The organism is Bifidobacterium simiiventris, from assembly GCF_019331715.1.
GTDB lineage: Bacteria > Actinomycetota > Actinomycetes > Actinomycetales > Bifidobacteriaceae > Bifidobacterium > Bifidobacterium simiiventris.
Map to the genome: position 1 here is coordinate 1 of NZ_JAHBBG010000013.1, position 57,671 is coordinate 57,671.

Annotated in this window: 49 protein-coding genes, 1 tRNA gene and 1 rRNA gene (1 of these 51 running past the window's edge); 34 read left to right on the forward strand and 17 right to left on the reverse strand. The window is 60.9% G+C overall.

The features are described from left to right. Positions 1–2: 2 nt before the first annotated feature. Positions 3–119: ribosomal RNA gene (gene rrf / locus KIH76_RS09900) — 5S ribosomal RNA — on the forward strand. A gap of 130 nt (positions 120–249) precedes the next feature. On the opposite strand, the gene KIH76_RS09905 is transcribed toward rrf, so the two are convergent. Beyond that, positions 250–1,101 carry an SDR family NAD(P)-dependent oxidoreductase gene (locus tag KIH76_RS09905; protein WP_214373154.1) on the reverse strand — a complete coding sequence of 284 codons (852 nt, stop codon included), beginning with the start codon at positions 1,099–1,101 and terminating at the stop codon, positions 250–252. 235 nt (positions 1,102–1,336) lie between these two features. Between KIH76_RS09905 and rpoZ the strand changes: the two genes are divergently transcribed. From rpoZ to fmt, 6 genes are all read left to right on the forward strand, one after another. After that, on the forward strand, positions 1,337–1,621 hold the full coding sequence (gene rpoZ / locus KIH76_RS09910; protein WP_163229016.1) for a DNA-directed RNA polymerase subunit omega: 285 nt from the start codon (positions 1,337–1,339) through the stop codon (positions 1,619–1,621). A 308-nt stretch (positions 1,622–1,929) separates the two neighbouring features. Next, positions 1,930–3,144: a methionine adenosyltransferase gene (metK, locus tag KIH76_RS09915; RefSeq protein WP_214373155.1), complete on the forward strand. Its 1,215-nt coding sequence runs from the start codon at positions 1,930–1,932 to the stop codon at positions 3,142–3,144. A gap of 226 nt (positions 3,145–3,370) precedes the next feature. Beyond that, the gene (locus tag KIH76_RS09920; RefSeq protein WP_214373156.1) at positions 3,371–4,675 is read left to right on the forward strand and encodes a class I SAM-dependent methyltransferase; all 1,305 of its coding nucleotides are present in this window, start codon (positions 3,371–3,373) and stop codon (positions 4,673–4,675) included. A 128-nt stretch (positions 4,676–4,803) separates the two neighbouring features. Beyond that, the gene (locus KIH76_RS09925) at positions 4,804–7,107 is read left to right on the forward strand and encodes a primosomal protein N' (RefSeq protein WP_219070531.1); all 2,304 of its coding nucleotides are present in this window, start codon (positions 4,804–4,806) and stop codon (positions 7,105–7,107) included. 76 nt (positions 7,108–7,183) lie between these two features. After that, positions 7,184–7,897 (forward strand): HAD family hydrolase, encoded by a 714-nt coding sequence (locus tag KIH76_RS09930; protein WP_214373158.1) that lies wholly within the window; start codon positions 7,184–7,186, stop codon positions 7,895–7,897. 157 nt (positions 7,898–8,054) lie between these two features. Continuing rightward, the gene (fmt, locus tag KIH76_RS09935) at positions 8,055–9,026 is read left to right on the forward strand and encodes a methionyl-tRNA formyltransferase (protein WP_214373159.1); all 972 of its coding nucleotides are present in this window, start codon (positions 8,055–8,057) and stop codon (positions 9,024–9,026) included. Positions 9,027–9,194: 168 nt separating this feature from the next. Here fmt and serB read toward each other — a convergent pair whose 3' ends face one another. Beyond that, the gene (gene serB, locus KIH76_RS09940; protein WP_219070533.1) at positions 9,195–9,869 is read right to left on the reverse strand and encodes a phosphoserine phosphatase SerB; all 675 of its coding nucleotides are present in this window, start codon (positions 9,867–9,869) and stop codon (positions 9,195–9,197) included. A 38-nt stretch (positions 9,870–9,907) separates the two neighbouring features. On the opposite strand from serB, the gene KIH76_RS09945 reads away from it, so the two are divergent. The 6 genes from KIH76_RS09945 (at position 9,908) to KIH76_RS09970 (ending at position 16,207) form a co-directional block, all read left to right on the forward strand. Further along, positions 9,908–10,612 (forward strand): DedA family protein, encoded by a 705-nt coding sequence (locus KIH76_RS09945; protein ID WP_219070535.1) that lies wholly within the window; start codon positions 9,908–9,910, stop codon positions 10,610–10,612. 26 nt (positions 10,613–10,638) lie between these two features. Then, positions 10,639–12,183, forward strand: a complete 1,545-nt coding sequence (gene arc, locus KIH76_RS09950) for a proteasome ATPase (protein WP_219070537.1) — start codon at positions 10,639–10,641, stop codon at positions 12,181–12,183. 141 nt (positions 12,184–12,324) lie between these two features. After that, positions 12,325–14,127 (forward strand): proline--tRNA ligase, encoded by a 1,803-nt coding sequence (locus KIH76_RS09955; protein WP_214373163.1) that lies wholly within the window; start codon positions 12,325–12,327, stop codon positions 14,125–14,127. A 632-nt stretch (positions 14,128–14,759) separates the two neighbouring features. Next, a complete protein-coding gene (locus KIH76_RS09960) occupies positions 14,760–15,551 on the forward strand; it encodes a single-stranded DNA-binding protein (protein WP_236036967.1) in 792 nt (263 codons plus the stop codon). 76 nt (positions 15,552–15,627) lie between these two features. Then, positions 15,628–15,921: a type II toxin-antitoxin system RelE/ParE family toxin gene (locus tag KIH76_RS09965; RefSeq protein ID WP_214373165.1), complete on the forward strand. Its 294-nt coding sequence runs from the start codon at positions 15,628–15,630 to the stop codon at positions 15,919–15,921. Beyond that, positions 15,890–16,207 (forward strand): HigA family addiction module antitoxin, encoded by a 318-nt coding sequence (locus KIH76_RS09970; protein ID WP_236036968.1) that lies wholly within the window; start codon positions 15,890–15,892, stop codon positions 16,205–16,207. The genes KIH76_RS09965 and KIH76_RS09970 overlap by 32 nt, the downstream gene beginning before the upstream one ends. Before the next feature lie 101 nt (positions 16,208–16,308). On the opposite strand, the gene KIH76_RS09975 is transcribed toward KIH76_RS09970, so the two are convergent. Then, complete coding sequence (locus tag KIH76_RS09975; protein WP_219070539.1) at positions 16,309–18,393, reverse strand: M13 family metallopeptidase; 2,085 nt, start codon at positions 18,391–18,393, stop codon at positions 16,309–16,311. A 238-nt stretch (positions 18,394–18,631) separates the two neighbouring features. Here KIH76_RS09975 and KIH76_RS09980 point away from each other — a divergent pair, with 238 nt between their 5' ends. Further along, complete coding sequence (locus KIH76_RS09980; RefSeq protein ID WP_219070541.1) at positions 18,632–19,432, forward strand: HdeD family acid-resistance protein; 801 nt, start codon at positions 18,632–18,634, stop codon at positions 19,430–19,432. A gap of 45 nt (positions 19,433–19,477) precedes the next feature. Next, entirely contained in the window at positions 19,478–20,260 is a 783-nt protein-coding gene (map, locus tag KIH76_RS09985) for a type I methionyl aminopeptidase (protein ID WP_214373168.1), read from the forward strand. Positions 20,261–20,361: 101 nt separating this feature from the next. On the opposite strand, the gene ettA is transcribed toward map, so the two are convergent. Further along, positions 20,362–22,038, reverse strand: coding sequence for an energy-dependent translational throttle protein EttA (gene ettA / locus KIH76_RS09990; RefSeq protein WP_219070543.1), 1,677 nt, complete (start codon positions 22,036–22,038; stop codon positions 20,362–20,364). Between the two features lie 344 nt (positions 22,039–22,382). Here ettA and KIH76_RS09995 point away from each other — a divergent pair, with 344 nt between their 5' ends. Beyond that, positions 22,383–23,882 (forward strand): RNA-binding domain-containing protein, encoded by a 1,500-nt coding sequence (locus KIH76_RS09995; protein ID WP_214373169.1) that lies wholly within the window; start codon positions 22,383–22,385, stop codon positions 23,880–23,882. 94 nt (positions 23,883–23,976) lie between these two features. Here KIH76_RS09995 and KIH76_RS10000 read toward each other — a convergent pair whose 3' ends face one another. The 5 genes from KIH76_RS10000 to KIH76_RS10020 all read right to left on the reverse strand — a co-directional run bounded on the left by KIH76_RS10000 (position 23,977) and on the right by KIH76_RS10020 (position 28,084). Then, the gene (locus tag KIH76_RS10000) at positions 23,977–25,095 is read right to left on the reverse strand and encodes an alpha/beta hydrolase (protein ID WP_214373170.1); all 1,119 of its coding nucleotides are present in this window, start codon (positions 25,093–25,095) and stop codon (positions 23,977–23,979) included. A 178-nt stretch (positions 25,096–25,273) separates the two neighbouring features. Next, positions 25,274–25,786, reverse strand: coding sequence for a hypothetical protein (locus tag KIH76_RS10005; RefSeq protein ID WP_214373171.1), 513 nt, complete (start codon positions 25,784–25,786; stop codon positions 25,274–25,276). Positions 25,787–26,214: 428 nt separating this feature from the next. Beyond that, entirely contained in the window at positions 26,215–26,415 is a 201-nt protein-coding gene (locus KIH76_RS10010; protein WP_214373172.1) for a helix-turn-helix transcriptional regulator, read from the reverse strand. Continuing rightward, entirely contained in the window at positions 26,405–26,827 is a 423-nt protein-coding gene (locus tag KIH76_RS10015) for a hypothetical protein (protein ID WP_219070545.1), read from the reverse strand. The genes KIH76_RS10010 and KIH76_RS10015 overlap by 11 nt, the downstream gene beginning before the upstream one ends. A 240-nt stretch (positions 26,828–27,067) precedes the next feature. Beyond that, positions 27,068–28,084, reverse strand: a complete 1,017-nt coding sequence (locus tag KIH76_RS10020) for an aggregation-promoting factor C-terminal-like domain-containing protein (protein WP_214373174.1) — start codon at positions 28,082–28,084, stop codon at positions 27,068–27,070. Positions 28,085–28,367: 283 nt separating this feature from the next. On the opposite strand from KIH76_RS10020, the gene xylA reads away from it, so the two are divergent. Both xylA and KIH76_RS11710 read left to right on the forward strand, forming a co-directional pair. Continuing rightward, positions 28,368–29,714 carry a xylose isomerase gene (gene xylA / locus KIH76_RS10025; protein WP_214373175.1) on the forward strand — a complete coding sequence of 449 codons (1,347 nt, stop codon included), beginning with the start codon at positions 28,368–28,370 and terminating at the stop codon, positions 29,712–29,714. Positions 29,715–29,999: 285 nt separating this feature from the next. After that, a complete protein-coding gene (locus tag KIH76_RS11710; RefSeq protein WP_274608037.1) occupies positions 30,000–30,128 on the forward strand; it encodes a hypothetical protein in 129 nt (42 codons plus the stop codon). A 105-nt stretch (positions 30,129–30,233) separates the two neighbouring features. Here KIH76_RS11710 and KIH76_RS10030 read toward each other — a convergent pair whose 3' ends face one another. From KIH76_RS10030 to KIH76_RS10050, 5 genes are all read right to left on the reverse strand, one after another. After that, positions 30,234–31,304, reverse strand: a complete 1,071-nt coding sequence (locus tag KIH76_RS10030; RefSeq protein WP_214373176.1) for a hypothetical protein — start codon at positions 31,302–31,304, stop codon at positions 30,234–30,236. 63 nt (positions 31,305–31,367) lie between these two features. Then, positions 31,368–32,345, reverse strand: a complete 978-nt coding sequence (locus KIH76_RS10035) for a hypothetical protein (RefSeq protein WP_214373177.1) — start codon at positions 32,343–32,345, stop codon at positions 31,368–31,370. A gap of 152 nt (positions 32,346–32,497) precedes the next feature. Beyond that, a complete protein-coding gene (locus tag KIH76_RS10040; protein WP_219070547.1) occupies positions 32,498–34,006 on the reverse strand; it encodes a sensor histidine kinase in 1,509 nt (502 codons plus the stop codon). 206 nt (positions 34,007–34,212) lie between these two features. After that, a complete protein-coding gene (locus KIH76_RS10045) occupies positions 34,213–34,995 on the reverse strand; it encodes a response regulator transcription factor (RefSeq protein ID WP_219070549.1) in 783 nt (260 codons plus the stop codon). Between the two features lie 230 nt (positions 34,996–35,225). Further along, positions 35,226–36,725: a xylulokinase gene (locus KIH76_RS10050; RefSeq protein ID WP_219070551.1), complete on the reverse strand. Its 1,500-nt coding sequence runs from the start codon at positions 36,723–36,725 to the stop codon at positions 35,226–35,228. 343 nt (positions 36,726–37,068) lie between these two features. Between KIH76_RS10050 and KIH76_RS10055 the strand changes: the two genes are divergently transcribed. From KIH76_RS10055 to prmC, 4 genes are all read left to right on the forward strand, one after another. After that, a tRNA-Ile gene (locus KIH76_RS10055) sits at positions 37,069–37,142 on the forward strand. A gap of 219 nt (positions 37,143–37,361) precedes the next feature. Further along, positions 37,362–37,574, forward strand: coding sequence for a 50S ribosomal protein L31 (gene rpmE, locus KIH76_RS10060; RefSeq protein ID WP_163231790.1), 213 nt, complete (start codon positions 37,362–37,364; stop codon positions 37,572–37,574). 268 nt (positions 37,575–37,842) lie between these two features. After that, positions 37,843–38,931 (forward strand): peptide chain release factor 1, encoded by a 1,089-nt coding sequence (prfA, locus tag KIH76_RS10065; RefSeq protein ID WP_214373181.1) that lies wholly within the window; start codon positions 37,843–37,845, stop codon positions 38,929–38,931. Positions 38,932–39,091: 160 nt separating this feature from the next. Further along, positions 39,092–40,072, forward strand: coding sequence for a peptide chain release factor N(5)-glutamine methyltransferase (prmC, locus tag KIH76_RS10070; protein ID WP_236036969.1), 981 nt, complete (start codon positions 39,092–39,094; stop codon positions 40,070–40,072). A gap of 3 nt (positions 40,073–40,075) precedes the next feature. Here the strand turns inward: prmC and KIH76_RS10075 are convergent, their stop codons facing one another. Continuing rightward, complete coding sequence (locus KIH76_RS10075) at positions 40,076–40,747, reverse strand: sugar O-acetyltransferase (protein WP_214373183.1); 672 nt, start codon at positions 40,745–40,747, stop codon at positions 40,076–40,078. A gap of 256 nt (positions 40,748–41,003) precedes the next feature. Here KIH76_RS10075 and KIH76_RS10080 point away from each other — a divergent pair, with 256 nt between their 5' ends. The 3 genes from KIH76_RS10080 to KIH76_RS10090 all read left to right on the forward strand — a co-directional run bounded on the left by KIH76_RS10080 (position 41,004) and on the right by KIH76_RS10090 (position 44,169). Next, positions 41,004–41,888 carry an aldo/keto reductase gene (locus KIH76_RS10080; protein WP_219070553.1) on the forward strand — a complete coding sequence of 295 codons (885 nt, stop codon included), beginning with the start codon at positions 41,004–41,006 and terminating at the stop codon, positions 41,886–41,888. Positions 41,889–41,977: 89 nt separating this feature from the next. Continuing rightward, positions 41,978–42,733 (forward strand): HNH endonuclease family protein, encoded by a 756-nt coding sequence (locus tag KIH76_RS10085; protein WP_236036970.1) that lies wholly within the window; start codon positions 41,978–41,980, stop codon positions 42,731–42,733. Between the two features lie 122 nt (positions 42,734–42,855). Beyond that, on the forward strand, positions 42,856–44,169 hold the full coding sequence (locus KIH76_RS10090) for an Nramp family divalent metal transporter (RefSeq protein ID WP_420829274.1): 1,314 nt from the start codon (positions 42,856–42,858) through the stop codon (positions 44,167–44,169). Between the two features lies 1 nt (position 44,170). On the opposite strand, the gene KIH76_RS10095 is transcribed toward KIH76_RS10090, so the two are convergent. Then, entirely contained in the window at positions 44,171–45,880 is a 1,710-nt protein-coding gene (locus KIH76_RS10095; protein WP_219070557.1) for an MDR family MFS transporter, read from the reverse strand. A gap of 419 nt (positions 45,881–46,299) precedes the next feature. Between KIH76_RS10095 and KIH76_RS10100 the strand changes: the two genes are divergently transcribed. The 4 genes from KIH76_RS10100 to KIH76_RS10115 all read left to right on the forward strand — a co-directional run bounded on the left by KIH76_RS10100 (position 46,300) and on the right by KIH76_RS10115 (position 53,121). Next, on the forward strand, positions 46,300–47,808 hold the full coding sequence (locus KIH76_RS10100) for a sugar transferase (RefSeq protein ID WP_219070574.1): 1,509 nt from the start codon (positions 46,300–46,302) through the stop codon (positions 47,806–47,808). Between the two features lie 156 nt (positions 47,809–47,964). Next, positions 47,965–49,482, forward strand: a complete 1,518-nt coding sequence (locus tag KIH76_RS10105) for a tyrosine-protein kinase domain-containing protein (protein ID WP_338023660.1) — start codon at positions 47,965–47,967, stop codon at positions 49,480–49,482. Between the two features lie 81 nt (positions 49,483–49,563). Beyond that, positions 49,564–51,525, forward strand: a complete 1,962-nt coding sequence (locus KIH76_RS10110) for a DUF4012 domain-containing protein (RefSeq protein WP_219070559.1) — start codon at positions 49,564–49,566, stop codon at positions 51,523–51,525. A 222-nt stretch (positions 51,526–51,747) separates the two neighbouring features. Beyond that, positions 51,748–53,121 (forward strand): ATP-binding protein, encoded by a 1,374-nt coding sequence (locus KIH76_RS10115; RefSeq protein ID WP_219070561.1) that lies wholly within the window; start codon positions 51,748–51,750, stop codon positions 53,119–53,121. Between the two features lie 64 nt (positions 53,122–53,185). On the opposite strand, the gene KIH76_RS10120 is transcribed toward KIH76_RS10115, so the two are convergent. Further along, positions 53,186–54,820, reverse strand: coding sequence for an RNA-binding domain-containing protein (locus tag KIH76_RS10120; RefSeq protein WP_219070563.1), 1,635 nt, complete (start codon positions 54,818–54,820; stop codon positions 53,186–53,188). Positions 54,821–55,103: 283 nt separating this feature from the next. On the opposite strand from KIH76_RS10120, the gene KIH76_RS10125 reads away from it, so the two are divergent. The 5 genes in view from KIH76_RS10125 to KIH76_RS10145 are tightly spaced (at most 41 nt apart) and all read left to right on the forward strand, a layout consistent with a single transcriptional unit that may run on beyond the window. Next, a complete protein-coding gene (locus tag KIH76_RS10125) occupies positions 55,104–55,226 on the forward strand; it encodes a DUF1972 domain-containing protein (protein WP_236036972.1) in 123 nt (40 codons plus the stop codon). Positions 55,227–55,243: 17 nt separating this feature from the next. Further along, on the forward strand, positions 55,244–55,693 hold the full coding sequence (gene pssD, locus KIH76_RS10130) for a PssD/Cps14F family polysaccharide biosynthesis glycosyltransferase (protein ID WP_338023661.1): 450 nt from the start codon (positions 55,244–55,246) through the stop codon (positions 55,691–55,693). A 12-nt stretch (positions 55,694–55,705) separates the two neighbouring features. After that, entirely contained in the window at positions 55,706–56,215 is a 510-nt protein-coding gene (locus tag KIH76_RS10135; protein WP_214373190.1) for a glycosyltransferase, read from the forward strand. After that, a complete protein-coding gene (locus KIH76_RS10140) occupies positions 56,212–57,027 on the forward strand; it encodes a glycosyltransferase family 32 protein (protein WP_214373191.1) in 816 nt (271 codons plus the stop codon). The genes KIH76_RS10135 and KIH76_RS10140 overlap by 4 nt, the downstream gene beginning before the upstream one ends. A gap of 41 nt (positions 57,028–57,068) precedes the next feature. After that, a protein-coding gene (locus KIH76_RS10145; RefSeq protein ID WP_214373192.1) for a hypothetical protein crosses the window boundary here: on the forward strand, positions 57,069–57,671 show its 5' portion. The gene runs 483 nt beyond the window's last position; the window shows 603 of its 1,086 coding nt (coding positions 1–603); its start codon is at positions 57,069–57,071; its stop codon lies beyond the right edge, outside the window.

The window sequence follows — 57,671 nt, forward strand, 5'->3', positions numbered from 1 at the left end:
TTTGCGGCGGTCATGGCCCAGGTGAGACGCCCGGTCCCATTCCGAACCCGGAAGCTAAGGCCTGGCACGGCGATGGTACTGCACTCGACAGGGTGTGGGAGAGTAGCACGCCGCCGCATTTACACGTGAACATCGAGGCTTTTCGGTCGAGTACAACTCCCGAAAAGCCTCGATTCATATCTACAGCAAACCCGTAAAAGAGCCCCGAACCACGATGGTTCGGGGCTCTTCTACGTATGAGGAGAAGGATCAGTACACTGAATAGCCGCCGTCCACTTGGATGTTGGTACCCGTGATGTACGACGATGCGTCACTGGCAAGGAATAGCACGGTCGAGGCGATCTCTTCGTTCGTGCCGAATCGGTGCATCGGCACCGGCGCAATCATGAGATCATGTCCTTCCGGTGTAATCCGGCCCTCAAAAATCCCCGACCAAACGTAACCAGGCGACACCGCATTCGACCGGATCCCGTACGGCGCCAGTGCGGCCGCCAGATATCGCGCGTATTCGTAGATGCCGGCCTTCGTTGCACCATATGCGGCGACCGGCGACGGTCCGCCTCCGATGTAGTTCGCGTTATGTCCGGATAACGACGACGTGAAAATCAGTGAGCCGCCATGACCGTGTTCACGCATGATCTGCTGCGCGATCTGCGCGGTCATGTACGCGCCGGTCAGATTGATGTCGATCGTTTTCTTCCATACTTCGTACGGTTCGTCCGCGTCGTCGCCGGGCACGTTCACGCCGGCGTTGATGAACGCGATATCCACTGTTCCCAGCGAGTCGATCAGGCTCTGCTTCAGCGCAGCGACCTGCTCTCGATCGGACACATCGCAATACAGTGGTACGACGTTCACATCATACCGATCGGACAGCTCGGCGACGAGTGGCTCCAACGTGTCTTTCGTACGCGGAAGATCAACGATCGCCACGTCGGCGCCGGCCTCGGCCCAAGCTGCTGCCGTATTGCGTCCCAGACCACCTGCGCCACCGGTTACGAAGCCCTTTTTGCCGGCCAGTGAGAATCGACTCATGATGCGGTGGTCGGGATCCTTCCACTGGTCAAGAGGATATTGATCGAATACCGTTTCGTCCGTCATTGGACCTCCGTTCTGTAGAGGTACGGCATCGTTGCCGCAACCGTTATGCCGAGCGTAGCACGACGAACGATGCGGCTGGCGGCGAGAAGATGAATTCGAGCGTAATTGTCGCGCGGAATGGTCGTGGACGGTATATCGCCGGTCGCGAACCGCATGGCAAAGACGAGGGGTCGGGGTATCTTTAATAGGTTGGAATAGCTGTACGCTAACAATCGATGATTCGGAGAACAACATCATGGCTTTTGGCACCGATCCTCACCCGCAGGGACTTGCGAATCCGCCGATCGACGATCTGATGGAGCATGCTGATTCCAAGTACGCTCTGGCGATCTTCGCGGCCAAGCGAGCCCGTCAGATCAACTCCTACTTCACGCAGCTCAACGAGGGCCTGCTGCAGAACGTCGGCCCGCTGGTCGAATACCAGAACCAGGAGAAGCCGCTGTCCATCGCGTTCCGCGAGATCAACGAGGGTCTGCTTGAGGAGACGCTCGGCGAGGACGATCTGAGCGAAGGCAACTGATCGCTGGCGTCCCCGCGAATGTGGCGACGCAGCAGTCCAGTCGCCGCTAGACAGAAGACGCAAAATTATACCGTATACGCCCCATCGGTACGTCGTGCGAGAAACAATCTCCACGAAAGAGTACCGGTGGGGCGTATTATGTTGAGCTAATGGCACAGCAACGACGCGCGTGGCGGATGATGCTGGTCGAGGTGTGACTGGGCGCGCGTTCTCCGTTGCGTACACGTATGGCAAGCCATCGGATTCGATTCGCCGTGGCCGCAGGCGGGTACGAATGGGGAACGGTGCGGCATGAAGAAGGTGCGCGTATGGAACGTCGTTTGATTTCGGCCGAATCGGTGACCGAAGGGCATCCTGACAAGATCTGCGATCAGATCTCGGACGCGATTCTGGACGATCTGCTGCGGCAGGACATCCACTCGCACGTCGCCGTGGAGACCGTGGCCGGCGTGGGCCAGTTCCTGATCTTCGGCGAGGTGAACAGCGAAGGCTACTGTGAGGTGCAGCATGTGGTGCGTGACGTGGTGCGTCGCATCGGCTACACGAGCAGCGAGGTCGGCCTTGACGCCGATTCGTGCGGCGTGCTTGTCTCGATCACTGGCCAGAGCGCGGAGATTAACCAGGGCGTGTCCCGTCTGAGCCACGAACAGGAGACGGCCGCCTCCCGCGAGGAACGCTACGAGGCGCAGGGCGCCGGCGATCAGGGCGTGATGTTCGGTTACGCGACCGACGAGACCGACGTGATGATGCCGCTGCCGATCCATCTGGCGCACCGTCTCGCCTACCGTCTCGCGCAGGTGCGCAAGAGTGGTGAGGTGCCGCATCTTCGCCCGGACGGCAAGACGCAGGTCACCATCGAATACGACGAGAACGATCACGCCGTGCGTCTCGACACGGTGCTGATCTCCACGCAGCACGATCCCGAGGCCACGCACGACTGGCTGCAGGCGCAGCTCGTCGAGCATGTCATCAAGCCGGTGCTTGACGAGGTCCTCGGCGACAAGGTCGAGCATGATGACTACCGTGTGCTCGTCAACCCGACCGGTTCGTTCGTGCTCGGCGGCCCGGCAGCGGACTCGGGGCTCACCGGCCGCAAGATCATCGTCGACACGTACGGCGGCGCCGCCCACCACGGCGGCGGCGCGTTCAGCGGCAAGGACCCGAGCAAGGTCGACCGTTCCGCCGCCTACGCCGCACGCTGGGTCGCCAAGAACATCGTCGCCGCCGGGCTCGCGCATCGCGTTGAGGTGCAGGTCGCGTACGCGATCGGCGTGGCCGACCCGGTGAGCGTGAACGTCGAGACGTACGGCACCGAGATCGGCGGCGTGACCCGCGACCAGATCCAGCGTGCGGTGCGCAAGGTGTTCGATCTGCGTCCGGCCGCGATCATCGACGAACTCGACCTGCTGCGTCCGATCTACTCGAAGACCGCCGCTTACGGCCACTTCGGCCGCGAGGACAAGGACTTCACGTGGGAGCGCACCGACAAGGTCGACGAACTCAAGGCAGCGATCGCCGAGTGACGATTCCGGCTGTCGGCTCCCCGCAGGTATTTGTCGATCCGTGCGCAATCGCCGGTCAGCCGAATCGATAATTGAATGACAGACTATGGCGCCTGCCGTGACGTGTGTTCGCGGCGGGCGCTTCGCATAGTACGGACACATACGTAGCACGATGCATGCGGCTACGTAATGAATGCATATCTCGCGAAGATGTTTGCGAATACTGATGAAAGAGGCGAAAACAATCATGGGTTACGGCAAATCGATGACCGTCGGCGAGATGGTCGGTGAATTCATCCAGCCGAATCCGCTGCTGCGCGTCGAGGCGTTCGACGGATCGACGTTCGGCCCGGACACGGCCGATCTGGTCGTCAAGGTCAACAACCCGAACGCGGTCTACCAACTGCTCACTCATCCCAACGAGATCGGCGCGGTGCGCGCGTACGTGCTCGGCGACTTCGACATCAAGGGCATCGATTATGCCGATCCGTATCCGCAGCTGCGACAGCTGCTCGCGGTCGCGCCATATGTGCGTCCGCTCTCGCCGCTTGGCATCGCCAAGGTCGGCGGCGCGATCCTGAGCCACGGCTACCGCAAGCCGCCGGTGCCGAAGACCGAAGGCCCGTCGAAATTCGCACGCATCAAATCCGGTCTGCTGCCGCACACCGAAAAGGCCGACAGCGAAACCGTGAGCTTCCACTACGACCTGTCCAACAAGTTCTACCGCAACTTCCTCGGGCCGACCATGACGTACACGTGCGCTGTGTTCCCGACCGAAGACACGAGCCTGGAGGACGCGCAGCTCAACAAGATCCGTCTTGTGCTCGACAAGTTGGGATTGAAGCCCGGCGACCGGCTGCTCGACATCGGCTGCGGCTGGGGCACGCTCGTGATCGAGGCCGCCAAGCGCGGCATCAAGGCGCTCGGCGTGTCGCTGTCGAAGGAACAGATCGAGTACGGGCAGGAGTGGATCAAGCGCGAGGGACTGGAGGATCTGGCTGAGCTGCGCGTGATGGACTACCGCGACGTGCCTGAGCGTGATTTCGATGGCATCTGCTCGATCGGCATGATGGAGCACGTGGGCGTCAAGAACTACCAGAGCTACTTCGAGGAGATGTTCAAGCTTCTCAAGCCCTGCGGCCGTCTGCTCAACCACCAGATCACCATCAGTCACGACAAGCCGAACGGCAAGCCCGGCACCGACGAGTTCCTCGACCGATACATCTTCCCCGACGGCGACCTCGGCGCGCCCGGATTCATCGAGTCGTGCATCCACGATGCCGGCTTCAACGTGGTGCATCAGGAGAACCTGCGTCAGCACTATGCGCTCACACTGCACCATTGGAACCACAACCTCGCCGCGCACTGGGACGAGGCCGTGGCCGAGGTCGGATTCGAGCGGGCGAAGGTGTGGGGCCTGTATATGGCCGCGTGCGCGCTGAACTTCGAGCTCGACGGCATTCAGGTGCACCAGTTCCTTGCGGTCAAGCCGGATCGCGTGGGGCACCCGGACGGTAAGTGGTATCCGCTGCGCCCGTGGTGGAAGGCGTGAGCGGCGCTGCGTGAGGCGTGATACCGACACGGTATCGGTGGGGTGTGTCTGGTCATGCGATGGAATTGGCGCGATTCAATCCGCCGCGTAACCAGACGGCAAGCACTGCTTGTGGTAAACAATGAGGTATGACTTCCGAGCATGCCGAACAGTTGACGCTTGACGGGTTCGCAGACCCCAAGCGTCGTCGGCATGCGCAGAAGGCGAAGATTCCCGCCGTCGAGAGCCCGATCGCGCAGGTCGTGCTCGATGTGCAGGCCACGCATCTGGGACGCACGTTTGACTATCTCATTGAAGAAAGCCAATCCGAGGCCGCGCAGCCCGGCGTAATGGTACGCGTGCGATTCGGCGGGCAACGGCTCGACGGCATCATCTGGAACCGTGCGGCTCACAGCGAGACTCCCTCGTCATCGTTGCGCTATCTCGAACGGGTACTTACGCCGTCTGCGCTTGTTTCGGCCGCGATGCGCCGCGACATTACGCTGATCGCCGACGCGTACGGCGGCACCCGCGCGAACATCCTGCGTTTGGCGGTTCCCGCGCGCGTGGCCCGCATCGACAAGGAACAGCAGCTTGCCGAATCCGGCGTATGGCAGGGACGTACGCGATTCTCGGAAGCGCAGGAGCGGGCGCGTGATACCGGATTCGCGCGGTTCCGGCAATCCTACGATGGCGCGGAGCGTTTGCGATCCGCATTGACCGGCAGCGGGTTCGCGTCGTTCGTGGTGGATGCGTTGCCGGGGGCGTTGTGTTGGACCCGTGACGTCGCTTGGATGATGCTTGAGACGATGCTCGCCGGGAAATCGGCGGTCGTTGTTCTGCCGACCGCGCGTGAGGTCGGGGATCTTGAGCAAACGTTGTCGTCATGTGGATTGCGCAGGTTCGCACCCGATCAAGCAGCGCATGGCGGATATCGTGGCGATTTCGTGGTGCTTGACGCGGGGGCTCTGCCTCCGGCCGAACGGTATCGCGCATACCGTGCGGTATCGAGCGGACAGGTTCGCTGCGTGATCGGCGTGCGTTCGGCCATGTACGCGCCGGTCGAAGGGCCGGCATTGTTCATGATCGTTGACGATCTCGCCTATCAGAACATGGATGGGTTCATGCCGTACCCGAACGCCCGTGGCGTGCTGCGTCTGCGGGCCAAGACGCATGGCGGCGTATTCGTCAGTATTGCGAACGTGCGCAGTCCGATCAGCCAATGGGAGACGAATGGCGACGGCGACCCGAGCGTGGTGAGGGAGACCCCGGTCAGTGGATTCTCGTCGCCGATTCGGCCTCTGCCGGCCGTTGTCAAAGAGCACAGTCCGTGGATACGATGGCTGAACCGAGACGAGCTGGCGCGTCTCGCTGATCCGAGCATCGGCGCGCGCGTGCCGCATACCGCGGTGCGTATCCTGTCTGCGGCATTGTCTTCCGGGCCGGTGCTGTTGTCGATCCCCGCCGACGGCATCACGGAGTCGCTCAGTTGCGGGCATTGCCATCGTCAGGCACGATGCCCACGTTGCACCGGCCCTCTGGAACGGGTCGCCGAATGGCACGCGTCCGATCGGCCAACGGTCGGGAACACGCATTCCGGAATGGCGTCCACAACGCGGCAGTCGGCCGGCGTGAGATGCCGATGGTGCGGCGCCGCCGTCGTCAACTGGACATGCCCGAGCTGCGGCAATGACCGGTTGCGTGTCGTGCGGGTCGGCGCAGCCGGCACATCGCAGGAACTGGCCGGCCTGTTCCGGGGCGTGCCGATCGTGGTCTCGTCGCGCAGTCAGCCTCGGGGCGTCGTCGAAACGGTTGCCGGAACGCCGCAGATCGTCATCGCCACTCCGGGATGCGAACCGCGCGTGGCATCCTCGGATGGCGTTCCCGGCGAATACCGTGCGGTCGCGATCCTCGACGCGTGGAACAGTCTGTATGCGCCCGGCGTGGATGCGCGCTGCGACGTGCTCGCCGCATGGATGCGATCGATGGCATTGTGCGCTCCGCGGTCGCGCGGCGGGCAAGGACTGCTGATCGGCGAAACCGATCCGGTGATTGCGCGATCGCTGATGCTGTGGAATACCACGCTGTTGGCATCCAAGGAAGTCGAGGAGCGTGTCGAGACGGGTCTGCCGCCGGCGTATGCCGCCGCCTGTGTGTGGGGCAGACGGGATGCGGTGATGAATACGTTGTCCGCGATCGGCGTGCTGTCCGGAGACTGGTCGTCGGTGGACGATCTGCCGGCGGTGCTGGGGCCGGTGCCGATACCGCAACCGGCGACCATCAGCGAGCGGGAACTGGCCAGCACTGCGGACCGGGTCAAGGCGGTGGTGCGCGTCTCGCAGTCGCATCGCGCCGAATTGGCGATTCGGCTGCGCAACGCCGTCGCCAAGCATGTGGCGACACGCGAGGCAGGGGAGCTGCGGTTCCGGCTTGACCCGAAGGATCTGATCTGACACGTCGCGCATCGTCGGCGCGGCATGGGACGATAGCGTAGACAGCCGTGGCGTATCGTACGGAACGGAGGAGCATATGAAGGGTTGGCCGGGAGAACCGGACATGGAACATGACGTGCTGATGGCGGACGGCAACGCCGTATCGGCCGCGGGCAAGCCGATCACCGACGTGATCTTCGACTTCGGCAACGTGCTGATCTACTGGGATCCGTCCGCAGCACTGATCGCCCGATATGATCAGGAGACGATCGACCGCTTCCTCGACAACGACGTTTCCGGATTCTACGACGCGAACGACATGATGGACGGGGGCGAGGAGCCTGAAGTCGCGATTGCGTGGATGCGCGAGCATCACGGCGACCAGTGGGCCGACATCCTGCGCTACTACATCGACAACTTCGAGGATTCACTGACCGGCATCGTGCCGGGCATGCGCGTGCTGGTGGACGATCTGAAGGCGGCCGGAATCGGCGTATGGGGATTGTCGAACTGGGAGAAGAACCTGTTCCACTGCGCCGAGGAGAACTGCAAGATCCTACAGCGGCTCGACGGCAAGCTCGTGTCGGGATTCGTCAAGCTGCGCAAGCCGCACCGCGACATCTATGATGAGGCGCTTCGTCGGTTCGGCATCGAGGCGGCCGGCAGCGTGTTCGTGGACGACAAGGCCATGAACATCGTCGGAGCGAACGAGGCCGGTATTCGTGGCATCCGGTTCTCCGATTCGCGCAAGCTGCGTGAGATCCTCATCGCGCAGGGTGTGAACATCCCTGGCGTGCAGAGCGTGCAGTGACCGTATCGTTTGCGGGAATCGCATGATCGGCTGCTCCGGGTTTTTGCCGGAGCATCGTTGAATCGTCAATGAGATCGTATGCCGGTGCGTTCGTTTGCGCACCCTTGGCCGGCCTCTGCCGGCTGTTATCTGATCGGGAATCAAGGAGAACATCCGTATGCTGAAGATTCTGTTTGCCGGTACGCCGGACGTGGCCGTGCCGTCGCTGCGCGCGCTGGCCGCCGACACCGAACATGTCGAGATCGTGGCCGTACTGACACGCCCGGACGCGCCGACCGGCCGTGGGCGCAAGCTCACGCCCAGCCCGGTCAAGCAGGCCGCGCTTGAACTCGACCTGCCGGTAATCGAATCCGATCCGTCCGAGGATTGCTTCATCAGCGAGTTGATCGCCACCGGTGCGCAGGCCGCCGCGGTCGTCGCCTATGGCAAGATCCTCAAGGAATCCGTGCTCGATGCGCTGCCGCTCGGCTGGTACAACCTGCACTTCTCCATGCTGCCCAAGTGGCGTGGGGCGGCACCTGCGCAGCGTGCCATATGGGCCGGTGACCAGTCCACCGGCGTAACCGTGTTCCGCATCACGCGCGGCATGGACGCAGGTCCGGTTGTCTCCCAGCTGGAAACCGAGATCGGCAAGCATGAGACGGCCGGCGAACTGCTCGACCGTCTGGCGCAGGTCGGCTCGAACGTTCTGGTGCGTGCGATGGAGGCCGTGGAGGCGGGCCGCGCGGCAGCCGTGCCGCAGCAGGAGGGCGAGTACGCGAAGGCCGAGAAGATCACGGTCGATAGCGCGCATATCGTGTTCGAGGCGCCGGTTCATGACGTTGACTGCCAGATTCGCGCGTGCACGCCGAATCCGGGCGCATGGTGCGAACTGCACGCCGATGATGCGGACGGCGCTGAGCCGACGACCTTGCACGTGCTGCGCGCGCAGCCGGCCGACATGGATCATCCGCATGTGCCGGCGGAGCTGGCCCCCGGCGTGATCGCTGCCGGCAAGAAGAACGTGTGGATCGGCACGCTGTCCGACCCGCTGGAACTGCTCGAGGTCAAGGCGCAGGGTAAAAAGGCCATGCGCGCCGCCGACTGGGCGCGTGGTGCCCGCCTTGCTCCTGGCGCCTACTGCGCGTAACGGACGTTCGAATCCTTTCTAACGGAAAGCGGACGCTGACGGGGCGTTCTGCGTCCGCTTTCCGTTAGACGACGGATTTCCTAGAGGAAAACGGACGCAGAAAGAGCGTTCTGCGTCCGTTTGTCGATAGGATCGGGCTTCTTCTGGAGGGAAACGGACGCAAATGCGTCAGGCTCGCAGGAGGGGGAGGACCTGGGTGAGGTCGCGTTCGTTGATGGCGTGATGGGCGGCAAGCTGGGTCTTCGGTTTCGCACAGAACGCGATGCCGAGACCGGCCGCCTGAATCATCGGGATGTCATTTGCACCGTCGCCCACGGCCACGGTCTGGGCCATCGGCACGCCGTCGCGCTTCGCCCACGCCTGCAACGCGTGCAGCTTCACCGTCTTGCACACGATGTCACCGACCACCTGCCCGGTCAGTACCCCATCGGCGACCTCCAGCCGGTTCGCCAGCCAGTAATCGATCTTCGCGTCGGCCGCCAGTCGGTCCACCACCTCGTGGAATCCGCCCGACACCACGCCGATCTTCCAGCCGTGCACATGCAGCTCGTCGATCAACTCGAGCGCGCCGCAAGTGAAATGCAGCGACTCGTACACCGTATCGAATACCGAAACCGGCAGTCCACGCAGCAACGCGACCCGCGCGCGCAACGCCTCGCAGAACTCCAGTTCGCCGCGCATCGCACGTTCCGTCACCGCGGCGATCTCGTCACCGCAGCCGGCCGCCTCGCCCAACTGGTCGATGACCTCCTCGTCGATCAGCGTCGAATCGACATCCATCACCAGCAAACCGGGCGCGGACAAGGTCGGCGTGTCAAGATCCTGCAATGTTTCGTCAAGCATACGTTCGATTGTCGAAAAACGTTGGGACAATGACCCCTATGACTTTTTTCGCGACCACGCTGCCGACCGTCACCCTCGCCGCCAACGACATCGCCGTGTGCACGACCGGCGAAACCGGACTGATCGGCGCGATCACGGACTGGCTTGTCGGCCTTATGGAAACGGTAGGCGGCATCGGCGTGGCATTCGCCATCGCGCTCGAATCGATCTTCCCGCCCATTCCCAGTGAAGTGATCCTCCCGCTCGCCGGATTCACGGCCGCTCGCGGCACGCTGAACTTGGCCGAGGCGATTATCTGGGCGACCGTCGGCTCGTTGCTCGGCGCGTGGGCGTTGTATGGCATCTCGCGCTGGGTCGGGCTGCATCGTATCCATCGTGCGGCCGACGTGATTCCCGGAGTCAGTCGCAAGGACGTGAACAAGGCCAACGACTGGTTCACCCGATACGGCACATGGTCGGTGCTTATCGGCCGCGTGATCCCGGTTGTGCGCTCGCTGATCTCGATCCCGGCAGGATTCAACCGCATGAACTTCGCGCAGTTCACCGGCTGGACGCTGCTCGGCTCGGCTGTGTGGAACACGATCCTCGTGTCGACCGGCTACCTGCTCGGCGACCAGTGGTGCTCGATCCTTGGCGTGCTCGGCGTGTTCGAAGATGTGGTGATCGTCGCTTTCATCGTGGTCATCGCGGTGCTTGCCGTGCGCAAGATCCGTAGCATGATGGCAGCGAAGAAGAACCGATAGGAACCGAAAGACAAGCGAGGCATACGATGGGCGAAGAGCGCAGCGCCGAGGAGCTGGCCGAATTGAACGACCGGCTGATGGAGAAGAACCATGCGCTCGCCCAGGCACTGACTCGCGCGAGCAAAGAACTGACGAAGGCCAAGTCGCAGCTTGCGCAGCTTGCCCAGCCGCCGCTCACGTTTGCCACGATGATCCGCGTCGACTCCGTACATACCGACGACGACGGCATCCAGCATGCCTCCGCCGAAGTGCTTTCCGGCACGCGCCGCATGGTCGTGCCCGTCGCCGCCAACGTCAACGCGTCACGGCTTGCGGCCGGCAACACGGTCATGCTCAACGAGAACATGGTGCTGGTCGAACAGCGCGGCCCGGATACGCTCGGCGCGGTGCGCACCGTCAAGGAACCGCTTACCGACGGCCGTCTGCTTGTCGTGGACGCATCCGGCAACCCTCGGCTGATCCGGCGTGCCAGCGCGCTCGCATCCGTCGCGATCAATCCCGCCGACCGCGTGGTCGTGGACAATGCGGACCGCATCGCGCTCGAAGTATTGCCCGAAACCGACGATGCGGATCTCGTGCTCGAAGAGACTCCGGACGTCACATTCGCGGACATCGGCGGCCTCGACGAGCAGATCGAACGCATCCGCGACGCGGTGCAGCTTCCGTTCCTGCACCGCGCGCTGTTCGAACGCTACGATTTGACCCCGCCGAAGGGCGTGCTGCTGTACGGCCCTCCCGGCAACGGCAAGACGCTCATTGCCAAGGCTGTCGCGCATGCGCTCGCGGACGGCTCTGGTAACGGTTCGGGCGTGTTCCTGTCGGTCAAGGGGCCGGAGTTGCTGAACAAGTTCGTCGGAGAATCCGAGCGACTCGTGCGCATGATCTTCAAACGAGCCCGCGAACGCGCCGCCGACGGTCGGCCGGTCATCGTGTTCATCGACGAGATGGATTCGCTGCTGCGCACGCGCGGCTCCGGCGTCTCGTCGGACGTGGAGACGACGATTGTGCCGCAGTTCCTGGCTGAATTGGATGGCGTGGAACGGCTCGACAATGTAATGGTGATCGGCGCTTCGAATCGCATCGACATGATCGACCCGGCTGTGTTGCGACCGGGACGGCTGGACGTGAAGATTCATGTGGAACGGCCGGGAGCGGCCGGTGCGGTGTCGATCGTGCGGCATTACCTGACCGATGACCTGCCGCTCGAACCGGGCACGGACGCGGAATCGTTGACGCGTGTGCTGGTGCAGAATATCTACGATCGGTCCGAACGGCGGCATCTATGCGATCTATACAATGATCAGGGCGTCTGGTCGGCGCTGTTCCTGGCCGACGTGGCGTCCGGCGCGATGCTCAAGAACATCGTGGACCGGGCGAAGACGAAGGCGGTCAAGGCTTCGATCGAATCCGGTTCGCCGGTCGCGCTGGATGCGGCGATGCTGGGGGATGCGGTCGAGGACGAGTTCGCGGAGACGCGCGATTCGGTGCTGGATGCGGATCCCGAACAGTGGAGCCGGATTAACGGGCTGGACGCTGGGCGCGTGGTGCGCATTCGTGCGGTGGCGGTGTGAGGGAGTGCGAGGTCCTTGCGTGTTCCCGTTCGTCATGATGGCATCCCGTGTACGATCTCTTAGTCAATCTGCGATTGATAGCTCTCTCGGCCGAGGGAGTCGGGGCATAAGGTGTCGGCTTGATTGAGTACTTTGGAACCTATGAGTTCCAAAGCACTTCGTATGTCTACCCTGTTCCTGCGCACGCTGCGCGAGGATCCCGCCGACGCGGACGTCGATTCCGCGAAACTGCTGCAGCGAGCCGGCTACATCCGCAAGGCCGCGCCCGGCATCTGGACGTGGCTGCCGCTCGGCCTGCGTGTTCTGAACAAGATCGAGGAGATCATCCGCGAGGAGATGAACGGCATCGGCGCGCAGGAGGTGCACTTCCCGGCGCTGCTGCCGCGCGAACCGTACGAGGCCACCCACCGCTGGGAGGAGTACGGCGACAACATCTTCCGTCTCAAGGACCGTCATCAGGCCGACTACCTGCTCGCGCCGACGCACGAGGAGATGTTCACGCTGCTCGTCAAGGACATGTACTCGTCGTACAAGGACCTGCCGGTCGTGCTCTACCAGATCCAGACCAAGTACCGTGACGAGTTCCGCCCGCGCGCCGGCCTGATCCGCGGCCGCGAGTTCGTGATGAAGGACGCCTACTCGTTCAACGTGGACGAGGAAGGCATGCGCAAGGCGTACATGGACGAGCGCGGCGCGTACGAGCGCGTGTTCCAGCGCATCGGCCTCAAGTACGTGCCGGTGTTCGCGATGTCCGGCCCGATGGGCGGCTCCGCGTCCGAGGAGTTCCTGGCGCCGATGCCGATCGGCGAGGACACGTTCGCGCTGGCACCCTCCGGCAAGGCATGGAACGTCGAGGCGCTGCACACGCCCGAACTGCCCGAGATCGATGCTTCCTCCACCCCGGCAGCTTCCAAGGAGCCGACGCCGGACGCGAAGACCATCGACAAGATGATCGAACGCGCCAACGCCGACCATCCGCGTACGGACGGCCGTTCTTGGGAGGCGTCCGACATCCTGAAGAACGTGGTGATCGCCGTCAAGCACCCGGAGGATGCGGAGCACGACGAGCCGTGGCGCGAGATCATCGTCGTCGGCGTGCCGGGCGACCGTACGGTCGACATGAAGCGTCTCGAGGCGCAGTTCGCGCCCGCCGAGCTGGAAGAGGCCACCGAAGAGGATCTCAAGGCGCATCCGGAACTGGTGCCGGGGTACATCGGACCGATGGTGCTGGGGCCGCAGGGCCCGGCAGCCGGCGTCAAGGAACCGCTGCGCTACCTTGTGGACGCGCATGTGGTCAAAGGCTCCGCATGGTTCACCGGTGCCGACGAGCATGAGGTCGACTACTACAACCTCGTCTACGGCCGTGATTTCCAGGCCGACGGCGTGGTGGAGGCCGTCGAGGTGCGCCACGGCGACATGAGCCCGGACGGTTCCGGCCCGTTGAGCTTCGAGCGCGGTGTGGAGATCGGCCAGGTGTTCCAGCTCGGCCTCAAGTACTCCAAGGCGCTGGATCTGAAGGTGCTCGACCAGAACGGCAAGACCGTGCCGGTGTGGATGGGCTGCTACGGCATCGGCGTGTCCCGTGTGCTCGCGTGCGTGGCTGAAACGCATCACGATGAGAAGGGCCTTGCATGGCCGTCCGTGATCGCGCCGGCCCAGGTGCACGTCGTGGCCACCGGCAAGGATGCGGCTGCGTTCGAGGCCGCCGAGCAGCTCGTCGCCGATCTTGAGGAACGCGGCGTCGAGGTTATCTACGACGACCGTAAGAAGGTGTCTCCGGGCGTCAAGTTCAAGGACGCCGAGCTGATCGGCGTGCCGCTGATCGCCGTCGCGGGCCGTGACACGGTCAACAACGGCACGATCGAGGTGCGCGACCGCAACGGCGAGAACTCGGTCGCCGTTCCGGTCGCCGACGCCGTCTCCGCGATCGTCGACCGTCTGTGACGTCTATCGCACGGTTCTGACGCCGGTTTATCCGACTATCTGATGCCGAGAGGCCCTCTTCCATGCGGAGGAGGGCCTCTCGCGTTCAGGACGCAGGGTTTCCTGGATCGAGGCCAGAGACTTTGCGGTGTATTCGTTGCTCCCGGGCATACGGCCGGATCGGCATGCGAAAATGGCCGTAAGCCCGGGAGGGAGGGGGGCGGCAGCATGGCGAACAGCTTGGTGTGGAGTTGAGTGTGCTGAATCATAAGCCCGGGAACGGAAGAGGCGGCGCGATGAACGGCACGGGTGGATCGGGTTATCCACAATGTGTATGCATATCGGAGCATCGGACTCTGTACGGCAATGGTGGGGCAATCGATTGATGTGGATAATTCGACGAATTGCACACATCGAGTTATCCACAACACGCCCGAACCCTGAGGCTGCGTCCACAGTCCCCGAAAAGCGTCCGATCGCCGCGCCGCATACGGCATAGTGGTGTTCACCGCGTGGATCACAGTGCGGGTCGACGATAGGAACGCCGTCTCTCTCCACCTCCACTCTCCACATATCAGGCGTTCCGGGCAGGTCTCCGCACTGTGATTCGCGCAGTCCACTTCAGTTCCGCTTCAGCGATGAAAGGACCGATCATGGCACTGCAACAAGGACAGATCACCATCACCGGCCGCGTAGGCAGTAATCCGCAAGGGCACGGCAACGGCAGTCCGCCCACCATCTGCACGTTCCGGCTCGGCAGCACGCGCGGTTACTACGACGCCAGCCGGAAGTGGCGCTCGCTGCCGACCACGTGGATCACCGTGAAAGCGTACCGCACGCTGGCGGCCAATGTGCATGCCTCGGTGCGCACCGGCGATCCGATCATCGTCGTCGGCGTGCTCGCCACGGAGGAATGGTCCTCCGAGAACGGGGAGAAGCGTTCGCGCATCGTCATCGAGGCCAGCAATGTAGGGCATGACCTCAACTACGGCATGACCAGGCCGAGCGCGGGCAAACGTGAAAGCGGCGGTGAAACTGGAGCAGGGGCTGGCGGCGGCAATGGAGGTCAAGGTGCGGTGGACGCCGCTACCGGTGTGAACGGTGCGGTCGCCGGTTCCGTGCCTGAACCGGTAAGTCTATTGGCCAACGACCCCTATCGAGGCTCCAATGCGCAGGTGAATATGCCGGCCAACGGTGGTGCCTCGGCGGCTACTGGCGCGTCGGATTGCGGGGCGGCGGTCGTGGGTGGCGTAGATGGAGATGCTGCACGGTCTGCGTCCGTCGGTTCGGCGGGCGATGCTGATGGCAATGATGGCCAAGCGCCTGACGCCCGCCAGTACACCAACGGTTTTGCTCAACCTGTGCAGGATGCGGATGGGTCTGGCGATGCGGTTCCTCCGCCCAACGAACCGCCGGGAGATGAATTCGGCGCCGGCGAATTCTAACGGCGTGCCGAAGCGTGTGTGAGCCTGTTGATGATATTGGTGACGTTTGACGTTACTAACGTAAAGCGGTAGTATCATGTTTATTGCGACGAGAGACAAGGAGCTAGAAGAATTTCTCTATGGCGGACCATATCCGAGAGAGTATCCGACCGGTTGCGAACGGCAGTTGGCCCGCCGTTTGCAGATGCTGAAAGCAGCTCAGTCACTGCGTGATCTTGCGGTACCTCCCGCCAACCGACTCGAACGATTGTCCGGGAACCTGTCGGGGTATTGGAGCATTCGGGTCAATCGTCAGTATCGACTTGTTTTTCGTTGGAACGACAAGGACAAGGAGGCGTATGATGTCTATTTCGACGACTACCACGATTGAGGACGACGGCCGTGTGCTCAGCACTCCGGGAGAGATTCTTAAAGAAGAATTCCTTGAGCCGTTGGGCATCAGCAACTATCGGCTGGCCAAAACTATAGGCGTGTCGGAGACTGCGGTCGGTGAAATCGTCCGTGGCGAGCGTCGGATCAGCGTGGCGATGGCGTATCGACTTGCGCGTGCGCTCGGCACGACTCCTGAATTCTGGATGAATCTGCAGCGCGACTGGGATGTATATACCTTTGACGCCAGTTGTCTGGGCGATATACAGCCTCTGGTCAAGGCGTAACAGTAGGGGGTGCGCCGAACGGTGTACGAGCGGCGCACCCCCTACTGTTCAGGATGCTGTTTTGCAACGAACGACGTCTTGAGGCGTCGCCGAGTAGTGCATCACCAGATGGAGACGCGCTGCTCGGGGGCGAGCCACATGCCGTCGCCCTCGTGCACGCCGAACGCCGTGTAGAACAGGTTCACGTTGCGTACGATGCCGTTGGTGCGGCATTCGGCAGGGGAGTGCGGGTCGATCTGCAGATACTGCTCGGCCAATTCGTCGCGGTTCTTGGAACGCCAGATTGAGGCGTAGCTCAGGAAGAAACGCTGCAGACCGGTAAAGCCGTCCATGACTGGCGCGGTGTCCAGCGCGGCCTTGATGCCTGCCGGCGAACCGTCCTTCTCGCGTCCTGCGGCCGCGTCGAGCGCGAACGCATACGCCTTGAGCGCGATGTTCACACCGCCCAGATCGCCGATGTTCTCGCCGATCGTCAGCGCGCCGTTGACGTGCGGGGCCTTGCTCGGGTCGTCTGCGTACTTCTCGGCCAGCTGCGTCGGCACGAACGCGTTGTACTGCTCGATAAGCGCCTTGGTGCGCTTCTCGAAGTTCGCACGATCCTCCGCGGTCCACCAGTTATGCAGCGCGCCGTCGCCGTCGAACTGCGAGCCCTGATCGTCGAAGCCGTGGCCGATCTCGTGGCCGATCACCGCGCCGATGCCGCCGTAGTTAGCCGCATCGTCGGCTTCGGGGTTGAAGAACGGCGGCTGCAGGATCGCGGCCGGGAACACGATGACGTTCGTGCTCGGATCGTAGTAGGCGTTGACGGTCTGCGGGTTCATGCCCCACTCGCCCTTGTCGACCGGCTTGCCGGCCTTGGCGAGCTGGTAGCCGTTCTCATACAGGCTGGCCGCGGCCATATTCTCGATGAGTGTGGCGTCCTCGCGCACGTCGAGCGCGCTGTAATCGCGCCAACGTTCGGTGTAGCCGATCATCGGCGTGAACTTGGACAGCTTCTCGAGCGCCTTGGCCTTGGTGTCCTCGCCCAGCCAGTCGCTGCCGCTGATCGACACGCGGTACGCGTCGATCAGGTTCGCGACGAGCTGCTGCATGCGCTGCTTAGAGCTTTCCGGGAAGTGACGGCGCACGTACTCGCGGCCAACGTCCTCGCCGCACACGCCGTTGACCAGCGACACGGCGCGCTTCCAGCGGTCGCGCTGCGCCTTCGCGCCCGAGAGCACCTTGCCGTAGAAGTCGAAGTTCGTCTCGTCGAAGGTCTTGCTCAGGTAGGCGGCCGCGCCGATAATCGTGTGCACACGCGCCCACAGCTTGAGATCATCCAGATCGGCGGCATCCCAGAACTGGTCGAAGCCGGTCAGGAAGCTCGGCTCGTGCACGATGGTGTGGCTCACCGCAGCGCTCATGTCCACGGGCTGGAACTTCGCCGCGGCTGAAGTCTGGTCGTACGCCTGCTGCCAGGCATCGACCCACGCTGCGATGTCGAAGTGCGCGAGCTCTCCGCTCAGCGTGTCGAAATCGGTGGGATTGTTGGTCTTCTGCGGGTCACGCGTGGTCACGTTGTCCCAGTGATGCGCGGCGATGCGCGTCTCGACGTCGAGGAAACGCTCGGCCTGTGTCTGCGCGCTATCGCGGTCGCCGTAACCGGCGTTGGCGAGCTGCTTGGCGACCATCTCGACATACGCCTCGCGCACCGGCTGGTAACGGTCCTCGCGGTAGTACGCCTCATCCGGCAGTCCCAGACCGGACTGCTCGACGTGCACGGCGTTGATCGTCGGATCGTCCGGATCGCCGTAGATGCCGAAGGCGAACGGGCTGGTCGTTGCGCCGGACGGATCATACTGGCCGAGCACGCGGGTCAGTGCAGCCTTGTCGGCGGCGTTGTCGATCGCGTCGAGCACCGGCTTGAGCGGTGCGATGCCGGCCTGCTCGATCGCGTCGGTGTCGAGGAAGGAACGGTACAGCGCGCGGGACTTGACGGCCGGGCAGTCGTCGTCCTCAAGAATCTCGCGGATCTGGTTCTCGGCATCCTCGGCGAGCTTGTCGAACGAGCCATAGCGGGCCTTGTCGTCGGGCAGACGGTAGGTGTCGATCCACGGGCCGTTCACGTAACGGAACAGGTCGTCGGACGGTTTGATGACGGAGGAAAACGCGGCCGGATCAAGGCCGGAGGTCAGAGTTGTAGTCATACCGCCCAGCCTATTCGTGTTAAGTGACAAGCCGGGTCGGGGGTGATTGTCGAGTCTGTGTGTCGGGTGGTTCACCTCCTCAGTCAGCTTTGCTGACAGCTCTCCCTTCAGAGGGGGCAAAGAATTTGGTGAAAGGGTATCCGTAGATTAAATAGACAGTTTGTCGCATTATGCTGATGGTGAGAATTAGACATGATGTCTAAGATGATGGTAGTCAATCCTACGGTAAGGAGTCACGATGAGCGATCCGAACATGAACGGGCAGCACGGCGGCGATAACGGCAATGCGAACGGTCAGCCGGAATATGGTGCATACGCGCCGCAAGGCCAATCGAGCGGACAATATCAGTCCAACAATCAGAGCGGCAATCCCTACGCCAACGGTCAGCCCTACGGTCAGCCGTTCGCCTACCAGCCATATGGCGGCCAGCCCGGAGCGCAAGGTCAACCCGGCAGTTGGCAACCGGTCAACGCGTTCAAGCTGATCGAGGAGATGCTACCGCAGCAGGCGAAAAACGCGGTGCGCGGACTGTACGGCATCGTCGGCGCGGCGGCCGTGATCCTCGGCCTCGCGTTGCTCATCTGGCCGGGCAAGACGCTGACGGTCTTCGCCGTGGCGCTCGGCATTTACTTCGTCGTCTCAGGCGTGATCCGTATCGTCAGCGCCCTGGTGACCATCGGACTGCCGGGCGGATGGCGCGTCCTCGACGTGCTCGTCGGTATCCTGCTCGCGTTCGGCGGAGTGGTCATGCTCAAGAACGCGGCGTTGTCCGGCACATCGCTTGCGATCTTCGTGACGCTGATCGTCGGTTTCGGTTGGATCATGGAAGGCGTCATGGCGCTCGCCGAATCGTGGCGACTGCCGAAATCCGGCTGGGCGGTGTGCTATGCGATCATCTCGATCATCGCTGGCGTCGTGCTGCTGTTCTCGCCGGTCAGCTCGATGATGTTCCTCATCATCTTCGGCGGCTGCGCGCTGATCGTCATGGGCGTCTCCGCCATCGTGCGTGCGTTCACCTTCGGCAAGCCGCGCAAATAATACGGACGAAACCGCAAGTAGCGCGGTCTGAGTAGGCTGGGCGGCATGATCGAACTGAAAACACCCAAGGAAATCGAAGAGATGAAGCCCGCCGGCCGTTTCGTCGGCGGCATCCTCAAGGAACTGCAGGAATTTACCAAGGTCGGCACCAACCTGCTTGAGATCGACGAGTTCGTCCACAAGAAGATCGTCGATCGCAAGGGCGCCGAATCCTGCTACGTCGATTACGCGCCCGACTTCGGCACCGGCCCGTTCGCGCACTACATCTGCACGTCCGTCAACGACGCGGTGCTGCACGGCGTACCGTACGATTACAGCCTCAAGGATGGCGACCTGCTCAGCCTCGACCTCGCGATCAGCGTGGACGGTTGGGTGGCCGACTCCGCGATCAGCTTCGTGGTCGGCAAGGACAAGGATCCGGAGGATCTGCGACTCATCAAGTGCACTGAAGAGGCGCTTGCCGCGGCCATCGACGTGGCCCGTCCGGGCAACCGCCTCGGCGACATCTCCAACACGATCGGAGACGTCGCGCGCACGTACGGCTACCCGATCAACCTCGAGTTCGGCGGCCACGGCGTCGGCCATATCATGCACGGCGATCCGCATGTGCCGAACGATGGCAAGGCCCATCATGGCTACCGTCTGCGTTCCGGCCTGGTGATCGCGATCGAACCGTGGTTCCTCAAGACCACCGACGAGATCTACCAGGATCCGAAGGATGGATGGACACTACGCTCCGAAGACGGTTCGCGTGGTGCGCATAGCGAGCACACCATCGCCATCACCGACGACGGCCCGATCATCTTCACCGATCGCACGAACCTGTGACATCAGTGAAGGCGAGCATATGAATGTGCCCTTCACCTTCCGGATGGGAGGTGAAGGGCACATTCATATCCGATTCCCATGCGTGACGGGAGAACCGGGCGTTAGCGTGTGAGTTTACGGTGCAGACGGTGCGGACGGGCGGCGTCCTCGCCGAGGCGGGCGACGCGGTTCTCCTGATACGCCTGGAAATTGCCCTCGAACCAGTACCACTTGGCCGGGTTCTCATCGTCGCCTTCCCACGCGAGGATGTGCGTGGCGACGCGGTCGAGGAACCAACGGTCGTGGGAGATGACCACGGCGCAGCCCGGGAAGCCGAGCAACGCGTTCTCGAGCGATTCCAGCGTCTCGACGTCCAAGTCGTTCGTGGGCTCGTCGAGCAGCAGCAGGTTGCCGCCCTGCTTCAAGGTCAGGGCGAGGTTCAGACGGTTGCGCTCGCCGCCGGAGAGCACGCCCGTGAGCTTCTGCTGATCGGAACCCTTGAAGCCGAAGCTGGCCACATAGGCGCGGGTCGGCACTTCGGTGCCCGCCACGTCGATGAAATCGAGGCCGCCGGAGACTGCCTCCCACAGGTTCTTGTTCGGGTCGAGGCCCTCGCGGTTCTGGTCGACGTAGCTGATCTTCACCGTATCGCCGATCTTCAGCTCGCCGGAAGTCAGCGGCTCCAAGCCGACGATCGTCTTGAACAGCGTGGACTTGCCGACGCCGTTCGGACCGATCACGCCGACGATGCCGTTGCGCGGCAGCGTGAACGACAGGTCGTCGATGAGCACGCGGTCGCCGAACGCCTTGTGGATGTGCTTCGCCTCAAGCACCACCGAACCCAGACGCGGGCCGGCCGGGATCTGGATCTCGGAGAAGTCGAGCTTCTTGTTGTTGCGCGCCTCCTGCTCCATCTGGTCGTAGCGCTCCAGACGGGCCTTGTTCTTGGCCTGGCGGGCCTTCGGCGAGGAACGCACCCAGTCAAGCTCGTCCTTGAGGCGCTTGGCGAGCTTCGCGTCCTTCGCGCCCTGGATCTCCATACGCTTGGCCTTCGTCTCCAGATACGTGGAGTAGTTGCCCTTGTACGGGTACAGGTGGCCGCGGTCGACCTCGCAGATCCATTCGGCCACGTTGTCCATGAAGTAACGGTCGTGGGTGACGGCGATGACCGCGCCCTTGTACTGGTGCAGGAACTTCTCCAGCCACAGGATGGACTCGGCGTCGAGGTGGTTGGTGGGCTCGTCGAGCAGCAGCAGATCCGGGGCCTCGAGCAGCAGCTTGCACAGGGCCACGCGGCGGCGCTCGCCGCCGGAGCACACCTTGACCGGAGTGTCCGGGTCGGGGCACTGCAGCGCGTCCATCGCCTGATCGAGCTGCGAGTCGAGGTCCCAGCCGTTCGCGGCGTCGATCTCGGTCTGCAGCTTGCCCATCTCGTCCATGAGCGCGTCGAAGTCGGCGTCCGGGTTTGCCATCTCTTCGCCGATCTGGTTGAAGCGGGCCACCTTTTCAGCGATCGAGCCGAACGCCATCTTGATGTTCTCGCCCACGGTCTTCGTATCGTCCAGCGGCGGCTCCTGCTGCAGGATGCCGACCGTGAAGCCCGGAGTCAGATACGCCTCACCGTTCGACACGGTCTCGAGGCCGGCCATGATCTTCAGGAGCGTGGACTTGCCCATGCCGTTCGGACCGACCACGCCGATCTTTGCGCCGGGCAGGAAGCTCAGCGTCACGTCGTCGAGGATCACGCGCTCGCCGAATGCCTTACGTGCCTTGATCATCTGGTAGATGAATTCTGCCATCTGTGCAGTTTCTCCTTACATGAAGGTTGGAATTCCGCCGTTTCTTTGGTTTGTGCATGTCGGCCGCCCCGTGCGGCGCATCGTGTGGCGTTTGTCCGCATAGCGGTCGAATCCGTGCCAAACCACCGCCCACCATGGTATCGGAAGGGCTGGAATGGCGGTACTCGGCGGGGTGTGCCATGTATTTTCCAATGTTTGCATAACATGTACGAATAATATCCGAATTGAGGCATTGTTTGTACGTTTCGGCGTAATTGTGGGTAGTGCATGGCGAGTAATTGTTTTATTTGATCAATAATTGTATTATTGATGTCATAATATCGAGTGGTGGTTGGAGATATGCGATGACTAAGGACGAATTAGAACAGATACTGCGTGGTGGGGAGTCGTCGACGGTCGAGTTCAAACGATGCAGTGACGTACCTCATACGGATACGTTTGAGACGGTGTGTTCATTCTCCAATCGCATGGGCGGCGATATCTATCTTGGGGTGAACGACGACGGTTCCGTCGTGGGCATTGATGCCAAACGAGCCGTGGAAATAGAGCGTAACGTGGCGAATGTCACCAGCAACAGAAAACTGTTCGCCCCTGCGCCGACAGTGGAAACCGAGCGCATTCTGTACGGCGATCGCGTGGTGATTCGAATATGGGTTGCGTCCGGTTCTTCGGTGGTCCGATACAAAGGCGTGGTGTACGATCGCGTCGCGGATACCGATGTTCGCATCGACGGCGACATGCAGATCAGTCAAATGTACATTCGCAAACAGAACTATTATTCCGAACGACGCATCTATCGATACGTCACCCCGTTTGATTTGCGGGCCGATCTCATTACAAGGATGCGTGAGATGGCGGTTGCCCAGCGTGCCGGCCATCCGTGGGGAACCATGTCGGATGAGGAACTGTTCCGTAGCGCCAAACTGTATGATCGCGATTATACGACCGGTGAGGAGGGTTTCAATCTTGCCGCCGTATTGTTGTTGGGCAAGGATGACGTGATCTCCTCGATCTGCCCGGCATATGTTACCGACGCGATCGTTCGACGAGAGGATACCGACCGTTACGATGATCGGCTGATGGTTCGTACGAATCTATTCGATGCCTATGATCGGTTGACTGAATTCGTGCGGAAACAGCTGCCGGATCGTTTTGCGTTGGACGGTGACAAGCGCACCAGCCCGCGCGAGGTCATATCCCGTGAGCTGGTTGCCAACAGCCTCATGCACCGGGAATATTCGAGCCCTATCGTGGCGCGGATCATTATGGATTCCTCTTCGATTCGTACGATCAACGCGTCACGATCCTTTTTCGAAGGACGCATGCGGCTGGGTGAATTCACGCCGATGCCAAAGAACCCGATCATCGCTGACGTATTCGTCCAAACCGGTATCGCGGAAAAGCTCGGCAGCGGACTTCGCAGTCTGATGAAGGCTTCGGAGCTGTATACCGGTCGGGAACCGGAATTCTCGGATGGCGATGTGTTTACCGCAATGATTCCGGTGACCCGCGTATCCGAATCATCCGATGAGCGCCGGAATGAATCTTACGCCGGCGTTACCGATGAAAACCACGCTGCTGATGCAGTGAAAGGTGAGGGGATGGATGATCTCGCTGCTGCGGCACGGTATGGTGCGGTATATCCCGAATTTGCAATATACCAATCGCTTCGTGAACATCTTGATGCGGTGGGATCGGTGACGGTGCCGCAGATCGTCAAGGATACCGGCGTGGATGCGCGGACCATACGCAAACGCTTGCAGGGTTTGGTGGATAACGGACAGCTGAAGATCGAAGGTAAGACCCGAGGGCGGCGATATGTTGCGGTTAAGCAAGACCGATGATCCATATGATGCGGCCGGCTGTGCGGCGGGATGCCGTGTGATGACGGAGCCGGCCGGCCGCATTACGCATGATCGGTCTTAACTTGGCCCGGTGTCAGCAGCGGTCGAAGGAGAAGCGGGCGATGGCGTCGAGGGCTTGCTGGCTTTCGTCGAGCCAGGTCATGCCGATGGGGTAGACGTGGCCGAGCGTTTCATGACGGCCGACCTTGCGGTCGGACAGTTCGAAATCGGCGCCCTTGCGTGACATTGCGGTCGCCAGCGCCAGCGCGTCTGCCTCGAGGAAATCGTCGCTGGACGTGAGGATAAACAGCGGCGGCAGATCGACGCTGCTCACGATGCCTTCAGCCGTCAAATACGTCGGATCAGCGGAGTCAAGTCCAGCGAAGAACTCCTCGCCAAGCATCTGCTCGAGCGTGAATCGTTTGGACGGGTCGTAGTCGAGTCGGGACATGCCGCCGGTACGCTCGGCTGCTGCGGGGGATGCCAGCGAATACACGCCGCATATCAGGGCGCCACCCGAGAACCGCAGACCGGATGCCTGTTCGATGCCGAACGCATGCGCCGCACCGGCACTGTTTTCGATGGCGAGCGTCAGCAAGGCGAGTGCGCCGCCAGCCGAATCGCCGGTGAGAAACACCGCGTCCGGATTGACCGGATATTCGATCAGATGGGTGCGCAGCCAGCGCAGCGCGGCCTGCACATCGGCCAGCTGCCCCTTGAGATCGGTCTGCGGGGCGGGGCGATAGTTGAGCGAGACCACCGCGAACCCGCGTGAGGCCAGATGCGTGTTGAAGTTGCGGTTGAGCTCCTTGTACCCGTAGGTGAACCCGCCGCCGTGGATGTCGATGTAGACGGGCGTGGCGTGTCCGCCGCGCACCGTGGCCTCGTGCGGCAGGTAGATGTCGAGCAGGTGGCCGCGGCACTGACCGGCCGCACGGTCGGTGCCGCCGTCCGGCAGATACGCGATGTCAGTGATCGCATCCACGCTGTCGGGATCGTGCCAGTATTCAGATCGTGGCAGATCGAACAGGGCGGTCTGATAGCGGTTCATGCGGAAACGTTGCGCTTGTTCGGCGGACAGGTCGGCAAGATCGCCGTCGATCTCGGTCCAGTAAGCGAACCGCTCGGCGAGCTGTGGATCAAAGACCGGTTCGGATGGAACGTAAGTCTCTGGTTCGGCTTCATTGCTGGATTGATTGGTGATGACCGCCATTGTCGTCTCCTGTGTCGGGAATGAATCGGTTCCTATGATAGGGGGAGATTCGAAGGAATGACAGGACGGTAGTCGCTTGTCTGAGATGGCGAAGGAGAAAGACCGCTGAAGATACAAAAAAGCCCCGGGACGAATCCCGGGGCTTTGAGAAATTCAGATCAGCCTAAGCTGAATGAATTCAGCGAGCGTTGGTCTTGCGCACAGCGAAGACGGCCACGCCAGCGGCAGCGAGCAGAGCAACGGCAACCGCGTACGGAGCAACGGCAGCGCCGGTGTCAGCGGTCTTCGGGGTCTCGGTGGTGGCAACAGGCTGCTTGGCGGCCGGAGCGGTCACAGAAGCGGTGTAGGTCTTGCCGGAGTCCTTGCCCTTGACGGTGTAGGTGGCAGTGTAGCCCTTGGCCAGAGCAGCGTCAGTCAGGGTCAGGGTGATGGTAGCAGAACCATCAGCGTGAGCCTTGCCGGTGTAAGTCTTGTTCGCAGCGAAAGTAACGTTGGAGACGTAGGTGTCATCCACGGTGATCTCCAGAGTCTCGTTCGGGGCGAAAGTGCCAGCCGGAGCGGACAGGGTGACGGTGTTGCCGGAGATGGAGCCAGTCAGGCCGTACTCGTCAGCCAGAGCGGCGTTGGAAGCGAAGCCGAAACCAAACACAGCGGCGATAGCGGCGAGGAGCGCCACGATCTTCTTCTTCATAATAAAACCTCCACAAATCAGTTTGCAGTCCAGACATCAAGTCCGGACTTATGTCTTTTCCTGATGTCTGAAAAGCACTATACTCCCCCCGTCGATCTTCGCAAGACCCCACTTCGGGGGTAAGTGACATCGAGATCACATCATGTGCGAACCCCGTCACATCACGTGATGTCGATGTCACACGTCGACAAAATGTCAATATCGACCGAATCGGCAGGATGAAGCCGTTTCTCAATGAACACCACGTAAAATCGCGATTTTTTCGGCGCGACACGCCCGAACCGCACAATATGTGACATCATTGCCGCACGATGTGCGATTCATCGCACATGATTGTGCGACCGCTCATGCCGAACGGTCGCACGGATACATGACGAATATGATAGGCGGGCCTGTCTCGCCTCTGCGCGCATCAGACCCGCCGCGTCCTACTCTTCGTCGTCGAAGCTGAACAGATCCTCCACCGTGGTGTCGAAGATCTTCGCGATGTCCATCGCCAGACGCAGCGACGGGCAGTACTGTCCCTGTTCCAGCCGTCCGATCGTCTCTCGGCGCACGTTCACCATGTCGGCCAGCTCGGACTGCTTCATGCCGCGTTCCATGCGGCGCAACTTGAGATTAGTCTTCATCGTCACCGCCAATGTTCCCGTCGTGTTCGAGCCACAGATAGCGCGCGTCGGCCACGGCCAGCGCCAGCATGGCCAGCGTCGGCAGCACCATCGGCCCGACCTCGATCGGTATGCGCGTGATCAGCGTGTACAGCATGCCCGCAAACCCGATAATCGTCAGCACGATCACCAGTGTCAGCAGCGCGAACCGGTAGGCGGAGTATTGGTGTATGTCGCTGAGCTCATCCGTGCGCGGGTTGTCGCGGTTGAAGATCATCACGGTCCAGATCTCGCCGATGATCCACACCAGCGCGATCACGCCGGTGATGATGATGCCGTTGAGGTTGTCGTTGCGGTAGACCTGCGTCAGGCATGCGATGGCGCCGATGAGCTCGGTGATCATGCGGAACGCGATGTATCGATTGAACGTCATGTCGACCTCCGTCGGATGAATGCGTGATTTCCTAACCTAGCACGAAATAGGGGGTTGCGCCGTGCGATTGAACCCATATGCGGGCATTGTGCCGGGGTGCCGGGGGCAGGGCGGCGAACGAGCGGCGCGGTTGCGGGGGCGGCGTGGGCATGGGATGGGGCGAGCGGACGGTGGACAGACGACGAGGGCGTCTCCCCGTCATGCGGAAAGACGCCCTCGTGATGTTGGTGTGATGCCGGATCAGTACCAGTGGTTCGCGGTCCAGAACGCGTACGCGCCCTGAATGGAACCGTATCGGCTGGTGCAGTAGCCCCAGAACCACTTGAGCTGCGTCTGGTAGTTGGTTGCCCAGTCGGCGCCCGCGGAGGCCATCTTGCTGCCCGGCAGCGCCTGCGCGAGGCCGTACGCGCCCGAGCTGCCGTTCGTCGCGTTGACGCGCCAGCCGGACTCGTGGTTGATGATGTAGGCGGTGGCGGTGAAATCAGCCTCGGAATAGCCGTTGGCCAGCAGATAGTCATGCGCCCACTGCTGCATGTCACCGACCGGCGTGGTCGTGCCGATGTCGCTCGAGGTCGCCGTCGAGTTGGACGTCTCAGTCTTTTCCGCGGTACCGACGAGGATCACCTTGTCGACCGGGGCCTTCTTGACATACGAGGTGAACACGTTGGAGGAGATGATCTGGTCTCCGGAACGCGTGACCAGGCTCGTGGTCTCCATCACGCCTTCCTGGCCTTCCGTCTCCACCTTCTCGGTGCCCTTCGGCAGGTCAGCGGTTTCCTTGCGCACTTCGTTGAACGCGATCGGCTCGTCCTTCGTTTCGACCTGGGTGCCGGCGCGCTCGATCGTGATCACCGTGGATTCGCTCACGGGGTCGGTCAGCGCGGGGGAGACTTTGTCGTTCGGCTCGAGCGTGATGTCGCCCGCGTCGAGGACGGACTTGACATCGGTGAAATCGGTGCCGAGCACGGTGCGGGACTGGCCGTTGACCTTCACGGTGACATACGTGGTGTCGGCGTCGGCGCCACGGAGCGCGGTACGGGACTGGCCGCGGGAGACCTCAAGTGCGTTCGGATCGGTCGCGGAGTAGGAGGTCACCTGCTGCGATGCAGTGCTGTGATGCTCCGCCACATAGAAATTGCGGGAAACGACGCCGGCGCCGGCCAACATGCCCACGGCCGCCACAATGGCCCCCAGCTTCGCCCATTGGCGCTTGCTCAGGGACTTCAGAGTAGGCGTGTGCTTGCTGTGATTGGCCAATATTGCTCCTTGACGTTCGGATAATACGTTGCCGTTCGCCTTTCGGCGGTGAACGGCAAAACTGTGCCCTAGTGTAGACCGTCAATGTGACGTCGGAGAACGATGTGACGGTTTTCCTTGAGTTTGCAACGGTTTCGTCAAAACGGTCCACATGCGACACGCAGAAAGTTCATTGATTTGACAAAGATAGTTCGATGATTTAAATTAATACTCGTCAAGCGGTTGCGCGGTCGGTACGGTCCGGCTGGCGAAACCGAACAATGAAGTTATTAAGGAGATCGTCATGGGTCTGTGGGATATCGACAAGATCGAGTACGTCGGCCGCGAAAAGGGACCGCAGGAGGGCCTCGCGTTCCACTACTACGATGCCGACAAGGTTGTCGCCGGCAAGAAGATGAAGGACTGGCTGCGCTTCGGCGTCGCCTGGTGGCACACCTTCAACCAGGAGCTCGTCGATCCGTTCGGCACCGGCACCGCCCACCGTCCGTACTACAAGTACACCGATCCGATGGATCAGGCGCTCGCCAAGGTCGACTACGCCTTCGAGCTGTTCACCAAGCTCGGCGTCGAGTACTTCTGCTTCCACGACCGCGACATCGCCCCGGAAGGCGACACCCTGCGTGAGACCAACGCCAACCTCGACAAGGTCGTCGACAAGATCGAGGAGAACATGAAGGCCACCGGCGTCAAGCTGCTGTGGAACACCTCCTCCCTGTTCACCAACCCGCGCTTCGTGTCCGGCGCCGCCACCTCCCCGTTCGCCGATATCTACGCCTACGCCGGCGGCCAGCTCAAGAAGAGCCTCGAGATCGGCAAGCGCCTCGGCGCCGAGAACTACGTGTTCTGGGGCGGCCGTGAAGGCTATGAGAACCTGTGGAACACCGAGATGAAGCGCGAGACCGACCACATCGCCAAGTTCTTCCACATGTGCGCCGACTACGCCAAGGAGATCGGCTTCGACGCCCAGTTCCTGATCGAGCCGAAGCCGAAGGAGCCGACGCTGCACCAGTACGACTTCGATGCGGCCACCGCCATCGAGTTCCTGCGCAGCCACGACCTGACCGACGTCTTCAAGCTCAACCTCGAGGGCAACCACGCCAACCTGGCCGGCCACACCTACCAGCACGAGATCCGCGTCGCCCGCGAGAACGGCTTCCTCGGCTCGCTCGACGCCAACCAGGGCGACAAGCTCATCGGCTGGGATATGGACGAGTTCCCGACCGACCTGTACGAGACTGTCGCTGTCATGTGGGAAGTCCTGCAGGCCGGCTCCATCGGACCTCACGGTGGCCTGAACTTCGACGCCAAGCCGCGCCGTACCTCCTTCTACGAGGAGGACCTGTTCCGCTCCCACATCGCCGGCATGGACACCTACGCGGCCGGCCTGCTGGTCGCCGACAAGATGAACCGCGACGGCTTCATCCAGGATCTCATGGCCGAGCGTTACAGCTCCTACGACTCCGGCATCGGCGCGACCATCGAGAACGGCACCGCCACCCTGGCTTCCCTCGAGGAGTACGCGATCGACAAGCCGCAGTCCGAGCTCATCGCCGCGACCAAGTCCGATCACCTCGAGTCCGTCAAGGCGACCATCAACAACTACATCGTCGACGCGCTGTCCGAGGCCTGATCCTCGCTCGGCATCCGCTGATGCATGACTGATCGGGACGCCGCCGGTTCCGTCTGGTTCCGGTGACGTCCCGATTGTTCCGCGGTCGGGCCGCTCCTTCCTCGGCTCGGCCGCGATCGTCTATCCGTACATACCTGACCGTTTCCGGACAGCGTCGTCCGGAACCACCACATCTTCGCCGTCCGGTATCCCGGTGCCAATGAGCGCCGACATTGCTCCTCTCGGACGGTTCCGTAACATCATCGTGAGATTGCGTACGATGTCTTGCAACATCCGCGGACTATCGTGTCTCGTAATCGTCCAGAATCCACGAGAAAGGACAAGACCATGATCATCGCTGCGATTACCGCCTTCAGCCTCTCCCTGCTCGGCATCGCGATGCGTGCGCGTCTGCGCCGCGACGGCCAGCTCTGAGCGCCGCGGGGCGTTGTCTTCCTTTTTTACTTGCTGTAGAAGCGCGTTGGGGGACGGTCTTCCGATGATGGAAGATCGTCCCCCAACGCGCTTTGGTATATGTGTTCAGTCGGAGTCCGCGGATTCGCTGAACTTGAGATAGCCGATGAACCGGTAGATCGGGCCGCCGGCATCGGTTCCGCTCTGTATCTGATCGGTGCTGACCATGCCCATCACGTAGTCGGTGCGTCCGTTCGCCGCCGTTCCGGTGCGGCGCAGCATCGCGGTCCAGCGGTCGGACGTGTCCATGCGCAGCCCGTACACGGCGGTCTGGCGGATAGTCATCGGACCGGTCTGTGTCCATGTCTTTGACCCGTCCGGTGCGGTGGCCGTCACATCGGCATCGTTGGGAATCGCAACAACCGATGCTGGTGCATACGTTCGCCGTTCGGTGCCGAGAGCATTGCCGTTGCCGTCCGTGTATCCGCTGACATCCGCCGTGCAGGTCGTGCTCGTGAACCGATTCGCATCGCCGTTTGCCGCTTGCTGCGTACAAGTCCACTGCAGAGTGCCCACTCCGGGCGCGTGGCCGGTCGTGCCGTCGATCGGTAGTTCGTACCACGTCTTGCGCAGTACGGTTGCCGGCTGCGTGACTTCGTCGCCTGTCTGGGCCTGGCTGTTTGCGCCGGAGGTGTCGCCGCTCGGCGATTGCGCGGCGATTAGTGCGCTGACATCGTTCTCATCGAACCGTTCGACATAGTCGTCGCCGGCCAGCCGATCGAACGTGGCAACCGGCGCGATCACCAGATCGGCGGTGTTGTCGCGGCGCAGTCTGCGCAACGATTCGTGCAGACGGTCCTTGTCGGTGCCGTCCAGCGTCGTCACCGTCACGTCACGCTCGCGCAACTTGGCCGCGGCGGTGAAATCCTTTGCAAGATCGGTCATGGCGCTGCCGTACTGACCGGCGTCCACCAGCGTGATGCGCAGCTTCGGCGGTGTCGCCACGGTAAGCCGCGCCAACGATGCGACCATCAGCAACGCGACCAGCACGAACGCCGCAACGATCAGCAACCGTTGGCGTTTCGACCGCGGCCTGCGATTGCGCGGATCGAACATGATCTCATATACGCCCGGCTCGGCCAGCGCGCCGGCGACCTCATGATTCGGGTTCGTAGGGCCAAGAATAACGTCGGACATCGTAATCAACCTCCTTGCAGTGTGTTCGTCATATGAGATGTGACGTGAGATCAGGGCTTGAGATCAGAACTCGAGATAGCGGACGAACGCGTCATTGAGCGTACGGGAGCTGTTGTTCAGTGATTCGTCGGGGAACAGTGTGACCACGTACGCGGAACTGGTGGTGCCAGCGTCGCTTGCGGTGTTCGTGCCGCCGAACGACGCCCATATCGCGGACTTGCGCAGATCCAGGCCCTGCGGCTTGACCGCATACCGTTGCAGCATGCCGTCCTGCTCCCAGACGCACGAGCCGGTGTCCTCGCAGATTGCGCGCACGTCGTCGCCCGGCGGGATCACGCTCGCTGCCGGACGGTATTCCGTGGCTCCGCGTTCCGTCGCGCAGATCGTCGAACCGCGTTCCGCGTCGTATTCGCAGCGCCGTGCCAGATTGTCGTTCGTTGCCGCATCGTCGGCAGGTTCGCCGTCGCTGCACGTGGTGTAATACCAGGCGTCATCCGGCAGAGTCGCGGCGAACGACCGGCTCAGCGGCAGTGTGGCCGTGTCGAGCGTGGACTGTTCGTTCGTAACAACATAGCCGGATAGATCATTGGAACAGGTCTGCTGATCGGTGGTCGAATCAAACAACGACGCCGGCGCGATCAGTGCGCCGCCGCCCTGCTGACGCAGCTTGAGCATGAGATCGACGATGTGCTGCCGATCGGCGTTCGACAGGGTCGTCGCGCCGTCTGTGTCGTGCAGGGATACTTCATCGGACAGATCGTCCACCGTGATCTGATCGTCGGACAGGTCGGCGGCGGATACCAGTCCCTCGCGCAGCCGCTGTGCCCGTGAGACCGCCGATTCGTCGCCGAGCACCAGAATCGTGTACTGCAGCCGGTGCGCTCGGCTGACACCGTATGCGATGCCGGCGGCTAGTGCGATGATGACCAGTGCGACGACCGCGACGATCATGCGAGACGCGCGAGTGCGCGACGATGCGCTGCTTGGTGTGCCGGTGCTTGATGTGCCGCTGCCCGGCGTGCGGGAATATATGGTGCCCATGATGCCCTCCTTACCGGGGTGTGATGTGGCGAAGCGTGCGCTTCGGCCCGGCGGTATCGCCGGATGATCCCAGTGTGCGGCAACGTGGTTGATTCCCCAATCTCGCGTCGTGCGATTCACGACAAGGGGCGGCGGAAGATGCTTGTGTGTTTTTATTGCGCGGTCATATAGGGAATGATCGCCTCGCAATGCCAGGCGTTACCGTCCGCGGTGACAGTCAACGTGCCTCCCAGCCGCTCGATCTGCGCGCGGCGGCGAGCGAGTCCGGTGCCGGTGCCGGACTCGCGATGCCGTGTGTTGCTGAGCATGTCACGTACCGCGGCCGTGGCGTGCTCACCGGCGTTTGCATCACTGTCATTGCCGTCGCTGGTCGACTGATCTGCCGCGGTATCGGCACAGGTGACGACGATGTGATCGGCCGTCGCGTTGACCGCCACAATATATGGTCGTGCAGAATCGGCGTATTTGACCACGTTCGCATACAGTTCGCCGATCAATTCCAGCGTCGCGTCCAGCACCGCGCGGCTGATCGCCGGAGGGGCGCTCGCCGGCGTGGGCGGCAGCCCGGCCCCGTCGAATCCGGCCTCCGACAGCTGCTCGTCGTATCGCCGCAGCGAGTCGGCGATTGTATTGATCCACCGGTATCCGGTACTGTCCGGCGATGTGATCGCATCCTCGCGTGTCGTATAGCTGAATATGGTCGGTCTGGTGTCCTCATGCGTGTCGCGTGTCGCACTGATCACGTTTGCGGTACTTGCCGTTTGGGTTGATGATGTCGGGCTTTTTGGTGTGTCTGTGGTTTGCGATGCTGCGAATGTGTCGCCAACGTTGTCGGTCCCGTTCGTACCGGTACTATCGCTGCTCAGCATGCGGATCAGATTGTGGCTGCTCGCGTACGCCTCATCCGCACAGTCGCGCATCCGCCGCAACTCCTTGCCACTGACCGGCTCGTTGGCATCGATATGACGGTCCAACGTCATCAGCAGAAACGCCAGCTTGTTCGAAATCCCGTCATGGATTCCTGTCGCCAACGTTTGCTGCGCACGGTGACGTTCCAGCATCATCCGACTGCGTTCCAACGCGGCTTTTGTGGCCTGTGTACGCCACTGTTCGCGCAACGCGTACCCGGCGACCGTCGCCAGCGCAAACCGGACCGCCGCTTCCGCAACCGTATTCAGCGTGTCGAACGGCACCTCCGATGCCCCGATCGCGCTGACCATACCGTATATATACGTGCCAAACGCAACGGCAAGCAACGGCAGATACCGTCGCGTGCCGTAATATGCGGCGACCGTGGCCGCGAACAGCGCCGCATACTCCAGGTTCGGCGGCATGTACTGATCCGATCCGACAGCCGTCTGCACCAGTGGGCCGACTGACCACAACACGGTGACCAAGCCGGCTCCGAGCGTCGGCAAACCGGGCAGCAGCAGGCACCCGGCCGCCGCGATCATGGTCGTGACCGTCAGCCAGCCGGGATGATCGACGTAACTGACAAACGCGACGATCAACGATCCCAACATCAGATACGCGGCAAACAACGCGCCGAACGCGCCAACCCAGCGGCGGGCGGCGAATCGTTCCGCGCATTGTGCGGCGAACCGTGCGGCCGGCCGGTGGGATACAGCCGGTCGCGGTACGTCGGATGCCGGTTCTTCCACGGAGCCGAGCGTTCCGGGCGGCGGCGCCGACGTGCCTGACTCCTCGCCGCGATGCGCGTTATTGATAAGCGAATGATGGCTGTCTGGTCGGTGACACGATGGTGAAACCGGGCCGGAGTCTGCTGTTCGTGGTGCGGTGTCGGCCGCGTCGTTTGTCGATGTGCGTTGGGACGTGCTGTCGCGGGACGTGTCTGACGGGGAGCTGGTCATCGGGAACTCGTTTCCGGGCTTGACTCGCGCAATCCGTTCGGAGACGGGGACTCGTTGCGCGGCCCGGCCAGCAGTTGGCGTTCGGTGCAGATGCGGATGGCCTGCGGTAGGCTTGCCGCGCCGAGCTTGGTTTTGGCGCGATTGACCAGTGTCTGCACGCTGGACACGGTGATGGACATGTGTGCGGCGACCTGTGCGGTTTTCAGCCCGCTGGCATACAAGGTGAGCGCCTCGCGTTCATGCTCGGACAACGTGGTACCACGCGTGCGCCCGGCGTTGACGCGGGCGAAGGATTCCGCGACAGATTGGAATGTGCGGGATGTGGCCGCTTCCGGACAGCGTTCTTCAGGGATGACTGGTTGGCCGGCGGCTGCTTGGATCAATACCTGTGCAAGCGACTGCGGACTGATGCGCTTGCCGACAAGTCCTTGGGCACCGGCCTCGATCATCGGATCACAATACTGCTCGAGCGGCCGCGATGTGATGCCGACCAAGCCGATCGAACGCGAACGGAGACGGATCTGCGCGCATAGATCAGGACCCTGCATGTCGGTGAGTGACATGTCGACCAGCATGACATCGGGCGTCGTGCGCGGATCAAGAGCCTTTTGGAACGCGACCGCGCCTAGTTCGCTCTGCCAGACGACCTCGAATCTCGGGCCGCATGCTTTGACTTGGGCGGCAAGACCGAACAGGGCATAGGGATCGTTGTCCACGATCGCGACGCGAATGGTTTCACGCGATGTTTCACGGTTGGTCTGATGTTCCGGATCCGCCATGATGCCCCCTGTCTCACTCATCTTCGAGTGTAGGCCGGGTGCCGGCGACATGCCCAATTCCTGTGGCGTCGCACATGACATTCAGGCTCGGAGCCATCGCGTGTGGCGAAAATATCTCGATCGGCAGGCCGGTATCGAAACATTTCCGCCACTGTGCTATGAAACAGCTCTTGGAAACGCCGCCAGCGGAAGACCGATGTATGGCGTTTCCAAGAGCGGGGACGCGGGGATCAGCCGCGGTACTTCGCGTACTGGGCGTAGACCTCAGGGGTCGGCTCGCCGGTGAGCGTGTCCTCGATGGTCAGCTCCCATGCCGGCGGCTCGGCCCCGCCACCCAGCACCCACGCGGCCTGACGCGCCGCGCCGATCGCCACATACTCGTCGGTCTTCGGCAACAGCACGTCCATGCCGAGAATCGACGGCGCATACGCGCGCACCGCAGCCGACTTCGCACCGCCGCCGATGAGCAGAATACGCTTGACATCCACGCCAAGGCCCTTGACCAGCTCGAGGCAGTCACGTTGCGAGCACAGCAGCGCTTCCACGAACGCGCGGGCGATATTCGCCTTCGTCGTGTTCTTCAACGTCATGCCGTGCAGCGTGGCCGTCGCGTCCGGGCGGTTCGGCGTGCGCTCGCCGTCGAAATACGGGATCAAGGTGATGCCCTCGGCGCCCGGCACCGACTGCGCGGCCAGATCGGCCAGCTCGTCATAGCTCACGCCCAGCGCCGCGCGGCCCGCATCGGAGATACGCGAGCCGTTGATCGTGCATGCCAGCGGCAGCCAGTGGCCGGTGCAGTCCGCGAAGCCGGTCACCGATGCGGTCATGTCGTAGGCCGGCGCGGGGGAGATGGCCGCGGCCACGCCCGATGTGCCGAGACTGATCGACACGTCGCCCACACCCATGCTCAGGCCCAGCGACGCCATCGCGTTGTCACCGCCGCCCGGTGCGATGATGCAGCCGCCAGGCACGTTCTTGCCGGCGATCGCGGGATCGGCCACCGCGCCCGTCTCGGTCGGTCCGAGCACGCGCGGCAGCGCCACGTCGTCGCGGCCGAACGCCATCTTGACCAGATCCATACGGTATTCGTTCGCCGCCGAATCGAAATAGCCGGTGCCCGACGCATCCGAACGGTCGGTGAACAGTGCGCCCAGATCGGCACTCTCGCCGTCCGCGACCGGTCCGTGGCCGGCGATGCGCCAGCTCAGCCAGTCGTGCGGCAGACAGACCGCGGCCACGCGAGCCGCGTTTTCCGGCTCGTTCGCCGCGACCCACGCGATCTTCGTGATCGTTAGCGACGCGACCAGCGACGAGCCGACCGCCTTGACCCAGCGCTGGCGGCCGCGCATGACCGGATCGTCGCTCAGCTCATCCTCGGAACCGTCCGGGGCCTTGGCAGCGGCACCCAGTTCGGCGATCAGCTGCTCGGCGTTCGGCGCGGAACGGGTGTCGTTCCACAGCAGCGCGTCGCGCACCACGCGGCCCTGCTGGTCGAGCAGCACCATGCCGTGCTGCTGGCCGCCGACCGCCAGCGCGGCGACGTCATCAAGGCCGCCGGCCTGTGCCGACGCCTCGAGGAACGCGTCCCACCACGCGTTCGGGTCGCAGCTCGTGCCGTCGGGGTGCTTCGCCTGACCGAAACGCACCAGTTCGCCGGTCGCCGCGTCGGTGACGCGCACCTTGGTCGACTGCGTGGACGTATCGACGCCCGCCACCAGAATCTGAGTCATTGTGCCTCCTTGCATTGCGCGAATCATGCTTGCCGGACTGTCGCGAGTGGCGCTCGGTGCCATGCACAGCCAGTAAGTTAGATCATTAAACTATCATGGTCAGTGTATCACGATACCGTGCCGAGCGGCGTGGTGCGTTGCGATGTGGGGGCGGATGTCATGCGAGGTGGTCCCATGCGACAGCGGTGGTGCGGTGTCATGCGGAATGCATGGCGATGCGTGAGCGTTGCGGGGATACGGAAGAGGGAGGGCGATCGGTCTGTGCGGGAGGCGGGACGGCGTCGCGCGGTCGGGCGTTCTGCTACACTGGTCAGGTTGGCTTGCGCGAGTCGCCGGCCATCGTGGGGCCGTAGCTCAGTCGGTTAGAGCATGCGACTCATAATCGCCCGGTCCTCGGTTCAAGCCCGAGCGGCCCCACCGGCAAAGCCCTTGGAAACACAGCGTTCCAAGGGCTTTCGCATGTGCCGGGCTTCGGCCTGCCGTGTGCGATGGCGTATCATGGCAGCGTTTCGTCGTGGCCGGTTGTCTATGTGCGTCCCAAAGTCGATGCGTGCGCGTATACTCCCATAGGTTCCGGTTCACGTCGGCCATAGGGGCGCGACGACCCGGGTCCCCCGAATCCTTAGGAGACACACCATGAAGCAGGGTATCCATCCCGATTATCATGCCGTCGAAGTCCTGTGCTCGTGCGGCAACACCTTCGTCACCCGTTCCACCTACAAGGGCGACCACATGACGGTCGACGTCTGCTCGAACTGCCACCCGTTCTACACCGGCAAGCAGAAGATCATGGACACCGGTGGCCGCGTCGCTCGCTTCGAGCGTCGCTACGGCAAGAAGGCCAACTAGCTTCATCAACGCCAGTCCGTGCGGTCATGGCGTCGCTTCGGCGACCTGATCGCGGACTGGCGTTTTTGTATATCCGTATGTACGGTTTCGCTGACATCGTCGGCAAAACCGTACATACGCCAGCTTGTTGTGTACGGTATTGCAGGTCGCATCTGCAAAACCGTACATATAGCGTTTCCATCCGTACGGTTTTATCGCTGACGCCGGCAAAACCGTACGGATAAGGCGAGCAACTCAGTGTGAACCAGTCATAGACGAAGGAAGTTCCATGGCAGACGAACAATTCCCCGCCGCGCAGACCGCGCTTGAGGAATACCACGATCTCGAAGCGAAGATGGCGGACCCCGAAGTCGTGTCCGACCCCGACAAGATCCGCAAGCTGGGCCGTCGCCACGCCGAGCTTGGCGGCATCGTCAGCGCATACAAGAACTACCTGCAGATCCGCGACGACCTCGAGGCCGCGCGCGAAATGGCCGATGAGGACGAAGACTTCGCCGAGGAAGCCAAGCGACTCGAAGCCGAGCTTCCGGCCGCCGAAGAGAAGCTCAGGACCGCGCTTATCCCGCGCGACCCGGACGACGCACGCGACACGATCATGGAGATCAAGGCCGGCACCGGCGGTGAAGAGGCGGCATTGTTTGCCGGCGACCTGCTGCGCATGTACACGCGATACGCGGAAAAACGCGGCTGGACCGTCACCGTGCAGTCCGAGAACACGACCGAGCTGGGCGGCGTCAAGGACGTGCAGATCGCCATCCGTGCCAAGGGCACGCCCGCGCCGGAAGACGGCGTGTGGGCCTCGCTCAAGTACGAGGGTGGCGTGCACCGCGTCCAGCGCATCCCCGTCACCGAATCGCAGGGCCGCATCCAGACCTCCGCTGCCGGCGTGATCGTCTTCCCCGAAGCCGACGAGGACGACGACGAGATCGAAATCGATCCGAAGGATCTCAAGATCGACATCTTCATGAGCTCCGGCCCTGGCGGTCAGTCGGTCAACACCACGTATTCCGCGGTGCGCATGACCCACATCCCCACCGGCATCGTCGTGAGCATGCAGGACGAGAAGTCGCAGATCCAGAACCGCGCGGCCGCGCTGCGCGTCTTGAAGTCGCGACTGCTCGCCATGAAGCACGAGCAGGAGGCCGCTGAAGCCGCCGATATGCGTCATTCGCAGGTGCGTTCGCTCGACCGTTCTGAGCGTATCCGCACGTACAACTTCCCGGAGAACCGCATCGTCGACCATCGCACGAACTACAAGGCGTACAACCTCGACGCGGTGCTCAACGGCGATCTGCAGGCCGTGATCGACTCGGACATCCAAGCCGACGAAGCCGAGCGGCTCGCGAACCAGAAGTAGTTTTTTTACAGAGCAGCCATGACCGGTCCGTGACGGGATATGTGACGCTCGACACGCTCCGGGCCGCTCGGCCGAGTCTTACGGTCGAGCATCACATATCCCGCCACGGACCTCGTTATGCGGTCATGTTGCGCTGTATTGGCCGAAGAGAAGTAGCGTAATGATGACGACTGTTGCTGATGTGATTCGGGATGCGGCGGGGACGTTGCGTGAGGCTGGGGTGGATACGCCCGAGCATGATGCGAAGCTGTTGCTGGCCGAGGCGGCGGGGCGCGAGCTGCGCGACGTCGACAAGGCGATACTGATGGGCGATGCGTGGGAAGATTTCTCGACTTCGCTTCGCTTCGCTCAAAATGACAACGACGGGGCTGATTCCTCTGTCATCTCGACCGAGCGCAGCGAACGGAGAGATCTTTCTGTGGCAGAACGATTCTCTGCGATGATCGATCGGCGAGCGAAGCGGGAACCGCTGCAATATATCGTCGGGCACGCGCCGTTCCGATATCTTGATCTCGCGGTTGGCCCGGGCGTGTTCATTCCACGGCCGGAGACCGAAACCGTGGTGCAGGCCGGATTGGACTGGATCACGCGGGAACGGCTGTATACGCCGCGCGTCGTCGACCTGTGCGCTGGATCGGGCGCGATCGGACTGTCCGTCGTGACCGAGGTGCGTGGTGCCGAGGTGTGGGCGGTCGAACTGTCCGACAAGGCGTACGCGTGGACCGAGCGCAATCGCGAGGCGGTTTCACGCCGCGATCCGTCGGCCGGATACAACTATCATCTTGAACGCGGCGACGCGACCAGCCCGCTCACCCTGCCGCAGCTCGACGGCACGATCGATCTGGTCATCACGAATCCGCCGTATGTGCCGCTGTCGCAGATTCCGGATCAGCCCGAAGTGCGCGATCACGATCCGGACATGGCGCTATACGGCGGTTCCGCGGACGGTTCGGCGATTCCGGAACGCATCATCCTGCGCGCGGCCGGACTGCTGCGTGCAGGCGGCGCGCTCGTCATGGAGCATGACATATCGCAGGGCGACCAGCTCGTCGCGTTCGCGCGAGCGAACGGTTTTACGGACGCGCGAACCGAAAACGACTGGACCGGACGGCCTCGGTATTTGTTTGCGGTGCGGGGATAGCGACTACTGCGCGTATTCCTGGTAGATGGAGGCATCGGCGTCGGTGATCGTACGGATCACGCGCGCGGGCACGCCCACGGCCACCGAATTGGCCGGGATGTCGTGCGTCACCACCGCGCCTGCGCCGATCACGCAGCCATCGCCGATCGTCACGCCGCCGACCACGGTCACATTGCCGCCGAACCAGCAGTTCGAGCCGATCGTGATCGGCTTGCCGTACTCGTAGTCATACGACGAACCGTCCGGCGCGACGCGCGAATTGCGGTCCTGCCAGCGCATCGGATGCATCGGCGGCAGCAGCGACACGTTCGGCCCGAACAGCACATCGTCGCCGATCGTCACCGGAGCACAGTCCAGCACCGTGAAATTGAAGTTCGCGAACACACGGTCGCCGATCTTGGTATGGCAGCCATAGTCGAAGAACACCGGTCCCATCAGGCACATGTCCGAGCCGTGGCCGGGCAGCAGTTCGTCCAGCACCGCGGCACGCGTCCCGGCGTCGCCGCGCGGCAGCGCGTTGAACTTCGTGCACAGGTCGGCCGCATGGTCGCGCAGACGGCACAGCTCCGGATCCGCGCAGTTGTACAGTTTGCCGGCGAGCATCTCCTCACGTTCCGAAGCGCGGGGTGTGCGCAGTTCGACGGGCGGGATGGCGGATGCGTTTTCGGCGGTCATGATACGGCTCCTTTGCGTCGTCGGAGGACAGGATACGGGCACACAGTATAAATGCGCAAACGTACATAGGCGGAGTGCGTGGTGTGTGATTGCGGGAGGTTCGTCGCCGGCCTGCGGACTCGAGCCGTCCCCGGGATCCGCGGTCGGCGGCGAGTCTTCGTCCAAGGCGCGATTGCGAACCGTCTCGGGCGCATTCCCGCTGATAAGGCCACCGTGTATTGTGGACAGCAAGAACTTTTCGCACAGGAGGTTTGCCATGTTGGGAACCAGTGATCTTGCCGTGGCGGCTGCGGCCGCGACCGTGCCGGACATCAAGCTGAACGACGGCAACGCGATTCCGCAGGTCGGACTCGGCGTGCTGCGCATCGAGGACGACGCGGTCGCGCCGGTCGTTGAGTCGGCGCTCGAACTCGGCTACCGTCACATCGACGGCGCCGCCGGATACAACAACGAGGGCGGCGTCGGGCGAGCTCTCGCTGCAACCGGCTACAACACAGGCGAGCAGCGCAAGAAACTGTGGTTGACCACGAAGCTGCGCGACTCCCAGCAGGGCTACGATTCCGCACTGAGCGCGTTCGATGATTCGTTGAAACTGCTGCAGGTCGACTATGTGGACATGTACATGATCCACTGGCCGACGCCGTTCGACTGGCGTAGCGGCGACACGTGGAAGGCGTTCGCTAAACTGCGCGAGGAAGGCCGTGTGAAGACGCTCGGCGTGTGCAACTTCCTGCCCGAGCATCTTGAACGGCTGCACGATGAGACCGGCGAATGGCCGGCCGTCAACCAGATCGAACTGCACCCGACGTGGCAGCAGCGCGGCGTCGTGGAATTCTGCCGCAAGCACGGCATCGCGGTCGAAGCATACTCGCCGATGGCCCGCGGCGCCGATCTCAACGCCGGCGATGGCGTGATCACGAAGATCGCCGAGGAGCACAACGTGAGTCCCGCCCAGGCGATCCTGCGCTGGCACATCGAAAACGGCACGATCATCATCCCCAAGTCGGTGCATGAGGAACGCCAGCGTCAAAACCTCGACCTGTTCGGCTTCGCGCTCACCCTCGAGGAACACGCGGCCATCGACAAGCTCGACGGCCCGAAGCGCGCCGGCCATGATCCGATGAAATTCACGTATGCGTGATCGTCGACGTGCCGGATCTCTATGGCAAAGGTCTGGCATGCGAGACATGACCCAGGAATCGTACACGGTGTGAATCACAGGAGCGATACTTGCCTAGAAACAGACGGTATTCCCGTCGTCGTACGCATTTTTCGCGGCGTCGATTCAATGCGTCCAATCCGTTCGAACGCGTATTGATCCTGCTGGTGCTCGTCGTGGTTGCCGGCGTGTCGGTCGGCATCGGACTGCCCAAGGTCAGTCCGACCGTCGGCCAGATCACCGGCGAATACGCGGCGAGCGGTCCGGCCGCGGACGCGCTGAACAAACTCACCGTCGACGATAATCCCGATGCGACCGGCTACGATCGCGACCTGTTCGGCTATCGCGAAACCGACGATGACGGCAATGGCTGCGACGTACGCGAAGACGTGCTCGCCCGAGACCTGACCGACGTGCAGTACGTATCGGCCGGCAGTTGCAAGGTCAAATCCGGCACGCTCGACGACCCATACACCGGGCAAACCATCCATTTCGTGCGCGGGGTCAAGACCAGCAGCGCCGTGCAGATCGACCATGTCGTCGCGCTCGAAAACGCATGGCAGTCCGGCGCACGCGACTGGGACACCGCGAAACGCTACCGGTTCGGCAACGACATGACCAATCTGCTCGCCGTTGACGGGCCCGCCAACCAGAGTAAAGGCTCCGCGTCGGCCGCGTACTGGTTGCCTACCAACGGCGACTATCGCTGCCGATACGTCGCACGGCAGATCGCGGTCAAAACCAAGTATGGTCTGAGCGTCACCACGCGGGAGAAACAGGCCTTGCAATCCGTGCTGGTCGCCTGCCCAAACGAGCAGCTGCCGTAATCCATAACCGGGTATGAATTTCCGTCAAACCGCGGGACAAATCCCGTCGTTTGTAACATGCCGGCGTTATAACGGTGCGCGGTATGGAAGAGAATAACGATAACGATACAGTCACAACAACCATGAATCCGATCGAACAACCGGCCACCGAGCTGGAACTTGAGCGTGCCCGTGTGGACGAGGAACCGGAACGCCAGCGAGGCGGCAAACGCGCCAACGGGCGTAAGGGACATGCGCTCGCCAGCATTCTGGGGCCGGCGTTCGTGGCGGCCGTCGCGTACGTCGACCCGGGCAATGTGGCGGCGAACATCACATCCGGCGCGCGCTACGGGTATCTGCTGGTATGGGTGCTCGTGCTTGCGAACGCGATGAGCGTCCTCATCCAGTATCAATCCGCAAAACTCGGTATTGTTACCGGCAAATCGCTGCCGGAGTTGCTCGGCGAACGCATGAGCGACGCCGGACGGTTCATGTTCTTCATGCAGGCTGAGGTCATCGCCATCGCGACCGATCTGGCCGAGGTGATCGGCGGTGCGATCGCGCTGAACCTGCTGTTCGGCATCCCGCTGTTCGTAGGAGGTCTTGTGATCGGCGCGATCTCCACGGTGCTGCTGTGGTTCCAAGGCGGCAAGACGCACCGTCTGTTCGAGAAGATCGTGATCGCGTTGCTGCTGGTCATCACGTTCGGATTCATCTTCGGCCTGTTCATCGCGCCGCCTGATCCGGCGGCCGTGCTTGGCGGGCTGGTCCCGCATTTCACCACCACCGATTCGGTGCTCATGGCCACGTCGATGCTGGGTGCGACGGTCATGCCGCATGCGATCTACCTGCATTCCACGCTGGTGAACGACCATTACGGGCCGGGGGAGACCAAACCGTCTGTGCGCCAGCTGCTGCACGGTTCGAAGATCGACGTGGCGTGGGCGTTGCTGCTGGCCGGTTCGGTGAACGTGGTGCTGCTCATCATCGCAGCCAATTCGCTGTATGGCATGAAGGGCACTGATTCGATCGAAGGCGCGCAGCATGCGATCGTGAGCGTGTTGGGACCGGTGGTCGGCACGATCTTCTCGATTGGACTGCTGGCGTCGTCGCTCAGCTCCACGTCGGTCGGCACGTACGCCGGCTCGGAGATCATGCACGGTCTGCTGCGCATCAAGGCGCCGATGTGGGCATGCCGTGTGGTTACGCTCGTGCCGGCGCTGATCGTGCTGTGGTTCGCGCCGAACCCCACACAGGCGTTGGTGGTCGGGCAGGTGATCCTGTCGATCGGCATCCCGTTCGCGATCATCCCGCTCATGCGGTACACGCATGACAAGGAACTGATGGGGGAGTACGTCGATGGGACGGCCAAGCATGTGATCTTCATCGGCGTGGCGACGCTGATCGTGGCGCTGAATGTGCTCCTGATCGTGCTGACGGTGCTGGGGAAGGCGTGATTTACTGCCGAGCGCGGGCGGCATGCACCTCATGGAAGTGCGCCACGGCCTTTTGCGCCGCCTCATGCGATGAGCCGGCGCCCGCGCCTTTGACGCCGAATATCACGATGAGCATCTGGATGAACACGAGGAACGCGCTCACGCGTAGCGTCCACTGTGTGCCGAAGATGCTGGCGTCGATCTGGTTGCCGCCATGCACCTGTATCAGTGTTTCCATAAGGATGACGAGCACCGGGGCCCCGATGGCGCCGGCGATCTGACGTACCGTGTTGGTGACGGCCGAGCCAGCGGACACTTCGCTGTGGTCGAGGCAGTTGAGCGACCATGTGGTGATCGGCATGATGATGAACCCCATGCCGATCTGCCGGACGAACTGCCAGATCGACACCCACCAGATCCACGTATTGCGGTCGATCAGGCTCATCATGATGGTGCCGAACAGCAGGATGCCGGTGCCGGTGATCGCGACCGGGCGTGCGCCGAGCCGGTCGAGGAGCTTGCCGCCGAAGAACTGCGAGATGCACATGCCGAACGCGCCGGGCATCATCACCAGACCACTGATCGTGGCGGAATAGCCGCGGTCGTTCTGGATATACAGCGGCATGATGACCATGATCGAGCTGAACGCGAAGAAGCTCAGCGCCGCGCAGATCGTGCCGATCGTGAAGCTGCGGTTCTTGAGTACGCCGAGATCGAGCAGCGGGGGATTGACGGGCTTGCCGGTGGTCGTATCGAGGGGCTTGCGGCCGGCGTTCGCCGTGGCTCCAGTGGCCTCGGCTGCGGATCGTGTCGCAGCCTTCGCCTCATTGAACTTCCGCGCCCCGTGCACCTGGCGCATCACGAACCACACGATGCCGGCAAGACCGATCAGCACCGCGCCCCATACCATCGGATGCGTGAACGGATACGCCTCGATGTTGGTGAAGCCGAACATCAGCCCGCCGAAGCCGATTACCGAAAGGCCTACGGAGAAGAAGTCGGCACGCGCGCCCGGGTCGTGCTCGCCGAAGTTGTGCAGCCCGAACACGGCCAGCAGCAGCGAGACCACGCCGATCACGGTCAAGGTGAGGAAAATGGAGCGCCAGCCGTTCGCATCGGTCTGCCAGCCGCCGATGGTCGGGCCGATGGCCGGTGCCACGCTCATGGCCATGCCGACCGTACCCATGGCCATGCCGCGGCGCGAGAGCGGGTAGATGGAGAAGACCGTGATCTGCAGGACCGGCCACATCACACCGGTGCCGACGGCCTCCAGCAGTCGGCCGAGCAACACCACGAGGAACGACGAACCAACCCATGCGAGCAACGAGCCGATCGTGAACACGATCATTGACGTGATGACGATTTGACGGGTGGAGTAGCGGCGCGTCAGATATGCGGTCAGCGGCACCATCACGCCCATCACGAGCTGGAAAATCGACGTGAGCCACTGGCCCGTGGTCACCGAGATGCCGAATTCCGAGACGATGGTTGGCAGCGCCGCGCTCAGTTGCAATTGGGTGAAGTTGCCGACGAATGTGATGAACGTGAGGATGGCGATCGACGTGAATGCTACTTTCGTCAGATGCCCGTCGACGTAGGTCTCCTCCCGGGTCAGTGCCCGCGCGCGTTCGAGTCGGCGGTCACGCGGATCACGCTTCGCAAGCGGTCCCGTAGCCGTGCTTGCATCCCGTGTGTTGTCGTCATTCGCTGCATTGCCGTTCTGATTCGTCATTCGCCCCATGCACCACATTCTTCCCAAACACGGTTTCCTCGAAAACGTAAATAGCCTACAACCATATCTGGGCAACGTATGTGGCCAAGACACGCCTTTGGCGCGGTTTCGGGGGCATAGTATGCTCGGATATGTTTGTCCGGTTACCCACAGTGCGGTCTCGGTGAGGAACGAGGCCGCATGGTGTGCGACCATGGGGCGAGCCATGGTGTACGACCATGCCGGGAAGTGAGCAGGAGAATACGTAGATGGCATCTGTACGATCCGACGGGACGGCAGTGAACGAGCGGGGAGCCGAACGCGTAATCGCGGGTAATGCCGGAAACCTCGCCGATCCGACCATTGATTCGATACCGAAGCCCCCGCAGGGCCGCCCGGCAACGCCCGGCCGCGGCACGAACGGGACCGATCCCTCCCGAATGCTCAACGATCTGCGCGCCAACCAGTATTCCCGGGTCCAGTACTGGCGCTTTTTCCTCAATCTCGCTTTGCTGCTGTGCGACGCGGCCATGTTCATCATCGGCTCGGCCACCGCATTGCTGCTGTTCCGACATGGCAGCCGAGCCTCGTTCATTTCGTCCCCGGTGTTCGGCACCACCGTCTATCTCATCCTGGGCGCGTTCGTATGGGCGTTCTGCCTGCGTCACGCCGGCATCTACCATCGTCACGTGATGGGCGACGGCTACCAGCTGGTGCCCATGATCATCAAAGGCGCTGCGGTCAGCTGGCTGACGCTGTGCGCAGTCAACTACATCTTCGCCGTAAGCCTGCCGTTGCCGACCATCACTGTGATGATCCTGTTCGCATGCCTGCTGACGATTGGTGAGCGCATGATCTCCCGATCGGTCATCACCCGTGACCGCCGCAAGGGCGCGTACACGTATTCGACGATCGTTGTCGGCTCGCCGCAGGGCATTGCCGGCACGTTGAAGTTCCTTGAGGACCGTCAGCAGCTCAACTACAAGCCGGTGGCGATCTGCCCGATCCGCGAGAATCCGGCCACTGGCGCGATCGAATCGGCGCCGCTCAGCGAACCGGAGCTGCGTGAGTTGTCGTCGGTGTGGGACGTGTCCGACCTGCCGGTGATCCCGTATGACGATCGGCTCGGCGAGACCGCGGTGCGCATGAAGGCGCAGACCGTGATGGTGACCGACGTGCTGCACCGTGATTCCAACAATTTCGCGACGTTCTCGATCGGCATCGAATCGCTTGGTCTCGAGATCGCGCTCCTGACCTCGGCGGCCGACATCGCCGGTCACCAGCTGAGCGTGCGCACATTGAAGGGTGTGAACATCCTGACGATCAGCCTCGCGCAGTACGGCATCTCCACACGCATCTGCAAGCGACTCTTCGACATCGTCGTGTCCGCGCTGCTCATCATCCTGACCTCGCCGTTCATGATCGGCGTGGCGATCGCGATCAAACTGGACGACGGCGGACCGATCTTCTACCGTCAGGAACGTATCGGCCTACGCGGCAAGCCGTTCAACATGCTCAAGTTCCGTTCGATGGTCGTGAATGCCGATGCGCTCAAGGCTAAGCTTGCCAAGGAGAACGGCCAAGAGAAGCGTTTCATCTTCAAGATGAAGAACGATCCGCGCATCACCAGGGTGGGGCATATCACGCGCAAGTTCTCGCTTGACGAGCTGCCGCAGTTCTTCAACGTGTTCGTGGGCGACATGTCGATCGTGGGTCCGCGCCCGCCGCTGCCCGAGGAATACGCCCAGTACGACGACGTGTATGCGCTGCGCATGCTCGTGCGCCCCGGCATCACCGGCCCATGGCAGGTCTCCGGCCGATCCGACCTGTCCGAGGACGAGAGCCGACAGCTGGACGTGAACTACGTGCAGAACTGGTCGATCCTCGGCGACATCATCTACATCTTCCGCACTATCGGCGTGGTGATCCATCCCAAGGGCGCGTACTGATTCCGTCGGTTTTACGCATGTTCGCGGTTCCGCCGGAGGCTCTCGATCACCCTTTCCCGGACGCCTCTTCGTGAGACGATCCGCGTAGGGGGTAGAGGGCCGTTGGTACAATCACCCAGTGTTTGTGAGTATGTCGGTTCAGTAGAGGAGTGACGGGTGTCTTCCGTAGAAAACAACGAGCAGCAGCCGGGGCAGGTCGCTGTTGAAAACCCCGCGGCGGTCAACGAAGACGGCATGACCATCATGGATCTGCTGCGGGTCATCCGCAAGCACACCATCTCCGTGATCGTCACGTTCGTGCTGGTGTTCGCCGCCGTATGCGCGTACACGATCCTCACGCCGGCCAAGTACACGGCCACGGCGCAGGTGTTCGCCACCTACAGCGACACGTCCAACGTGCAGGACAACTTCAACAACATCAACAGCGCCAGCTCGTACATCTCGAACCAGATCAAGTCGTACCCGACGCTGGCCACCACCGAGTCCGTGCTGCAGCCGGTCATCGACGACCTCGGTCTGGACATGACGGTCGGTCATCTCGGCGGCGAGCTGACGGTCACCAACCCGTCGAACACCGCGTTCGTCAACGTGAGCGCCGAGGACGAGAATCCCAAGCAGGCCGCGTCGATCGCCAACTCGGTCGCCAAATCGCTCAAGACTGTGGTCGAGAATTCGCTGTACAGCTCCGACAACAAGTCCCCGGTCAAGCTGTCGATCGTGCAGCAGGCGCAGGAGCCGGTGTCCCCGAGCTCGCCGAAGATCGCGCTCAACATGGCCATCGGCATCGTCGGCGGTCTGATCCTCGGCGTGATCGTGGCGCTGCTCAAGGACCTGTTCTCCACGCGCATCGAAGAGGCGATGGAACTGCAGGAGTTCATCGACGCGCCGATCATGGGCCGTATCCCCGACGACGAACTGCTCAAGGGCGAGGTGCCGGTCATCGTGTCGAACCCGAGCAGCCCGATCGCCGAGGAATACCGCCGTATCCGCACCAACCTGTCGTTCACCGCGCCGGTCGAGGGCACGTCCGCCCGGCTGATCGTCATGACCTCCACCGGCCCGAACGAGGGCAAGACCACCAGCTCGGTGAACATCGCCACGTCGCTGGCCGAAAACGGCGCCAGCGTGCTGCTCATCGACGCCGACCTGCGTCACCCGTCGGTCGCGAACCGTCTCGGCCTCGAAGGTAACGCGGGCCTCGCGCACGTGCTGTCCGGCCAGGCGTCCGTCAAGGACGTGGTGCAACGCTACTGGAAGCCGAACCTGCACATCATGCCGGCCGGTCCGAAGCCGCCGAACGCGTCCGCGCTGCTCAACTCGCCGACCATGAAGGAGCTGCTCAAGCAGGCGCTCGCCCAGTATGACTACGTGATGGTCGACACGTCGCCGCTGGTCGTGGCCAACGACGCCACCATCTTCGGCGCGCTGGGCAACGGCATCGTGCTCGTCTCCGGCCGTGACGTGACCGACAAGCGTGAGCTGCGCGACGTGGCCGCCCAGCTGAGCAACCTCGGCGTGTCGGTGACCGGCTTCATCTTCAACTTCGCTAAGGAAGGCAAGAAGGCGAAGAGCAGCTACGGCAACTATTATTACGACGACGATGAGGACACGTCCCGCAAGAAGGGCAAGAAGGCGCGCACGCGCAAGAGCGCACCCCGTCGGGCGGCCAAGTAGTCGTATGAACATCCGTGCGGCAGCGGGAGACCGTTGAACCGCACGGATTCTTGTTTTATGCAGTCGTATGGAGGAATGGACATGCCTGAACAGCCAGAGGAACCTGGCCAGCAGCCGCAGAAGTTTGATTTTTCGTACATGACGGACGATAGCGCGCAACATGGTACGCAAGCCGGTGTGGCTGGTCCCGTAGCGCAGAACGACGCGTTGTCGATGATGACCGCCGAAGACGCGAACGGCGAGACGTACCAACCACACAAGCACCGTCGACGGCGCATGAGCGCGCAGCATATCCGCCGCATCAAGCGTCGCCGCATGATCAGGCGCATTCTGGTGGGCTTGCTGCTCGTTCTGCTGCTGATCGCCGGCCTGTGCGCGTGGTTCGGTTATTCGGCGCTCAAGGCGAAGAACGAGATGCAGCAGGCCGTGTCGGTGGCTTCCGGCATGCAGAGCGCGCTCAAGGGCGGCGACAATGCCGCGTTGAAGACGAAGATGACGGACTTCTCAGGCCATGTGAACGCCGCATACCGGCAGACCAGTTCTCCGCTGTGGTCCGTGGCGTCGGTCGTGCCGTATTACGGCAGCGATATTAAGGCGGTGCGCACCGCGGTGACGGCGATGGAGAACATTGCCTCGCAGGGCATTCCGGCGTTGCAAGAGGCGTCCGGCGCGCTCGACCTGAGCAACGTGACGGTGAGTGACGGCACGATCGACCTGTCGAGCCTGACGCAGGCCGCCCAGCCGTTGCAGACGGCCGACACGGTGATCCAGAATGCGTCGCGCAGCATCGCTGCCGCGCCGGAAGTGCACATCAGCCTGATCTCCGACGCGCTGGGCAAGGCGACGTCGTATCTCGACACGTTGTCGACGCTCGTGCACAACGTGAACGTGGCCGCGCAGGTGGCGCCCAAGATGCTCGCCAACGACGGGTCGACCCGGACGTATCTGGTGCTGGCGCAGACCAATTCCGAAGTGCGACCGTCCGGCGGTCTGCCCGGTTCGTGGGGCGTGATGACCGTGACGAACGGCAAGGTCGAGATGGGTGAGTTCACCGCCGCGCGGGACTTCCCTGACTTCGACGAGCCGGTCACCGAGCTGACCGCCGAGGAGCGGTCGCTGTTTACGTCGAAGCTGGGCACAGTGCCGCAGGACGTGAACTTCACACCGGACTTCCCGCGCACGGGCGAGATCGCGCAGGCGATGTGGCAGAAGGCGTACGGCACGAAGGTGGACGGCGTGATCGCCATCGACCCGGTGTTCCTGCAGAAGACGCTTGCCGTGTCCGGCAGTGTGACGCTGGAGGACGGCGTGACGCTCGACGGCAACAACACCGCGCAGTACCTGCTTAATCAGGTGTACATCGACAAGCCGCTCGACCAGCAGGACGCGTATTTCGCAGCCGCCGCGCAGGCCGCGTTCCAGCACATCATGAGCAACGCGAAGGACGGCAAGTCGTTCCTCAACGCCATGACCTCGTCGATCTCGTCCGGTCATCTGAAGGTGTGGAGCGCGCGTGCCGACGAGCAGAAGCAGATCGCGACCACGCCGATCGCCGGCGTGCTCAAGACCGCCGCGGCGACCCCGGAAGTGGGCGTGTTCTACTCGGATATCTCACAGGCCAAGATGGACTGGTATTTGAAGCGTTCGGTGAGCGTCGAACCGGACGGCGTGGCCGCCAACGGCGCGAACCAGTACACGGTGCACATCAAGTTCACCAACATGCTCACCGCCGACGAGGTCGGCGCGTTGCCGCAGTACATCGTCGGCCCGTTCCTTGACGACATCCAGGCCGGGCAGATCCGCACGGCCGTGTTCATGTATGCGCCGGCCGGCGGGAGACTGGTGGATTGGACGATGAGCGACGGTAGCGACATCGGCGGTGTGACCGTGCACAACGGGCTGACCGTGGGCGTCAAGACCATGACGCTTGACCCCGGCCAGTCGTATGGGATCACGTTGCATGTGCAGTCCGCTCCGGGCGTGGACGCTCCGCTCGAGATCAACCAGACCCCGCAGATCGACGGCCGCACCGATCAGGAGTAGTTGCGTCTCTTTTCCGCATTGCGCAACGCCATCGCCGTGTTGGGTTTGGCTAACATCCACGCCGATGTTAGCCAAACCCAACACGGCTTTCGTGTATCTCGAGCTTTGAAAAGTCAAGAATTATGGTAATCTTGACTTTTAAGAAGTCAAGATTTTATTAAAACATGACTTCACAGAAGTCAAGAGAACGACAGCTGTAGGTTGATATGGAACGGGGAAGCCATGAGCGAACTGGTGCGAGGGATCATACGAGAATGGAAAGAATCCGGCGTGCCGGAAGTGTTTCCCCGTGATCTTGATCTGGGGGAGGCGCCGGCCCCGCAAAGAGGCAATCTGGTGCGGACGATCATCGGCGTACGGCGTTGCGGCAAAACGTATCGCCTGTTTCAGGAGATGAGAAACATCCTGGATTCAGGTGTATCACCTGACCGGCTGCTGTATTTCAATTTCGAAGACGAACGGTTGAAGCCGTTTGCCAGTGACCTATTGCAGGACGTGCTCGATTCGTATTTCGAGTTGTACCCTCATGCCCGTGCCGAAGGCGTATATCTGTTTTTTGATGAGATACAGGAAGTGCCGGATTGGGGCATGTTCCTTCGAAGGCTCGTGGACACATTGAACGCAACGATCTATGTGACCGGTTCGTCTTCAAAAATGTTGTCTCGTGAAGTGGCGACTGAGTTTCGTGGCCGCGCGTTGCCTCGGGAGTTGTTTCCTATGAGCTTCTCGGAATACATGCGCTTTCATGGCAAGGATGTTGGTTCAGTGCCGGTGGATGATAAAGGTCGCGCGTCGTTCACCGCCGATGAGATCGCTCATCTGAGACATGGCGTTGATGATTATCTTGAGCGAGGTGGCTTCATTGCGGTGCAGGAGCTGGGAGTTTCGGATTCGGTGGCCCTTTTGCAGGAATATGCGAACCGCACGCTGTCAAACGATGTCATCGATCGGTATGATGTGCGCAATCCCGTCGCGGCTTCGGCTTTTCTTTCTCAGGCGATAGCCACTTCCGGACGGGAATTGTCCATCAATAAAATGACGAATCTGCTTACAAGCCGTGGTCTGCGTGTCTCTCGTGGATCGCTTGCCTCCTTGCTGGACTATTACGAAGAGGCGTATCTGCTGTTCTCCGTACATGAATTCTCGCGAGCTTTGGCAGAGAACAGTCGTTCCGTGGCCAAGATATATGTGATTGATCAAGGCATGTTCTCGGCTTTTTCGAGAGCGGCTACACAGGAACGTGGACAGCGATTGGAGACAGCGGTGTTCCTGAAGCTGCGTCGAGATACGGGTATATCGAGAAAAGGAACGATATCTCGTCTGCTGTTTCAGGAAGGTTCGAATCGGCACGAGATCGACTTCGTCGTGGGGGACGCGGTCATGATGAACGCGTACCACTTGATTCAGGTGTGTCTGAATATGGAAGATGACAAAACCCGACGACGTGAAGTGAGTGCGTTGCAGGCCGCCATGCGGCGTTTCGATCTCAGGAGCGGTACCATCGTCACTCTGGATCGTGATGAGACGATCGCTGTGCCGGAGGGGGAAATCAATGTAGTTCCCGCGTGGAGATGGCTGCTGGACGGCAGGTCGTGAAGGCTCTGTGCGATCTTGTCTGCCGGTGAGATGCCGCTGGACACTGTTCCCTTGCTTGCGGTCACTATATGTAGTATTCCGATGTCCTGGTGCTGCCGCGGTGGCGTACCAGCCCTTCGGACTCCATGCGTTTCAGCAGTCGCAAGGTAGTGACGTAACTTTTGCCGTAGAACTTGGCGATTTGCGGCACTGATGCCGATCCTCCGAGGGTCTGAAGGATCTGGATTATGCGGTCGTGGTTTGCTGGTTCAGCGGTCTGGTTGTTGTCTGCTTTTCGTCTTCCGTTGACGGCTAATCCGTAGACATCTTGACCATAGGATTCCACGATGCCCAGAGATAACAGGTCCTGCAGCGACATGGCTATGCGTTTTCGGTCGAGACCGGTTCGCTTGGCGAGTTCGTTTTCATTCATCGTTCCGTGCTGATGCAGGGCTGCGAGCGTAATCAATGATTCGACCGGCAGCGGGGCGTTGCGGTCCGTGGATAATTTATTGACCAAACGCACAAACGATTCGTCCACGGCGGCGTTGCGTAGGAACAACACGACTTCTTCGGAAGTGGATTGCGAATAATCCGGCATCGGACGGCCCGAAACGACCGTTCTGGCGAAGATGCGGTCGATGCCACGTCCCGTTCGTTCCACGTATCCGCAACGTTTGAGAATATCGGCCAATCGGGGATTCCTCGGGGTCGGTGACACGGTAAGCAGGTTGCCTAGATTGACGCCGCGCATGAACCCTCCGGGATTGGCCACGGTGAGTCCGGCTTCATCCAGCTGAAATCTCACCGGCGCCATGATGGTATAGTCCCGGTGGCAGAACGCATTAGCCATAGCCTCTCGGAACGCGCCGCTGTCATAGGCGGAATAGTTGGCGTGCTGAGTTCCGAGCATGATTTCGGTCTGTGTATTCCACGGGGCGATGAGTTCTTCTATTCGACTGAACATGCGGACCAGGGGCATGCGCATTCGCTCGTCCACGATCGGGGAGCCGCTTCGCATGACCTGGAACGTTGCTGTTGCCGTCGGAACACGACGTATGAGCGCCTGTTTTGTGCCGATCATCACGATTCCAGCGATCGTCGGTACGACGGAACCATCTCTGGTTTGTCGAGTTGTCAATCCCAGGGCGCCATCGAAGTCGGCATCAGACAGAGACAGCATCTCGTCGTCCGAGTGGGTTCTGGCGATGCCTTCCCTGAGCGTATCTCTGGCATGGGGATCAAGATCCGTCAAGACCGCTTCCGGAGCCGGCTGCGCGCTGTAATCGTAACTTCCTATTGACGACAACCGCGAGACGAATTCATATGGGTACATGGTGACGACCTCGGGTTCGCCGTTCGCCTTTAATACACGATGTACCACTCTGCCGTTCTTCATGCAAATCAGTTGGGAGGATTCGTCTACGCTGATGGCAACCACATGAAGGCCGTCGCCGGTCAGTACGGCAGGGCGCACCTGTACAGGGGGAACCGTGTTATTGAAGATATATGCCGCCAGCTGGGTGATGTTCTTATGTTCGCGACTGACACCAGTTGGCGTGCCGTCGTCCTCGACGCCGAGGTACAGCGTGCCGCCGCTGGTATTGGAAAAGGCGACCACATTGGCGATGATCGCGGAGTCGTCGATTGGTCCGGACCGTTCGCTTTTGAACTCCACTTGAAGCGATTCCTTAGGGGGAATTTGCAAGTTGTCGCTCATCGCTCCAATCCTTTCATTTATCCTATCAGTGATAAGAATGATTCTATCACTGATAGGATAAATGATAATACCGTGCGTCGTTGTCCGCCAGTGAGATATCGCTGGACACTGTTCCCCCCCCCTACTAGAGTGGTGCCTGTTTCCATGAGCACGAATGAGCGTGTTGAGAACACGAGGAAGCGGGGCCGCGCCATGTATGCCGAGTCATCTGCATGCAGAAATAGTGTCGTTTTCCACGTTTACAACAAGCTGTTCTGAAGCGGCATAGGGGAGTAGCGGGGTCATGCAGCATGTGTTTATTGTCGGTTCGAAGGGTATTCCCGGCAATTACGGCGGCTATGAGACGTTTGTGGATCGGTTGACGGAGTATCACGAGTCGATGATGACTCAGCCTACGGTCTATTAGATTAAGCGGAGGTTGCAGTGAAAGTCTGTTTAGTCAGCTCCAGTGGTGGACATTTGACGCATTTGCTTATGCTGAAGCCATTTTGGAGAAACAAGGATCGTTTCTGGGTAACGTTCGATAAAGAAGATGCCAATAGTGCGCTTCAGGGGGAAAAGGTATATCACTGCTTTTTCCCGACGAACCGAAACATTCCTAACCTTTTCCGTAATACCTTTTTGGCTTGGAAGGTATTACGGCATGAGCGTCCAGATTTGATTATTTCTTCTGGTGCTGCTATCGCAGTTCCCTTTTTTTGGTTAGGGAAGCTCTTTGGTGCTAAGACGGTTTATATTGAAGTTTTTGATCGCATCGACAAACCGACATTGACTGGTCGACTTGTTACCCCGGTGACGGATCGGTTCATTGTGGAATGGGAGGAGATGCTAAATGTCTATCCCAAGTCGATCAATCTTGGCAGTATTTTTTAAAGGCGGCGGTGAATGATATTTGTAACAGTAGGTACGCATGAACAGCCATTCAACCGTTTGATCCAAGCTGTGGATGAACTCAAAGGGCAGGGTGTGATCGAAGAACCTGTATTTATGCAAACAGGTTATAGCACTTATAAGCCAAAGCATTGTGAATGGCAAAGTCTGCTGCCATACGATGAGATGCAGCGAAAAGTAGATGAGGCTCATATTGTGATTTCACACGGTGGCCCCTCAAGTTTTCTTATGCCCCTTAAGGAAGGCAAGGTGCCTATTGTAGTACCCCGCCAACTAAAGTTTAATGAGCATGTTAATGATCATCAAGTAGATTTCGTCCATGCGGTAGATGAACGATTTCACAATATCATTCCTGTATATGATATAGATACACTCGGAAAAATGATCAATAATTATGATCAATATATATTAAATATGTCAGATTCGTCATTTTCTCATAATATAGAGTTTTGTAATAAATTTGAGAATATAGTTGATGGATTATTTGGAGAAAAAAGCATATGAGCGATGCGCAAGAGTTAAGAATCCCCAAGGTGATTCATTACTGCTGGTTTGGGAACAACCCATTGCCGGAAGATGCTAAAAGATGTATTGAAAGTTGGAAAGAATATTGTCCTGATTTCGAAATAAAGAAATGGGATGAATCCAATTTTGACATTAATTCAATTCCGTATGTACAGGAAGCTTATGCTGCAAAGAAGTGGGCATTTGTAACTGATTATGTGCGGTTATGGGTAATCGAAAAGGAAGGTGGAGTCTATCTAGACACAGACGTAGAGCTCATAGCATCGTTAGATCAGATCCTCGAGGGTGTTGGATGCGTAGTATGTGAAGAGGTTCCAGGAAGGATTAATACAGGTGTGGGATTCGCTGCTACCCCGCATCATCCTGTAGTGAAAGCAATGCTTGATGAGTATTCCGAGGCCCATTTTCTTTTAGGGAATGGATCTTATGATCTTACTGCATGCCCAATCCGGAATACCCGTGGACTGGTTAAACAGTTCTATGATGGCCACGCCGGCCTTATTCCTCAGTCGGATTGCAGAGTATTATCGTCTGATTTTATGTCACCTATTAATGCGGAAACTGGAGAATGTAAGATTACGGTAAATACTGTATCTATTCATCATTTCTCCGGTTCTTGGAAAGATGATAGCGAAAAAGAACTGTATGCGAAGAAAATGAAATTACAAAAAAATTTTGGACTTGTTGGTACTTATATATATTATGGATACGCTCTATTCCATGAAATAAAGCATAGAGGTCTTATTTCAGCAATTAAACAGGCAATGCAAAAAATAAGTTTGCGAAAATAATTAGTTTATGGTATTTATGGTCATTTGAGGCGAGATTTTGGATGGATAGTTACTATTTATATATAGTGCTTATATCAATTGCAAAAGGCTTTGGTCTGCAATCAAATAATATTATTTATATCGGTGTTTTTGCGATTGGATGTGTTCTAGTCTTTGCAAAAATGATCCATGAGACCTATACCACACGGCAACTATTGTGTATAGCATTGATTTTGGGAATTGGCGTTGCTGATTTTGCCATCGGAAGATCAACTGCCATCTTATTGACAGGGATCACAATTGTCGGGGCAAAAGGAGTATCTTTTAAAAAGATCGCAAAAATTGTACTTCTGGTGAGATCGATTACCTTTTTAATTATGGTGGCGTTATCCTCAGCGAATATTATTCCTAATAACAATATATCGTTTTATCGTGATAATGGGTTTATTGATCGGTATGCATTCGGTTTTACACATCCAAATGCCGCCCATATGTCGTTAGCTATAATTTTAGTTTTAGCATTTTATATTTATATTAAAAAAATAAATTTGATTTGGGTTTTCATCGGAGAAACGGCCAATTATATTTTATATAGATATACTGGATCTAGAACGGGTTTGCTTATAACTGCGGTGTGCCTCTTGATGTTTATTGTCTTGAAGAAG

Coding starts and splice junctions, on each gene's coding strand:
- KIH76_RS10005 (WP_214373171.1), bottom strand. CDS start 25,786: ATGAAGAAGAAGATCGTGGCGCTCCTCGCCGCTATCGCCGCTGTGTTT.
- KIH76_RS10135 (WP_214373190.1), top strand. CDS start 55,706: ATGATATTTGTAACAGTAGGTACGCATGAACAGCCATTCAACCGTTTG.
- KIH76_RS09995 (WP_214373169.1), top strand. CDS start 22,383: ATGACTAAGGACGAATTAGAACAGATACTGCGTGGTGGGGAGTCGTCG.
- KIH76_RS10120 (WP_219070563.1), bottom strand. CDS start 54,820: ATGAGCGACAACTTGCAAATTCCCCCTAAGGAATCGCTTCAAGTGGAG.
- KIH76_RS10030 (WP_214373176.1), bottom strand. CDS start 31,304: ATGTCCGACGTTATTCTTGGCCCTACGAACCCGAATCATGAGGTCGCC.
- KIH76_RS10110 (WP_219070559.1), top strand. CDS start 49,564: ATGCCTGAACAGCCAGAGGAACCTGGCCAGCAGCCGCAGAAGTTTGAT.
- prfA (WP_214373181.1), top strand. CDS start 37,843: ATGGCAGACGAACAATTCCCCGCCGCGCAGACCGCGCTTGAGGAATAC.
- KIH76_RS10080 (WP_219070553.1), top strand. CDS start 41,004: ATGTTGGGAACCAGTGATCTTGCCGTGGCGGCTGCGGCCGCGACCGTG.
- KIH76_RS09920 (WP_214373156.1), top strand. CDS start 3,371: ATGGGTTACGGCAAATCGATGACCGTCGGCGAGATGGTCGGTGAATTC.
- rpmE (WP_163231790.1), top strand. CDS start 37,362: ATGAAGCAGGGTATCCATCCCGATTATCATGCCGTCGAAGTCCTGTGC.
- KIH76_RS10100 (WP_219070574.1), top strand. CDS start 46,300: ATGCTCAACGATCTGCGCGCCAACCAGTATTCCCGGGTCCAGTACTGG.
- arc (WP_219070537.1), top strand. CDS start 10,639: ATGGGCGAAGAGCGCAGCGCCGAGGAGCTGGCCGAATTGAACGACCGG.
- KIH76_RS10035 (WP_214373177.1), bottom strand. CDS start 32,345: ATGGGCACCATATATTCCCGCACGCCGGGCAGCGGCACATCAAGCACC.
- KIH76_RS10050 (WP_219070551.1), bottom strand. CDS start 36,725: ATGACTCAGATTCTGGTGGCGGGCGTCGATACGTCCACGCAGTCGACC.
- KIH76_RS09965 (WP_214373165.1), top strand. CDS start 15,628: ATGTTTATTGCGACGAGAGACAAGGAGCTAGAAGAATTTCTCTATGGC.
- KIH76_RS09975 (WP_219070539.1), bottom strand. CDS start 18,393: ATGACTACAACTCTGACCTCCGGCCTTGATCCGGCCGCGTTTTCCTCC.
- KIH76_RS09925 (WP_219070531.1), top strand. CDS start 4,804: ATGACTTCCGAGCATGCCGAACAGTTGACGCTTGACGGGTTCGCAGAC.
- KIH76_RS10075 (WP_214373183.1), bottom strand. CDS start 40,747: ATGACCGCCGAAAACGCATCCGCCATCCCGCCCGTCGAACTGCGCACA.
- KIH76_RS10125 (WP_236036972.1), top strand. CDS start 55,104: ATGCAGCATGTGTTTATTGTCGGTTCGAAGGGTATTCCCGGCAATTAC.
- KIH76_RS10010 (WP_214373172.1), bottom strand. CDS start 26,415: ATGAAGACTAATCTCAAGTTGCGCCGCATGGAACGCGGCATGAAGCAG.
- KIH76_RS10095 (WP_219070557.1), bottom strand. CDS start 45,880: ATGACGAATCAGAACGGCAATGCAGCGAATGACGACAACACACGGGAT.
- KIH76_RS09945 (WP_219070535.1), top strand. CDS start 9,908: ATGACTTTTTTCGCGACCACGCTGCCGACCGTCACCCTCGCCGCCAAC.
- KIH76_RS09955 (WP_214373163.1), top strand. CDS start 12,325: ATGAGTTCCAAAGCACTTCGTATGTCTACCCTGTTCCTGCGCACGCTG.
- xylA (WP_214373175.1), top strand. CDS start 28,368: ATGGGTCTGTGGGATATCGACAAGATCGAGTACGTCGGCCGCGAAAAG.
- KIH76_RS10115 (WP_219070561.1), top strand. CDS start 51,748: ATGAGCGAACTGGTGCGAGGGATCATACGAGAATGGAAAGAATCCGGC.
- KIH76_RS10090 (WP_420829274.1), top strand. CDS start 42,856: ATGAATCCGATCGAACAACCGGCCACCGAGCTGGAACTTGAGCGTGCC.
- KIH76_RS09970 (WP_236036968.1), top strand. CDS start 15,890: ATGATGTCTATTTCGACGACTACCACGATTGAGGACGACGGCCGTGTG.
- KIH76_RS09980 (WP_219070541.1), top strand. CDS start 18,632: ATGAGCGATCCGAACATGAACGGGCAGCACGGCGGCGATAACGGCAAT.
- fmt (WP_214373159.1), top strand. CDS start 8,055: ATGCTGAAGATTCTGTTTGCCGGTACGCCGGACGTGGCCGTGCCGTCG.
- KIH76_RS10000 (WP_214373170.1), bottom strand. CDS start 25,095: ATGGCGGTCATCACCAATCAATCCAGCAATGAAGCCGAACCAGAGACT.
- ettA (WP_219070543.1), bottom strand. CDS start 22,038: ATGGCAGAATTCATCTACCAGATGATCAAGGCACGTAAGGCATTCGGC.
- KIH76_RS09905 (WP_214373154.1), bottom strand. CDS start 1,101: ATGACGGACGAAACGGTATTCGATCAATATCCTCTTGACCAGTGGAAG.
- rpoZ (WP_163229016.1), top strand. CDS start 1,337: ATGGCTTTTGGCACCGATCCTCACCCGCAGGGACTTGCGAATCCGCCG.
- prmC (WP_236036969.1), top strand. CDS start 39,092: ATGATGACGACTGTTGCTGATGTGATTCGGGATGCGGCGGGGACGTTG.
- KIH76_RS09960 (WP_236036967.1), top strand. CDS start 14,760: ATGGCACTGCAACAAGGACAGATCACCATCACCGGCCGCGTAGGCAGT.
- serB (WP_219070533.1), bottom strand. CDS start 9,869: ATGCTTGACGAAACATTGCAGGATCTTGACACGCCGACCTTGTCCGCG.
- KIH76_RS10045 (WP_219070549.1), bottom strand. CDS start 34,995: ATGGCGGATCCGGAACATCAGACCAACCGTGAAACATCGCGTGAAACC.
- map (WP_214373168.1), top strand. CDS start 19,478: ATGATCGAACTGAAAACACCCAAGGAAATCGAAGAGATGAAGCCCGCC.
- metK (WP_214373155.1), top strand. CDS start 1,930: ATGGAACGTCGTTTGATTTCGGCCGAATCGGTGACCGAAGGGCATCCT.
- KIH76_RS09930 (WP_214373158.1), top strand. CDS start 7,184: ATGAAGGGTTGGCCGGGAGAACCGGACATGGAACATGACGTGCTGATG.
- KIH76_RS10140 (WP_214373191.1), top strand. CDS start 56,212: ATGAGCGATGCGCAAGAGTTAAGAATCCCCAAGGTGATTCATTACTGC.
- KIH76_RS10015 (WP_219070545.1), bottom strand. CDS start 26,827: ATGACGTTCAATCGATACATCGCGTTCCGCATGATCACCGAGCTCATC.